Annotated in this window: 48 protein-coding genes and 3 tRNA genes (2 of these 51 cut by a window edge); 36 read left to right on the top strand and 15 right to left on the bottom strand. The window is 38.6% G+C overall.

Features of this window, described 5'->3' with window-relative positions; all coding sequences use genetic code 11:
- The 3 genes in view from ptrA to recD are tightly spaced (at most 2 nt apart) and all read left to right on the top strand, a layout consistent with a single transcriptional unit that may run on beyond the window.
- Window positions 1-2,027: the 3' portion of a pitrilysin gene (gene ptrA / locus ACWPWK_RS06290; protein WP_109373094.1), read on the top strand. It extends 862 nt beyond the left edge of the window; the window shows 2,027 of its 2,889 coding nt (coding positions 863-2,889); its start codon lies beyond the left edge, outside the window; its stop codon occupies window positions 2,025-2,027.
- Complete coding sequence (gene recB, locus ACWPWK_RS06285) at window positions 2,024-5,635, top strand: exodeoxyribonuclease V subunit beta (protein ID WP_109373095.1); 3,612 nt, start codon at window positions 2,024-2,026, stop codon at window positions 5,633-5,635. The genes ptrA and recB overlap by 4 nt, the downstream gene beginning before the upstream one ends.
- A gap of 2 nt (window positions 5,636-5,637) precedes the next feature.
- Entirely contained in the window at window positions 5,638-7,548 is a 1,911-nt protein-coding gene (gene recD, locus ACWPWK_RS06280; protein ID WP_109373096.1) for an exodeoxyribonuclease V subunit alpha, read from the top strand.
- Between the two features lie 73 nt (window positions 7,549-7,621).
- Here the strand turns inward: recD and argA are convergent, their stop codons facing one another.
- Entirely contained in the window at window positions 7,622-8,956 is a 1,335-nt protein-coding gene (argA, locus tag ACWPWK_RS06275) for an amino-acid N-acetyltransferase (RefSeq protein ID WP_109373097.1), read from the bottom strand.
- 240 nt (window positions 8,957-9,196) lie between these two features.
- Here argA and amiC point away from each other — a divergent pair, with 240 nt between their 5' ends.
- A complete protein-coding gene (gene amiC, locus ACWPWK_RS06270; RefSeq protein WP_109373098.1) occupies window positions 9,197-10,459 on the top strand; it encodes an N-acetylmuramoyl-L-alanine amidase AmiC in 1,263 nt (420 codons plus the stop codon).
- Window positions 10,460-10,663: 204 nt separating this feature from the next.
- Here the strand turns inward: amiC and ACWPWK_RS06265 are convergent.
- The 3 genes from ACWPWK_RS06265 to ACWPWK_RS06255 form a co-directional block, all read right to left on the bottom strand.
- Window positions 10,664-10,740 (bottom strand) — tRNA-Met (locus ACWPWK_RS06265).
- A gap of 22 nt (window positions 10,741-10,762) precedes the next feature.
- Window positions 10,763-10,839, bottom strand: a tRNA-Met gene (locus ACWPWK_RS06260).
- A gap of 30 nt (window positions 10,840-10,869) precedes the next feature.
- Window positions 10,870-10,946: transfer RNA gene (locus ACWPWK_RS06255), tRNA-Met, on the bottom strand.
- Window positions 10,947-11,242: 296 nt separating this feature from the next.
- On the opposite strand from ACWPWK_RS06255, the gene mltA reads away from it, so the two are divergent.
- Window positions 11,243-12,337, top strand: a complete 1,095-nt coding sequence (gene mltA / locus ACWPWK_RS06250) for a murein transglycosylase A (protein ID WP_109373099.1) — start codon at window positions 11,243-11,245, stop codon at window positions 12,335-12,337.
- Window positions 12,338-12,447: 110 nt separating this feature from the next.
- A complete protein-coding gene (gene tcdA, locus ACWPWK_RS06245; RefSeq protein ID WP_109373140.1) occupies window positions 12,448-13,296 on the top strand; it encodes a tRNA cyclic N6-threonylcarbamoyladenosine(37) synthase TcdA in 849 nt (282 codons plus the stop codon).
- A 202-nt stretch (window positions 13,297-13,498) separates the two neighbouring features.
- On the opposite strand, the gene csdE is transcribed toward tcdA, so the two are convergent.
- Window positions 13,499-13,939: a cysteine desulfurase sulfur acceptor subunit CsdE gene (gene csdE / locus ACWPWK_RS06240; RefSeq protein WP_109373100.1), complete on the bottom strand. Its 441-nt coding sequence runs from the start codon at window positions 13,937-13,939 to the stop codon at window positions 13,499-13,501.
- 5 nt (window positions 13,940-13,944) lie between these two features.
- Window positions 13,945-15,156 (bottom strand): cysteine desulfurase CsdA, encoded by a 1,212-nt coding sequence (gene csdA / locus ACWPWK_RS06235; protein WP_109373101.1) that lies wholly within the window; start codon window positions 15,154-15,156, stop codon window positions 13,945-13,947.
- A gap of 663 nt (window positions 15,157-15,819) precedes the next feature.
- Between csdA and ACWPWK_RS06230 the strand changes: the two genes are divergently transcribed.
- The 3 genes from ACWPWK_RS06230 to rlmM are packed head-to-tail and all read left to right on the top strand — an operon-like array spanning window position 15,820 to window position 18,269.
- A complete protein-coding gene (locus tag ACWPWK_RS06230) occupies window positions 15,820-16,740 on the top strand; it encodes a transcriptional regulator GcvA (protein ID WP_023582728.1) in 921 nt (306 codons plus the stop codon).
- Window positions 16,741-16,783: 43 nt separating this feature from the next.
- Window positions 16,784-17,179: a DUF423 domain-containing protein gene (locus ACWPWK_RS06225; RefSeq protein WP_036913817.1), complete on the top strand. Its 396-nt coding sequence runs from the start codon at window positions 16,784-16,786 to the stop codon at window positions 17,177-17,179.
- Window positions 17,172-18,269, top strand: a complete 1,098-nt coding sequence (gene rlmM, locus ACWPWK_RS06220; protein ID WP_109373102.1) for a 23S rRNA (cytidine(2498)-2'-O)-methyltransferase RlmM — start codon at window positions 17,172-17,174, stop codon at window positions 18,267-18,269. The genes ACWPWK_RS06225 and rlmM overlap by 8 nt, the downstream gene beginning before the upstream one ends.
- A gap of 132 nt (window positions 18,270-18,401) precedes the next feature.
- On the opposite strand, the gene xni is transcribed toward rlmM, so the two are convergent.
- From xni to queF, 3 genes are all read right to left on the bottom strand, one after another.
- On the bottom strand, window positions 18,402-19,151 hold the full coding sequence (gene xni, locus ACWPWK_RS06215; protein ID WP_109373103.1) for a flap endonuclease Xni: 750 nt from the start codon (window positions 19,149-19,151) through the stop codon (window positions 18,402-18,404).
- Between the two features lie 6 nt (window positions 19,152-19,157).
- Window positions 19,158-20,525, bottom strand: a complete 1,368-nt coding sequence (ppnN, locus tag ACWPWK_RS06210; RefSeq protein WP_109373104.1) for a nucleotide 5'-monophosphate nucleosidase PpnN — start codon at window positions 20,523-20,525, stop codon at window positions 19,158-19,160.
- Between the two features lie 90 nt (window positions 20,526-20,615).
- Window positions 20,616-21,461, bottom strand: a complete 846-nt coding sequence (gene queF / locus ACWPWK_RS06205) for an NADPH-dependent 7-cyano-7-deazaguanine reductase QueF (protein WP_109373105.1) — start codon at window positions 21,459-21,461, stop codon at window positions 20,616-20,618.
- A 156-nt stretch (window positions 21,462-21,617) separates the two neighbouring features.
- On the opposite strand from queF, the gene syd reads away from it, so the two are divergent.
- The 7 genes from syd to ACWPWK_RS06170 all read left to right on the top strand — a co-directional run bounded on the left by syd (window position 21,618) and on the right by ACWPWK_RS06170 (window position 27,702).
- On the top strand, window positions 21,618-22,169 hold the full coding sequence (gene syd, locus ACWPWK_RS06200) for a SecY-interacting protein (protein ID WP_109373106.1): 552 nt from the start codon (window positions 21,618-21,620) through the stop codon (window positions 22,167-22,169).
- A gap of 465 nt (window positions 22,170-22,634) precedes the next feature.
- The gene (locus ACWPWK_RS06195; protein ID WP_109373107.1) at window positions 22,635-22,958 is read left to right on the top strand and encodes a YqcC family protein; all 324 of its coding nucleotides are present in this window, start codon (window positions 22,635-22,637) and stop codon (window positions 22,956-22,958) included.
- A gap of 8 nt (window positions 22,959-22,966) precedes the next feature.
- Window positions 22,967-23,731, top strand: a complete 765-nt coding sequence (gene truC / locus ACWPWK_RS06190; RefSeq protein WP_109373108.1) for a tRNA pseudouridine(65) synthase TruC — start codon at window positions 22,967-22,969, stop codon at window positions 23,729-23,731.
- 302 nt (window positions 23,732-24,033) lie between these two features.
- The gene (ptsG, locus tag ACWPWK_RS06185) at window positions 24,034-25,479 is read left to right on the top strand and encodes a PTS glucose transporter subunit IIBC (RefSeq protein WP_109373109.1); all 1,446 of its coding nucleotides are present in this window, start codon (window positions 24,034-24,036) and stop codon (window positions 25,477-25,479) included.
- A gap of 158 nt (window positions 25,480-25,637) precedes the next feature.
- Window positions 25,638-26,642, top strand: coding sequence for a hypothetical protein (locus ACWPWK_RS06180; protein ID WP_109373110.1), 1,005 nt, complete (start codon window positions 25,638-25,640; stop codon window positions 26,640-26,642).
- A gap of 41 nt (window positions 26,643-26,683) precedes the next feature.
- On the top strand, window positions 26,684-27,169 hold the full coding sequence (locus ACWPWK_RS06175) for a hypothetical protein (protein ID WP_162558377.1): 486 nt from the start codon (window positions 26,684-26,686) through the stop codon (window positions 27,167-27,169).
- An 89-nt stretch (window positions 27,170-27,258) separates the two neighbouring features.
- Entirely contained in the window at window positions 27,259-27,702 is a 444-nt protein-coding gene (locus tag ACWPWK_RS06170) for a flavodoxin (protein WP_109373141.1), read from the top strand.
- Between the two features lie 146 nt (window positions 27,703-27,848).
- On the opposite strand, the gene ACWPWK_RS06165 is transcribed toward ACWPWK_RS06170, so the two are convergent.
- The 4 genes from ACWPWK_RS06165 to map all read right to left on the bottom strand — a co-directional run bounded on the left by ACWPWK_RS06165 (window position 27,849) and on the right by map (window position 32,764).
- Complete coding sequence (locus tag ACWPWK_RS06165; protein ID WP_006535910.1) at window positions 27,849-28,235, bottom strand: DUF3461 family protein; 387 nt, start codon at window positions 28,233-28,235, stop codon at window positions 27,849-27,851.
- A 70-nt stretch (window positions 28,236-28,305) separates the two neighbouring features.
- Entirely contained in the window at window positions 28,306-29,130 is an 825-nt protein-coding gene (gene dapD, locus ACWPWK_RS06160) for a 2,3,4,5-tetrahydropyridine-2,6-dicarboxylate N-succinyltransferase (protein ID WP_109373112.1), read from the bottom strand.
- A gap of 34 nt (window positions 29,131-29,164) precedes the next feature.
- Window positions 29,165-31,810 carry a bifunctional uridylyltransferase/uridylyl-removing protein GlnD gene (gene glnD, locus ACWPWK_RS06155; protein ID WP_109373113.1) on the bottom strand — a complete coding sequence of 882 codons (2,646 nt, stop codon included), beginning with the start codon at window positions 31,808-31,810 and terminating at the stop codon, window positions 29,165-29,167.
- 156 nt (window positions 31,811-31,966) lie between these two features.
- Window positions 31,967-32,764 (bottom strand): type I methionyl aminopeptidase, encoded by a 798-nt coding sequence (gene map, locus ACWPWK_RS06150; protein ID WP_109373114.1) that lies wholly within the window; start codon window positions 32,762-32,764, stop codon window positions 31,967-31,969.
- Window positions 32,765-33,361: 597 nt separating this feature from the next.
- Between map and rpsB the strand changes: the two genes are divergently transcribed.
- The 19 genes from rpsB to tilS all read left to right on the top strand — a co-directional run bounded on the left by rpsB (window position 33,362) and on the right by tilS (window position 55,379).
- On the top strand, window positions 33,362-34,087 hold the full coding sequence (rpsB, locus tag ACWPWK_RS06145; RefSeq protein WP_023582712.1) for a 30S ribosomal protein S2: 726 nt from the start codon (window positions 33,362-33,364) through the stop codon (window positions 34,085-34,087).
- Between the two features lie 135 nt (window positions 34,088-34,222).
- Window positions 34,223-35,074 carry a translation elongation factor Ts gene (gene tsf, locus ACWPWK_RS06140; RefSeq protein ID WP_109373115.1) on the top strand — a complete coding sequence of 284 codons (852 nt, stop codon included), beginning with the start codon at window positions 34,223-34,225 and terminating at the stop codon, window positions 35,072-35,074.
- Between the two features lie 136 nt (window positions 35,075-35,210).
- Entirely contained in the window at window positions 35,211-35,939 is a 729-nt protein-coding gene (pyrH, locus tag ACWPWK_RS06135; RefSeq protein ID WP_023582710.1) for a UMP kinase, read from the top strand.
- A gap of 112 nt (window positions 35,940-36,051) precedes the next feature.
- Window positions 36,052-36,609 (top strand): ribosome recycling factor, encoded by a 558-nt coding sequence (gene frr / locus ACWPWK_RS06130; protein ID WP_109373116.1) that lies wholly within the window; start codon window positions 36,052-36,054, stop codon window positions 36,607-36,609.
- 192 nt (window positions 36,610-36,801) lie between these two features.
- Window positions 36,802-37,995, top strand: a complete 1,194-nt coding sequence (gene ispC, locus ACWPWK_RS06125) for a 1-deoxy-D-xylulose-5-phosphate reductoisomerase (RefSeq protein WP_100158755.1) — start codon at window positions 36,802-36,804, stop codon at window positions 37,993-37,995.
- A gap of 283 nt (window positions 37,996-38,278) precedes the next feature.
- Window positions 38,279-38,980 carry a polyprenyl diphosphate synthase gene (uppS, locus tag ACWPWK_RS06120; RefSeq protein ID WP_232797595.1) on the top strand — a complete coding sequence of 234 codons (702 nt, stop codon included), beginning with the start codon at window positions 38,279-38,281 and terminating at the stop codon, window positions 38,978-38,980.
- Between the two features lies 1 nt (window position 38,981).
- Window positions 38,982-39,845, top strand: coding sequence for a phosphatidate cytidylyltransferase (gene cdsA / locus ACWPWK_RS06115; RefSeq protein ID WP_109373118.1), 864 nt, complete (start codon window positions 38,982-38,984; stop codon window positions 39,843-39,845).
- Between the two features lie 9 nt (window positions 39,846-39,854).
- Window positions 39,855-41,207, top strand: a complete 1,353-nt coding sequence (gene rseP, locus ACWPWK_RS06110) for a sigma E protease regulator RseP (RefSeq protein WP_109373119.1) — start codon at window positions 39,855-39,857, stop codon at window positions 41,205-41,207.
- Between the two features lie 39 nt (window positions 41,208-41,246).
- On the top strand, window positions 41,247-43,640 hold the full coding sequence (gene bamA / locus ACWPWK_RS06105; RefSeq protein ID WP_109373120.1) for an outer membrane protein assembly factor BamA: 2,394 nt from the start codon (window positions 41,247-41,249) through the stop codon (window positions 43,638-43,640).
- A gap of 92 nt (window positions 43,641-43,732) precedes the next feature.
- Entirely contained in the window at window positions 43,733-44,230 is a 498-nt protein-coding gene (locus ACWPWK_RS06100; protein ID WP_036934019.1) for an OmpH family outer membrane protein, read from the top strand.
- 3 nt (window positions 44,231-44,233) lie between these two features.
- Complete coding sequence (gene lpxD, locus ACWPWK_RS06095; protein ID WP_109373121.1) at window positions 44,234-45,262, top strand: UDP-3-O-(3-hydroxymyristoyl)glucosamine N-acyltransferase; 1,029 nt, start codon at window positions 44,234-44,236, stop codon at window positions 45,260-45,262.
- A gap of 123 nt (window positions 45,263-45,385) precedes the next feature.
- Entirely contained in the window at window positions 45,386-45,838 is a 453-nt protein-coding gene (gene fabZ, locus ACWPWK_RS06090) for a 3-hydroxyacyl-ACP dehydratase FabZ (RefSeq protein ID WP_006535887.1), read from the top strand.
- 3 nt (window positions 45,839-45,841) lie between these two features.
- The gene (gene lpxA, locus ACWPWK_RS06085) at window positions 45,842-46,645 is read left to right on the top strand and encodes an acyl-ACP--UDP-N-acetylglucosamine O-acyltransferase (protein WP_088494703.1); all 804 of its coding nucleotides are present in this window, start codon (window positions 45,842-45,844) and stop codon (window positions 46,643-46,645) included.
- A gap of 7 nt (window positions 46,646-46,652) precedes the next feature.
- The gene (gene lpxB / locus ACWPWK_RS06080) at window positions 46,653-47,825 is read left to right on the top strand and encodes a lipid-A-disaccharide synthase (RefSeq protein ID WP_109373122.1); all 1,173 of its coding nucleotides are present in this window, start codon (window positions 46,653-46,655) and stop codon (window positions 47,823-47,825) included.
- Complete coding sequence (gene rnhB, locus ACWPWK_RS06075) at window positions 47,825-48,415, top strand: ribonuclease HII (RefSeq protein ID WP_006535883.1); 591 nt, start codon at window positions 47,825-47,827, stop codon at window positions 48,413-48,415. Before lpxB ends, rnhB begins: the two co-directional genes overlap by 1 nt.
- 21 nt (window positions 48,416-48,436) lie before the next feature.
- Window positions 48,437-51,919 carry a DNA polymerase III subunit alpha gene (gene dnaE, locus ACWPWK_RS06070; protein ID WP_109373123.1) on the top strand — a complete coding sequence of 1,161 codons (3,483 nt, stop codon included), beginning with the start codon at window positions 48,437-48,439 and terminating at the stop codon, window positions 51,917-51,919.
- Window positions 51,920-51,931: 12 nt separating this feature from the next.
- The gene (gene accA / locus ACWPWK_RS06065; RefSeq protein WP_109373124.1) at window positions 51,932-52,891 is read left to right on the top strand and encodes an acetyl-CoA carboxylase carboxyl transferase subunit alpha; all 960 of its coding nucleotides are present in this window, start codon (window positions 51,932-51,934) and stop codon (window positions 52,889-52,891) included.
- Window positions 52,892-53,130: 239 nt separating this feature from the next.
- Window positions 53,131-53,874: an SDR family NAD(P)-dependent oxidoreductase gene (locus ACWPWK_RS06060; RefSeq protein WP_109373125.1), complete on the top strand. Its 744-nt coding sequence runs from the start codon at window positions 53,131-53,133 to the stop codon at window positions 53,872-53,874.
- 173 nt (window positions 53,875-54,047) lie between these two features.
- A complete protein-coding gene (gene tilS, locus ACWPWK_RS06055; protein WP_109373126.1) occupies window positions 54,048-55,379 on the top strand; it encodes a tRNA lysidine(34) synthetase TilS in 1,332 nt (443 codons plus the stop codon).
- Window positions 55,380-55,412: 33 nt separating this feature from the next.
- Here tilS and rof read toward each other — a convergent pair whose 3' ends face one another.
- Window positions 55,413-55,673, bottom strand: a complete 261-nt coding sequence (gene rof, locus ACWPWK_RS06050) for a Rho-binding antiterminator (protein ID WP_109373127.1) — start codon at window positions 55,671-55,673, stop codon at window positions 55,413-55,415.
- Window positions 55,674-55,935: 262 nt separating this feature from the next.
- Between rof and nlpE the strand changes: the two genes are divergently transcribed.
- Window positions 55,936-56,616 (top strand): envelope stress response activation lipoprotein NlpE, encoded by a 681-nt coding sequence (gene nlpE, locus ACWPWK_RS06045; RefSeq protein ID WP_160230640.1) that lies wholly within the window; start codon window positions 55,936-55,938, stop codon window positions 56,614-56,616.
- An 89-nt stretch (window positions 56,617-56,705) separates the two neighbouring features.
- Here the strand turns inward: nlpE and proS are convergent, their stop codons facing one another.
- Window positions 56,706-57,671 carry the 3' portion of a proline--tRNA ligase gene (gene proS, locus ACWPWK_RS06040; RefSeq protein ID WP_109373129.1) on the bottom strand. 750 nt of this gene lie beyond the right edge of the window, so 966 of the gene's 1,716 nt are visible here — the last part of the coding sequence; its start codon lies beyond the right edge, outside the window — the gene reads right to left on this strand; it ends in the stop codon at window positions 56,706-56,708.

The raw sequence follows: 57,671 nt of genomic DNA, 5'->3' as shown, positions 1-57,671 counted from the left end.
AAAAGACTTTACAAATTGAGTTTGGTATAGATAACAACGTTGCTGATTTTCGCAGTAAAACGGACGAATACATTGGCTATTTAATTGGTAATCGTAGTTCAGGCACTTTAGCAACATGGTTACAAGACCAAGGTTTAGCCGAAAATATTAGTGCGTTCTCAGAGCCATATATTGATCGTAACCAAGGCTCGTTTACTATTTATGTTTCGTTAACCGATAAAGGGTTAGCGCAAAAAGACAAAGTGATTTCCGCTATCTTTTCGTACATTCGTTTAATTCAAACAGAAGGTATCAGTCAGCGTTACTTTGATGAAATTGCGAATGTATTAGATCTCTCATTCCGTTATGGCTCTATTGTAAGAGATATGAATTACATAGAAGGCATTTCGGATATGATGCTGCGTTATCCAGTCAAAAATATCCTTAATGCAGACTATATCGCTGATAATTATGAGCCTTCAGCTATCCTTTCACGTCTTGATTCACTGACACCAGAGAAGGCTCGTATTTGGGTAATAAGTCCTAATGAACCTTCTAACAAACAAGCTTACTTTGTTAACGCGCCTTATCAGGTTGATAAAATCACAGATAAACAATTAAAAACATGGCAAACATTATCAGATGATATTTCATTATCATTGCCAGCACTTAACCCTTATATCCCTGATAATCTTTCACTGATTGATGCGGACAGTAAAATCATCAAACCACAATTGTTGTGGCAGGATAAAAGTGCTCGTCTGTTCTATATGCCATCACACTATTTTTCTGATGAACCGAAAGCGAGTGTGACATTAAGTTTGGTGAATAAAAAATCGGATATCACTGTTAAGCAACAAGTGACACAAACTTTAACAGACTATCTTGCAGGTCTAGCATTAAGTGAATTATCTTACCAAGCTTCTGTTGCGGGAATGAATATCTCATCTACATCAGGACAAGGTATTGATTTTTCAATGAATGGTTATACGCAACATTTACCAGAACTCGTTAATGCGACACTGAAAAACTACATGAGTTTTGAGTCAACTCAAGAAGAGCTAGATCAAGCTAAATCTTGGTATCGTGAACAACTTGAAGTGACCCATAACTTAAAAGCATTTGAAGCAGCTATGCTGCCAGCTCGTCGATTAAATACGATCCTGTACTATGAAGAAGCTGACAAACTCAAAGCATTAGAGTCAATTACACTGCAAGACATTATTGATAATCGCCGTGAAGTCATTAAAAACGCTGCACTTCAAGCGCTGATTATTGGTAACTTAACGCCAGAGCAAAGCCGCAATATTGCTAAATCTGCACACGAATTATTAGGTAATCAAGGCACAGAATATTGGAGCGGTGAAACATTAGTATTCAATAAATTAAATGCAGTTGAATTCCAAAATAAATCGAAGAGCACAGATAACGCATTAGGTGAGCTTTATATCCCAACAGGTTATAGCCGCCTTGAAGGTCAGGCAATTTCTTCAGTGTTATCGTCTATTATCAAACCTTGGTTCTATGATCAATTAAGAACAGAAGAGCAACTTGGTTATGCTGTATTTGCTTATCAAGCCACTATGGGTGAGCAATCAGGTATCGGCTTTTTACTGCAAAGTAATGCAAAACCACCTGTCTATTTAAATGAGCGCTATAACGCATTTTATCAACAAGCTTATGAGCGTTTGAAAAAAATGAAAGAGGCTGATTTTAATCAGTATAAACAAGCGATTATTACCGAAGTTAAACAGCCACCTCAAACATTCTATGAAGAAGTTTCTCTTTATCGAAATGACTTCCATCGTAATAACTTAAAATATGATGGACGTGAAAAATTCTTAGCTGAGCTTAATAAAGTAACGTTAAAACAAGCTATTGAGTTTTATGAAAAAGCAATTATAAAACCAAACGGATTTATTTTTGTTTCTCAAATTATTGGTAAAGATGGCAAAGATGCTGATTACGCCGACAATAAACAATGGAAACGTTATGCTACGGTAAGTGAATTACAAAAAACCTTACCTATTGAGGAAATTAAAGAGTGAGTGATGTGATACAGGCACAGCCATTAAACCCGTATACACTTCCTCTGTACCAAAGACGCCTCATCGAGGCGTCAGCGGGAACAGGGAAAACTTATACAATAGGGTTGTTGTATTTACGGTTGCTTCTTGGATTAGGCGGAGAGTCTGCATTCTACCGCCCTCTCAGTGTTGAAGAGATTTTAGTTGTGACATTTACGGATGCGGCGACAGATGAATTACGAGCCCGTATTCGTAAAAATATCCATGAACTAAGACTTGCCTGTATCCGTCATGATGTTGAAAGTAGTGATAACGCTTACCACGAATTACTTAAACAAATCCCGAATAAAGAGCTGGCTGCACAGTGGTTGTTAGAAGCAGAACGACAAATGGATGAGGCGGCTATTTATACTATTCATGGCTTTTGCCAGCGTATGTTGGCAAACAATGCATTTGAATCAGGAGTCTTGTTTGAACAAGTCTTGATCCAAGATGAATATGAGCTTAAAAAACGGGTATGTGCTGACTTTTGGCGCCGTCATTGTTATCCACTTTCTTATGATGTTGCTAATGCAGTAAGCCAGATTTGGTCTGGCCCTGAACAACTACTTTATGAAATACAGCCTTATTTACAAGGTGAAATGCCTGAAATCGAAGGTGTGGCATTAGACAGTGAAAATGAATCAGTCAAAGAGCGTCATCAAGCGGTTATTGAAGCAATTAACAAGGTGAAAGCTCGTTGGCATGAACATCATCATGAAGTTGAAGCATGGATAACCGCTTCAGGTGTTGATAAACGTAGTTATAGCAGTCGTTTCTTACCTAAATGGATTGAAGAAATTACTCTGTGGGCATCAACATTAGAAACGAAAAGCTATCAATTACCTGATTGTTTGGTTCGTTTTTCTCAAGAAACGCTGAATGAAAAGGCAACGAAAGGCCCTGCACCAGAGCATATTCTTTTTGTTGAAATTGAACGATTAACAAAGCAGAGCCTAACTCTGCGTGATGTTATTCTTGCCAACGCCATCCCTGAAATACGCCAAGGTATTGAAAATGAAAAGATGCGTCGTGGTGAAATGGGATTTGATGATTTATTAACACGTCTAGACAGAGCGTTAAAACGTGAAAGTGGAGAGGCTTTAGCGCAAGCTATTCGTGAACGTTATCCAGTTGCAATGATCGATGAATTCCAAGACACCGATCCTCAACAATATCGTATTTTTGATGCCATTTATGGTGAGTATGAAAATAGTGGTTTGCTATTTATTGGTGATCCCAAACAGGCAATTTATGCTTTCCGTGGTGCGGATATTTTTACTTATATTCAAGCACGAAAGCAGACATCTCATCACTACACATTAAATACTAACTGGCGCTCTGCGCCGGGTATGGTGAATGCAGTTAACAAGCTTTTTATGTGTTCCAAGGCCCCATTTTTATTTGAACATATCCCTTTTATTGAAGTAAGTTCGGCTGAAAAAAACCAAGACATGGCCTTTATTTATCATGATGAGCCGATTTCGCCTTTTAATTTTTGGCTTGCTGAAGGCGAAAGTGTTTCTACGGGAAATTATGAGCAAATCATGGCAGCGCAATGTGCTGCACAAATTCGTGATTGGTTATCAGCAGGGGATCAGCAACAGGCTTGGCTGATTGAGCAAGGTGCAAGAAAAGCGGTTACGTCTGCTGATATTATGGTACTGGTGCGTAGCCGTAGAGAAGCGATACTGATCCGTGATGCACTGAATTTACTTTCAATACAATCCGTATTCTTATCCAATCGTGAAAGTGTATTTGAAACCAATGAAGCTAAAGATCTACTGTGGTTATTACAAGCGGTTGTAACACCAGAGAAAGAACGTGTTTTACGGGCATCTTTAGCCAGCCGATTATTTGGTTTTAGCGCAAGGCAAATTGATGATTTGAACCGCAATGAGGCGGACTGGAATAGCTACGTGGAGAAATTTGCTGATTACTATGTACTATGGCAAAAGCGTGGTGTTTTACCAATGTTGCGTAAAATCATGATGGATAATCAAATTGCGGAAAATTTACTCGCAAGTATTGATGGGGAGCGCCGGCTTACAGATATCATGCATATTGGTGAATTGTTACAAGAAACATCATTACAACTTGATAGTGAACACGCCCTTATTCGTTGGTTAGCACAACAGATTTCTCATCCTGATGCGCAATCTGAAAGTCAACAAATGCGCTTGGAAAGCGACCGAAATCTTGTGCGAATTTGTACTATCCATAAATCTAAAGGCCTTGAATATCCTATTGTTTGCTTACCTTTTGCTTGTAATTACCAAGAACAAAGAGGGGCGCTTTATCATGACAGAGAAAAATTTCACGCGAAATTAGATATTTTTAGCCGACCTGAAAGTTTACGTTTAGCGGATGAAGAACGCTTAGCTGAAGATTTACGCTTACTTTATGTGGCATTAACACGATCTAAATTCTGCTGTTATGTTGGTGTTGCGCCTCTTGTTAAAGGGACTAAACGTAAATCAGGGCTTACTGATTTGCATAAAAATGCTTTAGGGTATTTATTACAGCAAGGTGAAGAAGGCGATAGTGAGTTATTACATCAATCAATTCACGCTTTATTAGATGATAATATCAGAGTAATAACGCTTGATAACATATCAGCACATCGCTATCAGCCTCAATTAATGGCAGAAACAAAACTTGAAGCCGCTATATTTAAACGTCAGATCCATGATAATTGGCGTATAACGAGTTATTCAGGATTAACCTATCCGCATTCAAATCGTAATTATCATTTTGATTTGGGTGATATTGAGGCTTTGGTGCAATCTATCGCACCAGGGCTTGATACAGATGCTAAAGGTGAGAAGCAACAAGGAGAGGTTGATGAAAATTCTATTCATCATTTCCCTCGTGGTGCAGTAGCAGGAACATTCTTACATAGTTTGCTTGAAGTGTTGGATTTTTCGCAGCCTATTGATGAACTGTGGATACAAGGACAATTGACCGCTCAAGGCTTTGATGAAAAGTGGGCTCCTCTTTTAGTTACATGGATGGAAACGCTGTTTCATACGCCTCTTAATTCTCAAGGATTATGTCTTGCTGATATCCCAAAATCACAACAACTTGATGAATTACAATTCTATTTACCTATTGAGAAAGAAGTATCATCAGCTCAATTGACTCAATTAATTAGTCAGTTTGATCCTCTATCAAAACGTTGTCCTACTTTGCAATTTCAACAAGTAGAAGGCATGCTCAAAGGCTTTATTGATTTAGTCTTTTCTTGGGAAGGTAAATACTATGTTGTGGATTATAAATCGAATTGGTTAGGTGAATCGAGTGAGGATTACACACAAGAAGCGATGATGAATGCAATGATGGATCATCGCTACGACTTGCAATATCAACTCTATACCTTAGCGTTACATCGTTTTTTACAGCAACGTATTCCTGATTATGATTATCGAACTCATTTTGGTGGTATTTATTATCTTTTTTTACGGGGTATAGATAAAGAACATCCCGGAAATGGGGTTTACGCTTATTTGCCTGATGAAGCTTTTGTTTTGGCGTTAGATTCATTATTTACAGGTAAAAGTAGCAAATCCGATGTAGTCGGTGAGAAATAAAAATGATCAAACTATTAGAACAAGCGATTACACAAAACTTATTGCGACCTTTAGATCTTCGGTTTGCACAAATGCTGGTTGAAGATGAAAACCCTATTTTACTATTTGTATTTGCTTATTTGAGTGCTCAAACTGGAGCGGGGCATGTTTGTTTACCATTGAGTATTATTCAAAAAGATCAACTGTTTGATGGTAGACAAAAAGAGTTTGCACAAGAAATTTGGCAAAAAATGGGTAAGCCTTCTGCTAAAAAAATAGTAGAAGAGTTGACTCATTGTCATTGCGTTAGTCAAAGTAACGATGATCTTTCCTCTCCCATTATTTTAGATAATGGACTTCTTTATCTACAAAGAATGTGGAGCTATGAAGAGAAAGTAGCGCAATTTTTTAGGCAAGAGCACAGCATTGTTGATATTGATGAAAATGAATTAATTAAGGTACTCAACCAGCTTTTTCCAGCAACGAAAGAAAGCCAAGAAACAAATTGGCAAAAAGTAGCTGCTAGTGTTGCTATCACAAGCCCCATTTCTATTATTTCAGGGGGGCCAGGAACGGGGAAAACCACGACAGTTGCTAAAATTTTAGCGGCTTTTGTGATGCTCACATCAAATGATAAGCCCATTATTCAATTAGCGGCACCAACTGGAAAAGCCGCTGCGAGATTAACGGAATCTTTAGGTAAGGCTTTGGCGCAACTTAATTTAAGCGAAGAAGAAAATAAGTGGATGCCAAAGCAAGCGCAAACTATTCATCGTTTATTAGGGGCTCAGCCTGAAAGTCAGCAAGTGCGTTACCATAAAGATAATCCATTACAGCTTGATATTTTAGTTGTTGATGAAGCCTCAATGGTTGATTTACCCATGATGGCACGCTTGATTGATGCACTTCCATCAAAATGTCACGTCATTTTCTTAGGTGATAAAGACCAACTTGCTTCTGTTGAAGCGGGTGCTGTATTAGGTGATATTTGCCGTTTTTCTGAAGATGGTTTTAGTCAAAAAAGATTTGATCAGATTAATCACTTAACTCAAGGTGAATTAGTTAAATCTACGGATATTATTCCTGTCTCTCAAACTCCAGTGTCTGTCGTCAGTGATTCTCTGTGTCTATTACGTAAAAGCTACCGTTTTGGTGAAGATTCAGGGATAGGACAACTTGCTTTTGCGGTTAATAAAGGACAAACCAAAATAGCTATTGCGTTGTTGAAAAAAGCAGAGGTTAGCCCACAACAGCTTGAAATAGCATTAGAGCCTCAAGATGTGAGCTTTATTGCTTTAGAGTCAAAAGAAAGTTATTTACTGATGATACAAGATACTGTTAATGCTTATCGAGAGTATCTCACTTTAGTTTCTCAAAAAGCATCACCTGATATTATTCTTAATGCATTTAACCAATACCGTTTATTGTGCGCACGAAGAGAAGGCTCTTTTGGTGTGAGTGGTTTAAATGACAGAATTGAAATGTTATTGCATCGCCAGCGATTGATCCGGCGTCCTACAAATAGTTATCAAAGTGATTATATTGGGCGTCCCATTATGATCCAACGAAATGACAGTACGTTAGGTCTGTTTAATGGTGATATTGGCATTATGCTCAATAACGATGAAGGTGAAATGAAAGCTTTTTTCCAATTACCTGATGGAAAATTGAAAGCGATCCAACCTAGCCGATTACCACAACACGAAACTGCATATGTAATGACGGTGCATAAATCACAAGGTTCGGAATTTACCCATACAGCATTAGTTCTTCCCGATAAATTTTCACCTGTTGTTAGTCGAGAATTGTTGTATACCGCATTAACACGCGCAAAACAGAAGCTTTCTCTTTATGCTTCGGAATCTATGGTGAAAATGGCAATACAAACGCGTATTCAACGTCGAAGTGGCTTAATTGATAAATTACGTTATTAGCGGTTAGTTGATAATGGAAAATAATAAAAGACAGGCATTGAGAGGGATACCTGTCTTTTTTTGTGCTTGGTAATTACTCTTTATGTAAGTCTAAAATCAAAATTTTAGAACGGCGTTGGTAATTATAGAGTGCTTGTTTTTCAATGGGTAATTTATCAATTTCAGCGGGTTCAAATCCTTTTTCTTGAAACCAGTGTATGCTACGAGTTGTTAGAACAAATAGCTTTTCTAACCCCAATTGCTTAGCATGCGCTGAAATGCGCTGTAGCAAGACCTCGCCACGACAAGAGCTACGATAATCAGGATGCACTGCAACACAGGCCATTTCACCAATTTTTTCTGATGGATAAGGGTAGAGCGCTGCGCATGCAATAGTCATATTATCGCGTTCAATAATAGTGAATTGATCAATTTCAATTTCCAATTGTTCTCTTGAACGTCTGACTAAAATACCTTGCTGTTCTAATGGGCGAATAAGTTCGAGTATGCCACCAATATCATTAATATTTGCTCTACGAACTTTCTCCGCACTCTCCATGACGATTTGAGTACCAATACCATCACGAGAGAATAATTCTTGAATAAGCGCACCATCAGATTGATAACTTAATAAGTGGCTACGCTCTACACCACGACGACAGGCTTTAACAGCTCCCCGTAAGAATCTTACTGTACCTGAGTGATAATCGCCTTCTGTTTGTAGCTCTCGAATTTTATCTTCAGCTTGATTAGGCAGCAGTTCAGAAACAATGTGACCTGCTTCATCGATAACACCTTGGAATGAGCAAAAACCAATCAGCTTTTGTGCTTTAAGTTTTATCGCAAGCTGTGTTGCCACTTCTTCTGAGGTGAGATTAAAGCTTTCACCAGTAACAGACACTGCAACAGGGCCAATTAATACAATAGCATTACTGTCTAACTGGCGATGAATAGCTTCTTCATCAATACGGCGAATTTTTCCGCTATGACAATAATCAACACCATCATCAACCCCTAATGGCTGCGCGATAACAAAGTTACCACTAACAACATTAATATGCGCACCTTGTAATGGCGTATTGCTTAAACTCATTGATAGGCGAGCTGTAATATCAAGTTGCAATGTACCCGCAGCTTGTTTAACGATTTCTAAGGTTTTGCTATCTGTGATGCGCGTATATTTATGATAAATCGGAGATACTTTTTGTATTTCAAGAGCAGTATCAATTTGTGGGCGAGCACCATAAACAACCACTAAACGAATGCCTAGGCTGTGTAACAACCCAATATCATTAATGATAGATGGGAAGTTTTCGTGAGCAATGGCTTCGCCACCTAGCATAATGACAAATGTTTTGCCTCTATGTGCATTAATATACGGAACCGAGTGGCGAAATCCATCGACCAATTCGGTGCTACGCTCTTTCATAAAACCCTCTCAAGTGAATTTTTATTCGAATTTAATGTATTTTTATTCTTTTTGGAGAGGAATGGCAAGTAAAATCCTATCTTATTGTTTTCCCTGAAGGCAGAATATTCGTGTAAAAGTGAGTAATTGTGCTGTTTTTAAGTGACAGTGAAGTGTGGATTGGGTAAAGTTTTTTGTTCTTAACTTTTTTTATCTCTTTTTAGAGTTTATTGACGTTAATCGTTTTTTTGGAATATTTTCATGAGTCATTCTGAGCACAATCAAACTCGTCGTCGTCTTGTTAAAGGAATTGGCGCGTTATTATTGTTAAGTATTAGTCCTGTTGGTCTTGCAGCCACAGCATCTATTGTTGCTGTGAGGGTTTGGCCTGCCTCGACTTATACTCGCGTGACTATAGAATCCAGTACACCACTGAAATATCGTCAGTTTGCATTGTCAAACCCTGAACGTATTGTGGTGGATTTAGAAGGTATTCAACTTAATAGCGTATTGAAAGGTGTTGCTAATCAAGTTCAGACTAGCGATCCGTATTTAAAACTTATTCGGGTTGGTCAAAATACACCTAAAACAGTGCGACTGGTATTTGAAGTAAAAACGCCTGTACAACCACAAATGTTTACGCTTAAACCTGTGGCTGAATTTAAAAACCGTTTAGTGCTAGATTTCTACCCAAGTCATGGGGCTGATACTGAAGATGATCCACTATTAGCACTATTGCGTGAATATAACGACGGTGATTTACAACAAGCTGTACCCGCACAAACAGACACACGTAAACCTGGCAGAGCGGGGCGTGATAGGCCGATTATTATAATGATCGATCCTGGTCATGGTGGAGAAGATCCGGGAGCAATCGGCAAATATAAAACTCGTGAAAAAGATGTGGTTTTACAAATTGCTCGTCGCTTAAGAACGCTTATTGATAAAGATGCCAAAATGAAGGCGTATATGACACGTAATGAAGATGTCTTTATTCCATTGACTGTACGTGTTGCTAAAGCGCGAAAAATGCAGGCAGATTTATTTGTCTCTATCCATGCTGATGCGTTTACAAACCGCTCTGCAAGAGGTTCATCTGTTTTTGCATTATCAAAAACTGGTGCAACCAGTAATACAGCGCGTTATCTTGCTCAAACACAAAATGAGTCTGACTTAATTGGTGGTGTGAGTAAAAGTGGTGACCGCTACGTTGACCATGCAATGCTTGATCTTGTGCAAACAGCCACTATCAACGACAGTCTTAAATTTGGTAGTGAAGTGCTTAAGCTGATGGGTGGAATTAATAAACTGCATAAAAATAAAGTCGATCAGGCTGGGTTTGCGGTATTAAAAGCGCCAGAAATTCCGTCAATTCTGGTTGAAACGGCCTTTATCAGTAATATCGAAGAAGAGAAAAAACTGAAAACAGCAAAATTCCAGCAACAGATTGCAGAATCTATTTTTAAAGGCATCAAAGCTTATTTTGCTAATGGCGGTGAATTAACGTTAGCTGATCGTAGTTAAATTCTTTTTATACCTTCTTTTCATATTCCAGTAGAAAGTGAATATCATCTGCTTTCTATTGGAATGTCTTATTGTTTTTCAACACAATAATCTTATTAAAATAAAAGAGAATGATCAGAATAAATGTATAAATAAGTTGGGTAATAGATTTGAATTAATAAATCAAGAGAGATGGTAAAAATGAGGAATAACATTGAAAAGAATTGGTTGCGGGAGCTGGATTTGAACCAACGACCTTCGGGTTATGAGCCCGACGAGCTACCATGCTGCTCCATCCCGCGACTGAATTGTTGTTTATAGAATTGGTTGCGGGAGCTGGATTTGAACCAACGACCTTCGGGTTATGAGCCCGACGAGCTACCATGCTGCTCCATCCCGCGACTGATACTATAACTTACTGCTTTGTGAATTGGTTGCGGGGGCCAGATTTGAACTGACGACCTTCGGGTTATGAGCCCGACGAGCTACCAAGCTGCTCCACCCCGCGTCTCCACAGAGGGGCACTATACTCAGGATCTGCTGAGTTGCAAGTTTTTTATGAAATTTTTACAGTTTTCTTTTAAAAACGGTCAGAAATAACACATCAAGATGCAAATTTAGGCAGTTATACTCGTCATACTTCAAGTTATTTAGCGAGCATATACTTGATGTTTAAAAGTCATATTGATTGGGTGATAATAGAATGCAGGTACAACATGTATATTCATTATCTTTATTGATTTGGCTTTGGTATCTTTCTCATTCAAAATCAGTACTCAAATTTAGTTATTAAGCGGGAAAAAAATGGTTACTTGGCGAAAATCGTTAATTTTAGGTATGTTAGCGCTTGCCTTGACTGGATGTCATCGTCCAACAGAGCAAGGGCAACAGTATAAAGATGGAAAGCTTAAGCAAGATCTTATTGAGGTAAGCTCGCCAAATACGCAAGGTACACCGATTAATGGTCCTGATTACTTACAACAAGTAAGCCAGATAAACCAAACATCATCCCGCTTATACAATAGCAATAAAGAAACTTATCAGGCGGTAGAAAACTGGTTACGATCTGGTGCAGATACACGACAATTACGTCAATTCAATCTTTCTGCATTTCAAATGGAAGGCGTCGATAAGTACGGTAACGTTCAGTTTACTGGATATTACACGCCTGTTCTTGAAGCCCGTTTAACACAACAAGGTGAATTCCAATACCCTCTTTATAAAATGCCAGCTAATAGCCGTTCAAAGTTGCCGTCTCGTGCTGCTATTTATAATGGTGCATTAAGCCAATCTTTAATTGCAGCTTACAGTAACTCCATTATGGATAATTTTATGATGGAAGTTCAGGGAAGTGGTTATGTTGATTTTGGTGATGGTAAACCTTTAACGTTCTTTGGTTATGCAGGGAAAAACGGACACCCTTACCGTAGTATTGGTAAAGTACTTATTGATAATGGCGAAGTAGAAAGAAAAGATATGTCTATGCTGGCTATCAGAGAGTGGGCAGATAAACATAGTGATACCGAAGTGAGAAAATTATTAGAAGAAAACCCTTCATTTGTTTTTTTCAAACCAGAGCCTTTTACACCGGTTAGAGGCGCTAGTGCTATCCCACTTGTTGCACTTGCCTCTGTGGCTTCTGACAGAAGTATTATTCCTGCCGGAACTGTGTTGCTTGCTGAAATTCCTGTACTTGATAATACCGGTAATTTTACAGGCGAATATCAAATGCGTTTAATGGTGGCATTAGATGTAGGCGGGGCAATTAAAGGGCATCATTTCGATATTTATTATGGAATTGGTAAAGATGCGGGTCATATGGCAGGTTTTTATAATCATTATGGGCGTGTTTGGGTATTAAAAAAATCACAACTTAACTTATTAAATCCTTCGTTATAAAAACGATTTGCTATTTATCTGTTCGTTATTAACGGTAAAATTATGCAAACGACATGGCTATGGATATTAAGAGCCATGATTATTTCTGTTATTTAGGTTGTTATCGCATTATGCAAAATTCATTATCAGATTCATATTTACAACGCTTTTCTGGAATAGGGCGACTCTATGGGCAAAACGCGTTGTCTTATTTTGCTCAGGCTCATATCTGTGTCGTGGGTATAGGCGGGGTCGGCAGTTGGGCTGCTGAAGCATTAGCACGTAGTGGTATTGGTGCCATCACCTTAATTGATATGGATGATGTGTGTGTGACTAACACTAATCGTCAAATACATGCGTTAAAAGAAAGCGTGGGTCAGCCTAAATGCGATGTGATGAAACAGCGTATTTTAGAAATCAATCCAGAATGCAAAGTGACTAGTATTGATGATTTTGTCACGGTTGATAATGTCGCTGAAATGATGAATAACAACTTTGACTATGTCATTGATGCAATTGATAGTGTAAGACCAAAGGCTGCATTATTAGCTTATTGTCGTCGTTATAAAATTCCGGTGATCACAACGGGTGGTGCTGGTGGACAAATTGATCCAACACAAATCCAAGTGGTTGATTTAGCAAGAACAATTCAAGATCCTTTAGCGGCTAAATTAAGAGAGCGTTTGAAATCTGATTTTAATGTCGTAAAAAATAGTAAGGGAAAATTAGGGATTGATTGTGTTTTCTCAACAGAACAACTCGTTTATCCACAAGGCGATGGTACGGTTTGTGCGGCAAAAAGTACGGCGGATGGTGTGAAACGTATGGATTGTTCAGCTGGCTTTGGTGCAGTAACGATGGTAACGGCATCGTTTGGTTTTATTGCGGTGTCTCATGCTTTGAAGAAGATGCTAGCAAAGGCGCAACGTACTCGTCATACTTCAAGTTGTAGCGTTGTTGACGGCGTTCATTCGCACTAGTCACATACTTATGTATGCTCCTAGTGACTCATTCACTTGTCGCCTAGCTACATCTTGAATTATTTAGAGTATATGTTTGCATATATTCAAGTTGTAGCGTTGTTGACGGTGTTCATTCGCACTAGTCACATACTTATGTATGCTCCTAGCGACTCATTCACTTGTCGCCTAGCTACATCTTGAATTATTTAGAGTATAAAACTTAATGCTGGGATGTGAGTGATTTCAATCGTGCGATAATCGCATTCACTCCGTCAGTGCGAGATTGGCTAATTTGATTAGCCAATCCTAATTGTTCAAAAATAGCTAACATATCGATATCAGCTATTTCTTGTGCCGTTTTATTTTCAACAGCGACTAAAATAATAGTCAATAAGCCTTTTACAATACGACCATCACTATCACCATAAACATGGTATTTGCCGTCATTATTTAATTCAACGCCTAGCCACACTCTGTTCTCACATCCCTTGATTTCTTTTTCTGTTGTTTTTAATTCATCAGGTAATGCAGGTAATTTACGAGAAAGTTGAATTAATTGGCGATATTTATCTTCCCATGCTTTTGATTTTTGAAAATCATTAAGCAAGATATCTAGGGTAATTTCATTGCCAAAAGGATGCTGTGTTGTAATGTTGGTCATGATGGTTATTCGTCTTTTAAGAGTGTTAACGCAAAAATAACAGCGTCAATAAAGGCATCAATATCAGAAAGTTGATTATAAGGCATAAAAGAAATGCGTAAGCAGCCTGAAATATTTAATGAATCAATAAGAGGTTGTGCACAGTGTTGCCCTGTGCGTAATGCAATACCTTTCTCTGTGATTAATGTTGCTAAATCACTATGATGAACACCTTCGAAATTGAAAGAAACAATCGATGAGTTGCTGGCTCGGTAACTGATAAAACCATTTAGCTCACTCAGACGCCTCTCTGCTTCTTCTGCAAGCTCAAGAGCATATTGGTTAGCATGATGCATATCTTGTTTTTCTAACCAGGCTAATGTGGCTGAAAATGCAATAACACCCGCAACATTAGGCGTTCCAGCTTCAAAACGCTGAGGAATCGGAGCGGGAGTAAAACCATCAAATGTTGCGTTAGTGAGCATTTTTCCACCACCATGCCAAGGTGCCATGTCCTCTAAATGTTTTCGTTTACCATAACAAATACCTAACCCATTAGGGCCATAAAGTTTATGAGCAGAAAAAACATAGAAATCGATATCAAATGCTGTGACATCTGTTGGGTGATGCGCAATACCTTGCGCTCCATCGACAACCAGTAAGCAATTATCATATTGATGAACGCATTGAGACACTTTATCTAATGCGATTTGAGCACCTGTCACATTCGACATTTGGCTAACAGCAACAATTCGTGTCCGCTTATTGATTAAAGCATTTAAGCTATTAATTGAAGGTAAAAAATGATCCTCAATAGCCCAACGGATCACTCGAGCGCCTGTTTGTTCCGCTAGTATCAACCAAGGAATAAGGTTTGCATGGTGTTCTTGCTCACTAACAATTATTTCATCACCTGCTTGTAAGCGTGGACGAAAATAACCTTGAGCAATAAAGTTGAGTGATTCTGTGGTGCCTTTTGTCCAAATAATCGTATCACTATCAGCACTATTGATTAATTCGGCAACTTGTTGACGTGTCGCCTCATATTGTTGCGTTGTTTCTTTAGCATGCTGATATTGGCTACGGTGAACCGTCGCAAAATTATGGCGATAAAACGCATCTGAGGCTTCTATCATGGCGAGAGGCTTTAATGCTGTTGCTGCACTATCGAGATAAATAGTTTTTTCTTTAAGAGCTGGAAATTGTTGTCGAAATAAATCAGGTGAAAATACGTTCATAGTTAGGCTGTATTGGTAGACGAATAAATTTTCGTGATTTGTCGTTAAAAATAGGGCGTATAGATTATACAGTTAATTATATTTATTTATAACGGAAACCTAAAGGCATCCGTTTGTTATAAGTCATTGTGCTCATAATAACACGATTAAGATGATGAAAGTTCACTCAATAACAAATCACTGAGATCAGATTAATATCCTATTTTTTCTTGTTTTAATTTATTGGGGATAATTTGTGGTGAGTTTTTTTAGAATAAAGATGATAAGTTCATTATAAAAAATGGATGAAAACATCAAAACGGTATGTGTGAGTCATTCAAAAGTAGAGAAAAATAAGGAATAAAAAAAGCACCGCCTTGGCGGTGCACTATAAAATCACTATGGACAGACAGGGTAAATGTACAGGAAGTGAAAAAAAACAGTAGCATCAGCTACTAAGTCTGGAATTTCCAGACAACTTGCAAACACAACATCACAACCACAAAGCCAAAAGTTTTGCAGTATTACTACTACACAACTTTTCGTTCCGGCTTAGGAAGTGCGCTTACTATAGGTATTTACTGGCTAATCATCAAGGGACAATTTATAATGCTTCGCATAAAAAAAACTAATGATGAAAGTTAGGATCTACTAATAGCCAAAATAGGGGTTTAAGAACCGAATATGTCTAAACGTTTACCGCCATTAAATGCGCTTAGGGTTTTTGATTCAGCGGCACGTCATTTAAGTTTTACTAAAGCCGCTGAAGAATTATTTGTGACACAAGCAGCAGTGAGCCACCAAATTAAAACATTAGAAGAATTCCTTGGGCTAAAATTATTTAGAAGACGCAACCGCTCTCTTTTATTAACCGAAGAAGGGCAGAGTTATTACCTCGATATTAAGGAAATCTTTTCATCAATTAACGAGGCAACTCGCAAATTATTAGCTCGAAGCGCGAAAGGCGCACTTACTGTTAGCCTTTCTCCAAGTTTTGCTATTCAATGGTTAGTACCACGGCTATCTGGATTTAATCAAGCTTATCCGGGAATTGATGTGCGAATTCAGGCTGTTGATAGAGAAGAAGATAAGCTGGCTGATGATGTTGATGTAGCTATTTTTTATGGTCGAGGAAATTGGACTGGTTTACGTACAGACCGCCTTTATGCGGAATATTTGATCCCTGTTTGTGCACCATCTTTACTTACAGGTGAAAAACCACTAAAAACCCCATCCGATCTGATTTATCATACATTGCTACATGATACATCTCGTCGAGATTGGCAAGCTTATGTACGTCAATTAGAGATACAAAATCAGATAAATGTGCAACAAGGGCCTATTTTTAGCCATAGTTCAATGGTGATACAGGCCGCTGTACATGGACAAGGCGTTGCATTAGTTAATAATGTAATGGCACGTAGTGAAATAGAATCAGGTCGATTAGTAAGACCTTTTCCAGATGTCCTTGTTAGTAAAAATGCATTTTATTTAGTTTGCCAAGATAGCCAGGCTGAATTAGGTAAAATTGCGGCTTTTCGCCAATGGATTTTATCTCAAGCAGCGAATGAGCAAGAAAAGCTGGGTTTACTGACATCATCTTAATATTGCGATTGGCAAATATCTTCTAGATAGGAAGGAATAAACAGTGAATAGTCGTACATTACTTATGTTTTCCGCGATTAGTGGCTTCTTTTATGTTGCTTTTGGTGCATTTGCAACTCATAAACTTGCACCGCATTTATCGCCACAACATTGGGAATACATTCAGTTAGCGATGCGCTACCAAATCGTCCATACCTTATTACTTGTCGGGATCGCGGCAATGTTAATGCGTAAAACCATTTTATGGTTTTATTGGGCAGGTATTTTCTTTGGTGTTGGTATTCTACTTTTCAGTGGTAGCCTTTATTGTATGGCGCTAACACAAGTTAGGTTGTTATCTTATTTTACGCCAATTGGTGGATTTAGTTTTCTTATTGGTTGGGCTTTAATTTTTATTGGCGCTTTGCGTCTAAGGGCACCGGCGTCTCGCCATGAATAAAGTTGCATTATATTGTCGCCAAGGTTTTGAAAAAGAGTGCGCGGCTGAGATTACGGATAAAGCAGGTCAAATCGGCGTTTATGGCTTTCCTCGTGTTAAAGAGGGAAGCGGTTATGTGATCTTTGAATGCTACCAAGAAGGTGAAGCAGACAAGATCGCGCGTGAAGTGAGTTTCCGTGAATTAATTTTTGCTCGTCAGATGTTTGTAACAGGTGAATTACTTAAAGATTTACCGCCAGAAGATAGAATTACACCGATTGTTGGAATGTTAAAAGGTGCTGTCGAAAAAGCGGGTGAACTTCGAGTTGAAGTTGCAGATACTAACGAAAGCAAAGAATTATTAAAATTCTGCCGTAAATTTACGGTGCCATTACGTAATCATTTACGTAATGAGAAAATTTTGCTGAAAGTAGAGAATTTTAGCCGCCCTATTATCCATGTGTTTTTTATTGCACCGGGATGTTGTTATGTTGGCTACTCTTATAGTTTTAATAATTCCGCATTTTATATGGGTATTCCTCGATTAAAATTCCCATCAGATGCACCAAGTCGTTCGACATTAAAACTTGAAGAAGCATTTCATATTTTCATTCCTTATGAGGAGTGGGAAGAGCGTTTAGCAAGTGGAATGAAAGCGGTTGATTTAGGAGCATGTCCCGGCGGTTGGACATATCAATTAGTGAAACGCAGTATGATGGTACATGCTGTTGATAATGGCCCAATGGCACAATCTTTGATGGATACAGGACAAGTTCGTCATCACCAAGTTGATGGTTTTAAATTTGAGCCTACAACTAAAAATATCACATGGCTTGTTTGTGATATGGTTGAAAAGCCAGCTAAAGTTGCTGCATTAATGACAACTTGGATTGCTAATGAATGGTGTCGCGAAGCTATCTTTAATCTAAAACTGCCAATGAAAAAGCGCTATGAGGAAGTCTCTCATATCCTTGAAAAAATAAAGTCAGAGTTAGCGGAAAAAGGGATCAACGTTAAGATCCAAGCTAAGCACCTTTATCATGATAGAGAAGAGATAACGGTTCATATTCAAAATATTTGGGCTGCTTATCGACCAGATCGTGAGTTCTAAAACTGTTCAAAGCACATCGATTTGTTGATGGCAATAAAAGGCTAAGTTTATAAATAGAAACTTAGCCTTTTTTAATGGAAGCGAGTTATTCAAAGATATTCGCTCGTTAAGTTTTAACGTGTGGGAACTTGGCTATTTTAAACGTAACTGTTGTAGATTACCGTTTAATTGAATATCAGTACGTAATGTCGTGATTTTCCGACTGATAAATGCAGACTCTTTATGGGTAATAAGTTTGTTTTTCCATTTAGTCGGAACATCATCAATATGCAGATAGAGTGATTCTAGATCTGGGTGAATGTGTAAAAGCTCGGTAGCACTTTTAGGCCCAATACCAGGAACGCCTGCAACCTTACTGCTACTTACGCCTGTTAATCCCCAATAGTCGGTAAGTTGAGATGGCTCAACACCAAACTCAGCTCTAATAAATTCTAAATCTAACCAGCGTCGTTGAAAATAATCGCGTATACGAATAGAGGGCGAAAGCAACTGGCAATAGCCTTTATCCGTTGAAATAATCGTGACTCGAAAACCTGCATTTGCCACTTTAGTTGCCAATGTTGCTGCAACGTCATCAGCTTCATCACCACCTGAGTGCCAGCTCTGTATTCCTAAATTAAGTAACATTGCTTTAATTTCAGGTAATTGTTGTCGCAAGTCATCAGGCATTGGTGTGCGACCCGCTTTATAATCGGGTAACAGTTTATGTCGCCAGCTACCGTCTCTGTCTTCTTCGTCAAAAACTGCTACGGCATGAGTAGGTTGTGTGTGGCCAAGTAGTTGATTGACACTTTGTTCGCACACTGTAAGGCAGGAAGAACCTGATGCCGCATGAATGCGGCGGATCAGGTTTAAAGCATCAATAATCAGCAAATGTATCATAATAAATTAGCTGATAATCTCGTAACACGGTTGGTAAGCTGTACCACCGGGAAGTTTCATACGGTGTTGCTCAACAAAGCCTGCTAATAAAATATCCATGCGACGCATGATTTCACTATCACCATGAATTTTATAAGGACCATGAGCTTCAATCGCTTTCATACCCACTTCTTTTACGTTACCCGCGACAATACCCGAGAAAGCACGACGCAAGTCAGCGGCTAATTTTTCTGGTGATTGATTTGTGCTTAGGTTAAGTGATGCCATGTTTTCATGGGTTGGTTCAAAAGGATGTTGTAAATCAGCATTGATCTTCATTGACCAGTTAAAGCTATAAGCATCACCTGTGCTACGACGATTATCTTTTACCAATGGCATATATTTTTTCATGATACGAGCTACTTCAGGTGCATCATCAATAATGATTTGGTAATGACGACGAGCTTCATCGCCTAATGTATTGGCGATAAAGTCATCTAATACATTAAAGTAGTCTGCACTTTCTTTAGGACCAGTTAAAATTAGTGGTAATACTTGGTCTTGGTTTTCTGGAGACATAAGAATACCAAGCAGATACAGCAATTCTTCTGCTGTTCCTACACCGCCTGGGAAAATAATAATACCATGTCCAATTCGTACGAAAGATTCCAGACGTTTTTCAATATCTGGCATAATAATCAGTTCGTTAACTAATGGATTTGGTGGCTCTGCCGCAATGATTGACGGTTCTGTCATACCAATAAAACGGCTATTTCTATAACGTTGTTGAGCATGACCCACAGCAGCACCTTTCATTGGTGCTTCCATTGCTCCGGGACCACAACCCGTACAGATATTAAGCTCACGTAGCCCTAATTCGTTACCTACTTTTCTGCCGTAAAGGTATTCAGTTTCATTGATTGAGTGACCACCCCAGCAAACGATCATATTAGGATCTTCATCAATATGAAGAGCTCGTGCATTACGCAAAATCGAGAAAATGGTATTAGTGATGTGAGTACTATTTTCTAAGTTCAGGTGAAGATCACGTTTTGCTGTTGTGATTTGCCCGTGAACAAACAATATGTCACGAAGCACTGCAAATAAGTTAGCTTGTAATGAGCGAATAATTTTTCCGTCAACAAAAGCGTCTTCAGGAGGATTGACTAACTCTAGTTTTACGCCACGTTCACGGCGCAGTACGTTAATATCAAAATCTTGGTATTTAGATAACAGTTCTTTACTACTATCAGTAAGGCTACCAGAGTTGAGAACAGCGAGAGAACAATTGCGAAACAGCTGATAAAGATCACTGCTTGCGGTTCTCTTTAGCATATCAACTTCTAGCTGTGAAAGCAGATCCATGGAACCTAATGGGCTGACATGAGTTATCACGTAGGACTCCTTTTTCTCCTGAAATAACAAACTGAAGTGCAACTGATCTTGGTATAACACAGATCATATTAACATACAGGCATTATTCCGTTATTGTCTGGCTAATCGACTAATTTCTGGAACAAACTCACAATTACTACGCCAAGGATTGATGTCTAATCCACCGCGTCGTGTATATCTTGCATAAACAGTTAATGTTTCTGGCGCACATAATTGCATGATATCGTGGAAAATTCGCTCAACACACTGTTCATGAAATTCATTGTGTTGTCTAAATGAAACTAAATAGCGTAGTAGTTTTTCACGATCAATCTTTTTACCCTTATATTGAATAGCAACTGAGCCCCAATCTGGTTGATTAGTAATGAGGCAGTTTGATTTTAACAGATGGCTGACAAGGGTTTCTTCAACTAGTGTATCGGTTGTCGATTCGTTTAACCATTGCATATCAAACTGATAATTATCAATTTCAATATCTTGTTCATCAATACACTCTCCAGCAAAATCAACAATAGGTTGTGATGTAAAATGCGAAAGTGGATAAATGATTAGATTAACTTTGCCTTTAGCACAAGTCGTTAAATCTTTAAGTAAGGTTTTTTCGACGATATCCCAACTTTCAAAACGAGTTTGATTAAAACTATTGAGATATAATTTAAAACTTTTAGATTCAATAAGATTTTCAGTGGTTGCATCTAATTCAACATGACCAATAGCAACTTGTGGTAAGCCTTTGCTATTAAGCCATGAGAGCTCATACATGGTCCAAATATCACCACCATGAAAAGGTAAATTTTCAGCAGTTAAAGAGAGTGAATCTCGATTTAGGCTACGTGGTACACCTTGCAATAATCCGGCATCATATTGATCATGATATTGAGTCTCTTTGCCCAGAGATAATGCTTCAAGAGATTTATCACCTTGATATAAAGACATAATTTACATCCTAACTTTAGCTGAAAATAAAAGAAGGTTAATTATACTATTGAAACATCAATAGTATATGAATGCTTTATTTTTGATGCTCTGAATTAGTGACATAATCAGGTAACATAAAGGAAATTCTTATTTAAATAGATAAAACAGATAATCATGACTGAAAACATCTCCTCTGAATTAAAAGCCTTTACGCAAAAGTATGTTGATTTATGGCAAGAAAAATCAGGCTTACCTCCTGCAAGTGAAGATCTTTATGGTGTTCCTTCTATTTGTATATCAAGAACAGGCGATGAAGTTGTTTACTGGTTACCGCAACCTTTTGTAGGAACAGATAAACTAGAAAAAGTTGAAAAAGCAATGGGGATTATTATTCGTCCTGAATTGCACAATTACTTTACCACTCAGTATGCTGGAGATATGCAGGTTCGCTTTAGAGAGGTAGATTTCAGCTTGATCCAAGTGTGGAGTGAAGAGGATTTTATTCGCTTACAAGAAAATATTATTGGTCATTTGGTGACTCAAAAGCGTTTAAAACTTACACCAACATTGTTTATCGGCACCACAGATTCAGAAAATGAAATAATTTCTGTATGTAATGTTTCGGGGGAAGTTATTCTTGAAACTTTCGGCAAACAGAAAAGAGAAGTTTTAGCTGAAAATTTATCTCTCTTTCTATCAGAATTAGTCGCTGTATATAATGAGTGACGTAGTCTATAAACCTTTTTTCTTGTGAGATATGTCTTACAAAAAAGCGTGTGTTTTTTTATCAAAAAACGTCACTGATAAAAATAAAATCGGTTTATTTAAGTAGAACAATAAGTTATTAACTCATTGTTTTTATTTATGGTTATGGCTATTTAATTGCTTTTGTTTTGTGGGTTGTTTAACTAATCAATTATTGGCATTCTACGTTCACCAAATAAGGGACTGTTTGGTGACCGATAAAATGTAGAGTAATCAAGGACACAGGAAATAGGATATTTCCATTAATGTGGATACGGACTTAATCACAGGGATAGATAAAAACGGTCTTGCTTGGATGCATGTGTTGTACAGACAACTATTTTTCTTGTCTAAAAGGAGTTTCGGCTCCTTTTATTTTTTTATTTGTTTTCTGCTATTCCATCCCAATGTTATCCTTATTCGTAAGTTTTATATAAGGGATAAATGATGACACCAGAACAACGCATTTTAGCAAAATTGCTCTTGATTGAAGAAGAGATGAAGAACATTGAGCTATGGCAATTAGAATCTCCTACTGAACAAGCATTTGAAAGTGTTGAGCCTTTCTGTATTGATACAATGAGTGCTCATGAATGGTTGCAGTGGGTATTAATTCCGCGATTGTCATCGATGATTGAAAACGAGATGCCATTACCTAATAAATTCGCAATCGCACCTTATTACGAAGAAGCATTTAAAGAAGATAAGAGTCGAGATGTTACTGATTTACTCAATCATTTGCGTGAACTTGACGCAATGTTTAAATCATAAGGTCGATAATGCTAGATATTATTTATCAAGATGAACATCTTGTTGCGGTGAATAAACCTGCGGGTTGGCTTGTTCACCGCAGTTGGTTAGATAGACATGAAACAGTGTTTGTGATGCAGACCCTAAGAGATCAAATAGGGCAACATGTTTTCCCTGTTCATCGTTTAGATAGGCCTACATCAGGTGTTCTATTAATGGCACTTTCTTCTAATGTTGCTAGGGCGCTATCTCAATCTTTTGAACAACATAAAACAGAAAAAATTTATCACGCTGTTGTTCGAGGATACGTTGAAGAGGCGTCTGTTATTGATAGCCCTTTAGTTGAGGAGCTCGACAAAATTGCAGACAAATTTGCAACTCAACCTCCACAAATTCAAGATTGCGTGACGCACTGTCAGCCATTAGGTATTGTTGAAAAAGAGGTTGCGATCGGGCGTTATCCTACATCTCGATTTAGTTTATTAGAGTTACGTCCTGAAACGGGGCGCAAGCACCAATTACGTCGCCATATGTCTCATATTCGACACCCGATTATTGGTGATACTGCTCATGGTGATTTACGTCAAAACCGTGGTGTTGTAAATCATTTTCAATCTCATCGCTTGATGTTACATGCAAGCCATCTAAACTTAATTCATCCAATCACATTGCAACCACTTAACTTAACAGCTAAATGGGATCTGCCTTGGCAACACCTTATTAATCAATTTGGTTGGCGTGGATTAAGACCTGAATTAGAGCAGTATGGTGAAGATTTAGCTCATCATTTTTAATTCCTTTCTTAATTTTAAATATTACTTTCTTTGCGTGACTATTAAGGCTTTTTTACTTAAGTCTTAATGGTTTGCGCAAATTTATAATCTATTTTAACTATTTGTAAAATATATAATTCTATTAATTGATCTGACCACATGTTTGAAACGTGACAGCTATCATGTATTCATTAAGCGATTTATTTTATGATGTAAAATAAATAAGGCTTATCATTAGATAAGTTTATGAAATAAAACCCACACTACTTTAAACAAATAAAAACTTACAACATATAAAAACCCACATTCCGGGAGTCTGCTTGATGTTTAAAAACCTATTTGTTGTTTTACAAAAAATCGGAAAGTCCTTGATGTTACCGGTATCTGTACTACCTATTGCCGGTATTTTATTAGGGGTTGGTTCCGCTGATCTTTCATGGATCCCTTCTTCTGTTTCTCAAGTTATGGCAGAGGCTGGTGGTTCGGTTTTCTCTAATATGCCACTTATTTTTGCCATTGGTGTTGCGTTAGGTTTTACCAATAATGATGGGGTATCAGCACTGGCCTCTGTTGTAGCTTATGGCATTATGTCTAAAACTATGATTGTGGTTGCTCCTTGGGTTTTAGGTTTAACACCAGCAGAAATTGAGGCTCAGCACCTTACTGATACAGGAGTATTAGGGGGGATCATCGCTGGTATTATTGCCGCCTCTATGTTCAATCGTTTTTATCGCATCAAATTACCTGAGTATTTAGGCTTCTTTGCTGGTAAGCGTTTTGTTCCTATTATTTCAGGTTTAATCGCTATTTTTGTTGGGATTATCTTAGCCTTTATTTGGCCCCCTATTGGTACAGCAATTCAACGTTTTTCTGAATGGGCTGCGTATCAAAACCCTGCTGTTGCTTTTGGTATTTATGGTGTTGTAGAGCGTGCATTAGTACCATTTGGTTTACACCATATCTGGAACGTGCCGTTCCAAATGCAAGTGGGTGAATACGTAAATAGTGCAGGGCAAGTATTCCACGGTGATATTCCTCGCTATATGGCAGGTGATCCAACTGCGGGTATGTTGTCAGGTGGCTTTTTATTTAAGATGTTTGGTTTACCTGCTGCCGCGATTGCGATATGGCATTCAGCACGTCCAGAGAACCGTGTAAAAGTCGGTGGTATCATGATTTCTGCGGCATTAACTGCCTTCTTAACAGGGATCACAGAACCTATCGAATTCTCATTTATGTTTGTCGCTCCTATTCTTTATGTTATTCACGCTATTTTAGCTGGTTTAGCATTTGTTATTTGTATCGTGTTAGGTATGCGTGATGGGACAAGTTTCTCTCATGGTTTAATTGATTTTATCGTATTGAGTGGCAATAGCAGTAAACTGTATTTATTCCCAATTATTGGCATACTTTATGCGATAACTTATTACTCTATTTTCCGTTTCTTAATCGTGAAACTAAACCTGAAAACCCCAGGTCGAGAAGTAGAAGATAAAAATGCAAAACAAGCGGATAAAAGTGCTATGGGACAATCTTTAGTCGCTGCGTTTGGTGGCAAAGACAATATCAGTAGTTTAGATGCTTGTATTACTCGTTTACGTATTGGCGTTAAAGAGATTGAAAAAGTCGATCGTGATGAGTTGAAAAGACTAGGTGCTGCAGGTGTTGTGGTTGTTGGCTCGGGTATTCAAGCGATTTTTGGTCCTAAGTCAGATAATCTAAAAACTGAAATGGATGAATATATTCGGTCTTTGGATTCTGGTGAGTGATAAATAATAGCCTTTAATTAAAATAACACGCTTAAATTTATTATTGAGCGTGTTTTTTTATATCATAGCGCATATGAATTAAACTCTTTTTTGAAATTATTATCTGCTATTCAATAGTATTATGATTGTAATATTATAATTGAATGTGAGTAATAATAATGGAATTATATTTCAATAAGTTAGCAAATGTTTTACCTGTAAATGATAAAAGAGAAAATGTAGTATTTTTACTATCTGAAAAAATAGCTAATTGTTCAAACTCATTACCTAATGATAGTTTTTTTGTTTTAAAACATAAAAGTAATAACATTTATATTGATAAGAATTTTTTCACTGAAATAAAAAGTGAATTAACTAATTTAATTAATCAGTATATAAAAGATGCTCCTCATCATTTAGATAAAATTAATAAAGCTAATAATAAATGCGGTGGTGTTTTTTTAGATAGAGAAAATATTAATTGTCTTAAAGTTATAAACCTTAACTCATTAGATACTGTACAAAAATTTATTGATAATATAATTAGTGAAACAGGCTTCTCTTCTCTGAAAGATAAAATTCTTAATAAAGATAATAATCCAGCTATTAATTTATTTTTTGAGAAGGTTTTTTTGTGTGGATTTAAGAGAAAATCTATTAGTAAGTTAATTAAAGAGATAGAAAATAAAACAATAGAATTAAATCCTGGATGTAACCTACCTTTTATAGTAGATAAGAAAAAATATATATTTGTTAAGTTAGGTAATGTAGAAGCTGCTAATAATCAAGTTAAATTAGAAAATGAAGTTAAAATAAAAAATGAAGATGACAATAATATTGAAACTCATCTTAATAAAGTTAATAATCCATTGAATGAAGAAAATATTAAATCTGAGCTTACTAAATTTGAAATATCATTTAATTTTCTTAATAAAAATATTAATGAATTATATAATGTACTCAATAAATATCATAAATGTGTAAGTCTTAATAATGCTAATAATACCTTTAATTTTATTAAGAATGATGGTTTATTTGATAATTTTTATAAAAATTTCAATGAAAAAGATGATGGGGAATATATAGTAAAATGCTTGGGTACTTATAGGGAATTTAATGAAACACATAGATTGCTTGATGTTTTTTATCAAGATTATATTAATTTCTTTAGAGAAAAAAATTAGAAAAAATCGAGATTAATAAGTTATTAGAAATGACGAGAAAGGTGGAATCTAATACAGATTCCTTAGCGATTGAATTAAAGTCGCTGGAGTCTTTCTCCAATGCTTATAATGATTATGAAAAGAAAATAAAAAATAAAGTTTCCAATATAGCAATTAAAAATAGTTCTTGCAGTTCGATTAATGAAATTACAACAAAAACAAATGAGTGCTTATCATTATTAGATGAGTGTATAAAAAGAAAGGAAACAGGTTTTTTTTCTAAAGTATATAAATTCTTTTTTCCTAAAAGACATAATGAATCTGTGAGTTTATTAATTGATTATAAGAGTGAGGTTAATAAAATATCATCTTATCTTGAACTTTATAAAGAAGAAGTAAATAAATATTTTTCTATTAATGATATTATCTTAATAATTACATCAAAGTTATCTAAAATAACGTACCCTGAAAGTTTATTAGGCTATTTATATGGAGAAAAGAATAAGTGGAATAATTTTAAACAGTCTCTTTTTAAAAAGGATGAGTGAATTTATTCTCATTGAGAATGAATTGACAATATTATATGTTTGATGTTTAGTTGATGAATTATCAAACAATATTAAGTGGGCTAAATATTATGGCTAAAATCGGCATTTTTGTGGGTACAGTTTATGGTAATGCATTAGCAGTTGCTGAAGAGGCGCAGCGTATTTTACTTGAGCATAATCATCAAGCTAATGTTTATGAAGAAGGTACACTTGCAGATTGGGAAAAATATTCAACAGTACTTGTGATAACGTCAAGTACAGGGCAAGGTGATTTACCTGATACCATCGCACCTCTATTTCATGAACTACGTGATAATGTAGGATATCAGCCAAACCTAAGTTATGGCTTGATTGCCTTAGGTGATAGTAGCTATGACTATTTTTGTGGTGCCGGGATGCAATTTGATGAGTTGCTACAAGAGCACCAAGCAAAGCGTATTGGTGAAATATTAAAAATAGACGGTATGGATGTCGCAGAGCCAGAAGTATTTGCAATCGAGTGGCTTGAAAACTGGGTTAGCCTATTAAATTAAGTAGAAAATAATCTGATATTTAATTGGTTAATAAAATAATGAGCCATATTCTGTATTTTAAAACACCGCTTGTTTCTATTTTATACAGTAACTAAGCGGTGTTTTTCTATAAAACTGACATACATAACAACTAAAATGCCTTGTTATTAACGACGAGTCAGTTTTTCTAAATCAGCTTCGATTTCAGCAATTTTATTTGCTACAACGTGCTCAAGATGGCGCAAGTCGTCCAGAATTTTATGTTTTAAATCGACTTCTACTTGGTCTTGTTGGCAAATTTGATCTAATTCTTCAATAACATAACGTAAATTAGTATTGATTTCATTTACTTCTTTAAAACCTTGTCCTGATTGACCATCAGAAATTGTTTTACGTTGGCGTGGATATTTAAATTTTACGCTTTTTGCAAAGAATTCACCTTTATCTTTGCGAAAATAGATTTTTAAAATATCGTTGTTAGCTTCTTGGCGTAGAGTATAGCGGTCAATATCTTCAGGATGCGGGATCCCTAAATTTTTTAAATTATCGTACATATATTGGCACCTGATAGAAAGATGAGTGAAAGAATAGCGAACAGAATTAATTCTATCCGCTGTTCTTATATTAGTCGATAGTTCTTAACAATTCATTAATGCCTACTTTTCCACGCGTTTTAGCGTCAACTTTTTTCACAATTACGGCGCAGTAAAGGCTGTAACTTCCATCTTTAGACGGTAAATTACCAGAGACAACAACAGAGCCAGCAGGGACTCGACCGTAATGAACTTCACCCGTTTCTCTGTCATAAATTTTGGTACTTTGACCAATATAAACGCCCATTGAAATAACTGCGCCTTCTTCGACAATAACGCCTTCAACAATTTCAGAACGCGCGCCAATAAAGCAGTTATCTTCAATAATGGTTGGGTTTGCTTGTAGTGGCTCTAAAACACCACCAATGCCAACGCCACCAGAGAGATGAACATTTTTCCCGATTTGAGCACATGAACCTACGGTTGCCCATGTATCAACCATGCTACCTTCATCAACGTAAGCACCAATGTTGACGTAAGATGGCATTAGAACAGTGTTGCGAGCGATGTAAGCCCCTTGTCTAACTGCTGCGGGAGGAACAACACGAAAACCTTCTTTTTCAAAACGTGCTTGATCATAATCAGTAAATTTCATAGGTACTTTGTCAAAATAGCGACTTTCATTGCCATCTATCACTTGATTGTGATTAATACGAAAAGAGAGCAGAACCGCTTTTTTCAACCATTGATGAGTCACCCACTGACCGTCAATTTTTTCCGCGACACGCAGTTTCCCGCTGTCTAGCAGTGCAATAACGCTATTAATGGCATCACGAATATGAGGCTCAACGTTGTTTGGAGTGATATCAGCACGATGTTCGAAGGCGTTATCAATAATAGATTGTAATGCTTGCATTAATAGTATTTCCTATATGTATTGTCGTGGGTTCCTATATTTTATCCTTTGAAACTAGGGCTTTTGTCAACCTTTCTACGACTTCATCCTTCATTTTTTGGTTTAATGCCTTATTTTCGCTATCGGTTAATACGAAGAAATCCTCAACACGTTCGCCTATTGTGGTTATTCTGGCACCATGTAATGAAAGTGAAAGATCAGCAAACACTTTACCAATAATTGCTAATAATCCCGGACGATCTCGTGCAAATAGTTCCATATAAGTGCGCTTGTTATGATTCGAAGCGATAAAGTTAATTTTTGTCGGAACGTCAAAATGGCGTAATTTGGCGGGTAATGAGCGTGCTTTTGCATTGGCGTTATAAGGGGCAGATACAACTTGGATCAGAGCGTTGCGGATTGCATTATATCTATCAATTGCTAGAGGTTTACCATTAGGCTCTAACACAATAAAAGTATCCATAGCCATATTATCGCGGTTAGTAAAAATTTGAGCATTATGGATACTTAAATTACGTCTATCTAATTCACCTGCAACAGATGCAAAAAGGGAAGGCCTATCAGCACACCAAATAAAGATTTCAGTACCACCATGTTCAGTTTGTTGGCTGATTAGTACCATAGGTTCAGCGCTATTATGCTCAATTAATGCAAGTGCATGCCATGCAATTTGTTCTGGTGTATGCCGTAAAAAATAGTCGGCATGGCAACGTCCCCAAATTGCCTGCAATTTATCTTCATCAACCTGTTCCATTCGTAAAATAGTTAGTGCTTGCAAACGATGATGGCGAATACGTTCACGTAAATCGGGAATAGAGTGCATACCTTGGCGTAGCTGATTTTCTGTTGATAAAAAAAGTTCACGTAATAGGCTCTGTTTCCAGCTATTCCATAGGCTGCTATTGGTTGCGCAGATATCCGCAACTGTTAAGCACAAAAGATAACGTAATCGGCTTTCATTTTTTACTTCTGATGCAAACTGAAAAATAATGTCAGGATCTTGAATATCACGTCGCTGCGCTGTAACAGACATAAGTAAGTGATGACTAACAAGCCATTCAACTAATGCCGATTCTCTTTGATTTAAACCATGCTGCTGAGCAAAATGGGCAACATCTTGGGCTCCTAATACGGAGTGATCACCATGGCGACCTTTGGCAATATCATGAAAAAGTGCAGCTAAACGTAATAATTCAAGTTGAGGAAGTTTTGGATAAATATCAACACAAAGCGGATGTTGTTCGTGGTTTTCATAAGAATCAAAACTTTCAAGTTTTTGTAAAACACGAATTGTATGTTCATCAACGGTATAGGCATGGAATAAATCAAACTGCATCTGACCCACAATATTATTCCATTGAGGGAAATAAGCCGCTAATACACTGTGTTTATGCATGGGAACGAAAGCACCAGAAACTGCACGAGGATGGCGCAAGATCTGCATAAAAACTTGACGTGCGAGTGGGTACTCACATAACGGCTGAACTAGGTGCCGACGAGCGTAACGTAAATGGCGGAGTGTTGTTGAATAAATTCCGGTGATCTCTTTATGCTCAGCCATACGTAAAAAGAGGCGCATAATAGCGATAGGATCATCAAGGAAGCAACTGTCATCAACGACATCAATTAATGAGCCTCTTAGTTGAAATTCATTATCTAAAGGTCGCGGTTTTACATTAGGTTGCAGAGCAAGAATGGCTTCATCAAATAATTGAAGTAACATATCATTTAACTCACTGACACGACGAGTTACGCGATAATAATCCTTCATCATTTTTTCAACGGGCTGATTGCCTTCACCTTCATAATTTAAAAGTTGAGCAACATTGAGTTGTCTATCAAACAATAGACGATTGTCATAGCGAGAAAGCACAAGATGGAGAGCAAAGCGAATTTTCCATAGCGTGTATTGGCACTCTAATAGCTCTTGTCCTTCCGCTGGCGTTAAAAAACCAAAATTCACCATTTCAGATACTGAGGCAGCACCAAAATGGCGATGTGCTACCCAAATTAGAGTGTGGATATCGCGTAGTCCACCAGGGCTACTTTTGATATCAGGCTCTAGATTATAACTAGTGCTATGGTATCGTTGATGTCTCTGTTTTTGTTCTTCAACTTTTGCAGCAAAAAAATCAGGTGATGGCCAAAATCCTTGGCTAAAAATATGGTTAATTAATTGCTGATAAAGTGAATTATTCCCACAAATAAGACGTGCTTCTAGTAAGTTTGTTGCAACCGTTAAGTCTGAAAGACCTTCTAAAAGACATTCTTCCATTGTTCTAACACTGGCACCAATTTCAAGGCGTACATCCCACAGTAATGTAATGAGTTTGCTGACTTTATCTTCTGCTTCTGGTGATAAAGGTGTTTCACTTAAAAAGAGAAGGTCAATATCAGAAAGTGGATGTAATTCTTGTCTGCCATAACCACCGACCGCAATGATACTAAGGTCTGGATAATCGGATAATTGTGTATAGCGCCATAATTGTGTTAATAGTTGATCAATGAAATGGCTACGGGCTTGAAGTAATAAAGCGACATCAACATCATGGTGAAAAGCCTCTGTTAACCAAGACTGAAATTGTTCGATTGATTGCTTAAGCTCAGCACAATTTAGGGTATTTTCTGTCAGCAAAAAAGGGGAAGGGGGCGGTGTTTGAAATGCGTTTTTATGAGTCATTGTTCGTCTTCTTTCTCAATGTTTGCTTATGACATTAAGACTAATGTTAAAACGATAACCTGACTAGTAATTCTGCTGTTTCATAGCAAATAAAATAAAAAAAGCGACACATCTCGAAAAAATATGTCGCTTTTACATTTTTAGCTAAAAAGAAGCTTATTCGTTGACTAATACCGCAGAAATAAACGGTTCTTCTTCTTTGCGTAATGTCATGATTTCACAGCCATTATCGGTAACGACTAACGTATGTTCGTATTGTGCTGACCAACCTCTGTCTTTAGTTTTAACAGTCCAGCCATCTTTCATTGTACGAATACGGTAATCACCTGTGTTTACCATTGGCTCAATGGTGAATGCCATGCCTTTTTGTAGCACAACACCGCTATCATCTGCATCGTAGTGTAGAACTTGAGGTTCTTCATGGAATCCTTCACCAATACCATGACCACAATATTCGCGAACAACAGAATAGTCATGACTTTCAACAAATTTTTGAATTGCTTTGCCAAGTTCACGTAAGCGAATGCCTGGTTTAACCATTTTAATGGCAAGGTAGAGGCTTTCTTGGGTGATACGACATAAACGTTCACCTTGTATTGTTGGTTTACCTACGATAAACATTTTTGAAGTATCGCCATGAAAACCATCTTTAATGACAGTGACATCAATATTAACGATATCACCATCTTTAAGGATTTTCTCTTCGCTAGGAATACCGTGGCAAATAACATCGTTAACCGAAATACAGACTGATTTAGGGAAACCATGATAGTTAAGACAAGCAGGAATAGCCTGTTGTGCGTTAACAATATGTTCATGGCAAATACGGTCTAATTCAGCGGTGTTTACGCCAGGTTTTACGAACGGTGCGATAATTTCAAGAACTTCTGCCGCAAGACGACCTGCGACGCGCATTTTTTGAATATCTTCTTCTGTCTTGATTACAATAGCCATTTGAGTTCTTCGTCTAGATTAAAAGCCACAATACGAATTAGATAACACACTTTGTTGTATTCATATTTTGTATTGCAGGTTAAATGAATGATGATGAGAAATAATTCTGATTACCATTTATAATATCAGCAGAAAGTAGGCGTGCCAATAAAGAGGATATGTGCAATCTGTCTGATATCGAGAATAATGACGAACATTACGCCTTCTTAATCTGATTGTCTTTACATATTGCGCTTTTCTATTTTGTGTTTTTCTAGCAAATTGATATTAGAGCAATATTTCTCATCATTGCGTTAGTCTCGCTTTTTTCTTTGTTCAAATGATGTGTTTTTATGTCAAATAAGCCCGTGGTAAACGCAAGTAATAGTGGTTTCTTGAGGTTATTTATGGTATAAAGCGCGCCGGAGTTCTGTTATTGCATCACACTGTGAGTAATAGCCGTAAATCTGAAACATTCAATTGTGTTAATTACACACACAAATCGGCACATAACGCCGGGGTGCTCTTATGTAAAGGCCAAACCTTTACAGCTGATGAGTCGGTCGTATGGGATTTGTGGACGAAATAACCCCAAATTTAAATTTATAGAGGTCTAAAATGGCAACTGTTTCAATGCGCGATATGCTGCAAGCTGGTGTTCACTTCGGTCACCAAACTCGTTACTGGAATCCAAAAATGAAACCATTCATCTTTGGTGCGCGTAACAAAGTTCATATCATTAACTTGGAAAAAACTGTTCCAATGTTCAATGAAGCTCTGGTTGAACTGAACAAAATTGCTTCTCGTAAAGGCAAAATCCTGTTTGTTGGTACTAAGCGCTCTGCCGTTGAAGCTGTTAAAGAAGCAGCAGAAAGCTGTGACCAGTTTTATGTAAACCACCGCTGGTTAGGCGGTATGCTGACTAACTGGAAAACTGTTCGTCAGTCAATCAAACGCCTGAAAGATTTAGAATCACAATCTCAGGACGGTACTTTTGACAAACTGACCAAGAAAGAAGCGTTAATGCGTTCTCGTGAACTTGGTAAGTTAGAAAACAGCCTGGGTGGTATCAAAGACATGGGCGGTTTACCTGACGCTCTGTTTGTTATCGATGCTGAACACGAACACATTGCTATCAAAGAAGCAAACAACCTGGGTATTCCAGTATTTGCTATCGTTGATACTAACTCTGATCCAGATGGTATCGACTTCATTATCCCTGGTAATGACGATGCAATCCGTGCGGTTAAATTATATCTGACCGCTGCAGCTACAGCTGTTCGTGAAGGTCGTTCTCAAGATCTGGCTGTTCAGGCTGAAGAAGGCTTAGTCGAAGCTGAATAATAAGGCATGCTCGTAAGAGCCCTTATTTAACCAGGTATTGCTATATATTGGTTAGGGGGCCTCAATAGGCCCCCTTTACACATCTGCTATGAGAACATCTATGGCTAGTCCATAGAAAAGTCGAGGAAGAAACAAATGTCTGGAATTACCGCTGCATTGGTAAAAGAACTGCGTGAACGTACTGGCGCAGGCATGATGGAATGTAAAAAAGCGCTAGTTGAAGCTAATGGTGATATCGAATTAGCAATCGACAACATGCGTAAATCAGGTCAAGCTAAAGCTGCTAAAAAAGCAGGCCGTGTTGCTGCTGAAGGTATCATCCTTGCAGAAGTTGCTGCTGATGGTAAATTCGGTGCGCTGGTTGAGCTGAACTGTGAAACAGACTTCGTTGCTAAAGATGCTGGTTTCATCGCTTTCGGTAAAGAAGTTATGGCTGCTGTATTAGCAGACAAGACTGATGATATCGATGCTCTGAAAGCTAAATTCGAAGAAGCACGTACTGCATTAGTTGCTAAAATCGGTGAAAATATCAACATTCGTCGTGTTGCTGTATTAGAAGCTGACGAATTAGGTACTTACCTACACGGTGCTCGCATCGGTGTTTTAGTTTCAGCTAAAGGCGCTAACGAAGAACTGATCAAACACATTGCTATGCACGTTGCTGCAAGCAAACCAGAATATGTTCGTCCTGAAGATGTTCCTGCTGATGTTGTTGAACATGAGCACCAAATTCAGATGGATATTGCAATGCAATCAGGTAAACCACGCGAAATCGCAGAAAAAATGGTTATCGGTCGCATGAACAAATTCACCGGTGAGATTTCTCTGACTGGTCAGCATTTCGTAATGGATCCAAGCAAAACTGTTGGTGAACTGCTGAAAGAAAACAATGCTGATGTTATCAACTTCGTTCGTTTCGAAGTTGGTGAAGGTATTGAGAAAGTTGAAGCTGATTTCGCAGCTGAAGTTGCTGCAATGAGCAAATAATAACGCTTAGCGTTAACAGAACCGCCTAATGGCGGTTCTGTTTTGTTGTAATCTCCACTGGCTGTTTGCTTTTTTTTGTTAAAAAGAGAAGCTATCTAAAACCTCCAATTAACTAATCTGCTTAGGACAGAACACCATGGCTACCAATGCAAAACCTGTATATCAGCGAATTTTATTAAAGCTGAGTGGCGAAGCCCTGCAAGGCGCAGAAGGTTTCGGTATCGATGCGAGCGTACTTGATCGCATGGCTCAGGAAATCAAAGAACTCGTTGAATTAGGTATACAAGTCGGTGTCGTAATTGGCGGTGGTAACTTGTTCCGTGGCGCGGGTCTTGCTGCGGCAGGTATGAACCGTGTTGTGGGTGACCACATGGGAATGCTCGCGACAGTAATGAATGGTTTAGCAATGCGTGATTCATTGCACCGTGCTTATGTAAACGCACGCCTTATGTCTGCATTTCCACTGAATGGTGTCTGCGATAACTACAGTTGGGCAGAAGCAATTAGCTTATTACGCCACGGTCGAGTCGTTATTTTCTCGGCTGGTACAGGTAACCCATTCTTTACTACCGATTCAGCTGCGTGTTTACGCGGTATTGAAATTGAAGCTGACGTTGTATTAAAAGCAACGAAAGTGGACGGCGTTTATTCTGCCGATCCAACCAAAGATCCTGATGCAGTACTTTATGAAACACTGACTTATCAGGATGTATTAGAACGTGAATTGAAAGTCATGGATCTTGCTGCATTCACATTAGCCCGAGATCATAATTTACCTATCCGCGTATTCAATATGAATAAACCGGGTGCATTACGTCGGGTTGTAATGGGTGAAAGTGAAGGAACTTTGATTTCTCACGCTTAATACACAGAGACAACGGTATAATTTGGCGTTAACATCTAGAGTACGCCAATTTATTTATGTCGATATGATTTCATATCGACTGGAAGATAACCAGTTCCCAAGGGTTTATAACGTGATTAATGAAATCAAAAAAGATGCTCAAGAACGCATGGATAAAAGCGTTGAAGCACTAAAAAGCCAGATTAATAAAGTTCGTACTGGTCGTGCGTCTCCTAGCCTTTTAGATGGCATTGTAGTTGAATACTACGGAGCACCAACGCCATTAAACCAAGTTGCTAACGTTGTCGCAGAAGATGGCCGTACACTGGCAATCACTGTATTCGACCGTACTTTAGCACCAGCTGTTGAAAAAGCGATTATGGCATCAGATTTAGGTTTAAATCCTTCATCTGCTGGCACCATTATCCGTGTTCCACTGCCTCCGTTAACTGAAGAACGTCGTAAAGACTTAATCAAAGTTGTTCGTGGTGATGCAGAACAAGGTCGCGTTTCTGTTCGTAATATCCGTCGTGATGCTAACGATAAAATAAAAGCATTACTGAAAGATAAAGAAATCAGCGAAGATGATGAACGCCGTTCACAAGATGACATTCAGAAGTTAACTGACATGTTCATTAAAAAAATTGATGATGCATTAGCGCTGAAAGAAGCAGAGTTAATGGAATTCTAATTTTTATATCTTTTTTCGATAATGCCGCTCTTTAGCGGCATTATTTTTAATTATTTATTTGAAAATTCGTGCTTAATACCTTCTTTTGTCACATTATTTATTAAAGTTTTCATCTTTAATCCTCATTTACCTTGCCATACTGATATAATTCTCTTTAATTAAAACGTTGTAGACATACTGATTGATTAATAAATGAAACAAATAACTATATTAGGCTCAACAGGATCTATCGGAACTAGCACTCTTTCCGTAATTGAAAATAATCCTGATGAGTATCAGGTCCTTGCTCTAGCCGCAGGTAAAAATGCAGACAAGATGGCACAGCAGTGCCTTGCTTTCCAGCCTAAATACGCTGTGATGTCTGATGAAAAAAGTGCAAATCAACTTAAACAGTTACTCGCTAATACATCTTGTAAAACAGAAATTCTATCTGGCTCTCATGCGATCAATGAAATTGCAGCTCTTGATGAAGCTGATCAGGTCATGTCTGCTATAACTGGTGTTGCAGGATTAAAACCGACACTTGCAGCCATTGAAAAAGGCAAAAGAATTCTGTTAGCGAATAAAGAATCACTGATAACGAGTGGGCGTCTTTTCTTTGATGCGGTTGCTAAATATGGTGCGACAATTTTACCCATTGATAGCGAACATAATGCAATTTATCAAAGCTTACCTAAAGCAATTCAAGAAAACCTAGGTCATGCATCTTTAGCGAATGAAGGTGTGACAAGCATTTTGTTAACAGGCTCTGGTGGGCCATTTCGCTATACGCCATTAGAAGAGCTGGATGCAATGACGCCAGATCAAGCGTGTGCGCATCCAAATTGGTCTATGGGGCGTAAAATTTCGGTTGATTCTGCAACGATGATGAATAAAGGGCTTGAGTATATTGAAGCTCGTTACTTCTTTAATGCTTCTGAAGAAGAAATGGAAGTTATTATTCATCCACAATCTGTCATTCATTCAATGGTTCGCTATCGAGATGGCAGTATTATTGCTCAAATTGGTGAGCCCGATATGAGAACACCAATTGCGTACTCAATGGCTTATCCTCATCGTACTCAATCTGGTGCAAAAGCATTAGATTTCTTTGAGATTCAATCTCTAGAGTTTATTCGCCCAGATTATCAACGTTACCCTTGTTTAGCACTTGCTATTGAAGCGTCAAAACGTGGGCAAGCGGCAACAACAGTGTTAAATGCGGCTAATGAAGTGGTTGTTGATGCATTTTTACACGAAAAAGTGAAATTTACTGATATTGCTAAAATTAATCGCAAAGTTGTTGAACATTTTGACTTATCAGAGCCTCAAAGTATTAATGATGTCCTAGAAATTGATAAATTAGCAAGATTAGAAACTCATCAGATAATCACCCAATTTGTATAATGGTGATTATATTTAATATAGGGTGTTTGTTCGTCTTTCTGGCTAATGGTATAGTTGCCGAATCACTAAAGACAATAATGAAAATTAACAGTTCATTACTAAGGCTATTGCTTTAGCAACTTTGAGGCTTTGCCAAGGGCCGTGGGTGACACGGTTTTTTTTTGTGCATAGGTTATCCGAAGAGGACTGTCTGTATCAGTATCAGATTAGCAAAGGGTTAAATTGAGTGAACTTATCCAGTGATGATTCATCCGCATCAAAACCAAAGCATGTTGCTATCATTATGGATGGCAATGGACGCTGGGCAAAAAAGCAAGGGAAGCTCCGAGTAACGGGGCATCGCGCGGGAATTAAAGCAGTTCGGGATGCAGTTAGCTTTTCCGTAAAACACAAAATTGAATCACTAACGTTATATGCATTTAGTAGCGAAAACTGGAATAGACCAGAGCAGGAAGTGAGTTCTCTCATGGAGTTATTCGTTTTCGCTTTAGATAACGAAGTGAAGAGCCTGCATAAACATAATGTTAAATTAACTGTTATTGGTGATATTAGCCGTTTTAGCCGTCGTTTACAGGACCGAATTAAAAGTTCTGAGGCACTCACTGCGAATAATACAGGGCTTAATTTAAATATTGCGGCTAATTATGGCGGTCGGTGGGATATTACTCAAAGCGTAAAACAATTAGCGACATCCCTCGCAAAAGGGGAAATTAGTCTCGAAGATATTAATGAAAATGCAATATCTTCACATCTTTGCTTGCATAATCAGCCTGAAGTCGATCTTGTTATTCGTACAGGTGGTGAGCATCGCATAAGTAATTTTCTTATTTGGCAGATTGCTTATGCTGAGCTTTATTTTACACAGGTTTTATGGCCTGATTTTGATGAACAAGTTTTTCAGAATGCATTAGATGCTTTTGCTAAACGGGAAAGACGTTTCGGTGGTACTACATCAGAAACAGATACTATAAATCTGGGAGGATAACTTGCTTAAGTATCGTGTCATCACCGCATTAATTTTAATCCCTATTGTTATTGCTGCACTATTTCTACTTCCTCCAGCAGGTTTTGGATTAGTGATTATCGCAATATCAGGCTTAGCGGGTTGGGAATGGGCACAATTTATTGGCTGGCATTCTCAAGGCAAACGTATTGCAACAGGGATCGGTTTTGCTGCATTGTTACTCGTTATGCAATTTTCTTTACCTAATTTTGACCACCTACTAGATACTCCAATGATAAAAAATGGTTTGTGGGCGGGTTTAATTTGGTGGGTAGCAGCAATTTTATTAGTTGTAAGTTATCCTAATTCAGCCAATATGTGGAAAAATTCAGTTTTTATTAAGCTATTGTTCGGTATATTGACGATTGTTCCCTTTTATTGTGGCATGATGGCGCTGCGTATGTTGGGTTATAACACTGACACTTATACAGGCGCATGGTGGTTACTGTATGTCATGTTATTAGTTTGGGCTGCTGACTCTGGTGCTTATGCTTTCGGTCGTTTAATGGGAAAACATAAAATGGCGCCTAAAGTATCCCCAGGTAAAACCCTCGAAGGCTTAGTTGGTGGGTTGATTACGGCAGGTGTTGCATCGTGGTTATTTACTTATTTTGCACCTGTGACTGAAGTACCCAATAACTTGTTATTAATATCTGGCGTTGTCGTCATAGTATCGGTATTTGGTGATCTAGCAGAAAGCATGTTTAAACGTGTTTCAGGCATTAAAGACAGTAGCCAATTGATACCGGGACATGGTGGTGTGCTTGATAGAATTGATAGTTTGACTGCGGCTATCCCAGTCTTTGCAGGATTGGTCTTTCTGATTTCTTCTGGCTTTAAACTATAAAGGTAAGTAATGGGTATCCTGTGGAATCTTGCCGCATTTATTATCGTTTTAGGTATTTTAATTACGGTACATGAGTTTGGGCATTTTTGGGTAGCTAGGCGCTGTGGTATTTATGTCGAGCGTTTTTCTATTGGTTTTGGAAAAGCAATTTGGCGCAAAATAGATAAACATGGCACTGAATTTGTTATCGCATGGATACCTTTGGGTGGCTATGTAAAAATGTTAGATGAAAGAGTCGCTGAGGTTGCACCTGAGCGCCGTCATCTTGCATTTAATAATAAAACAGTTGGTCAGCGTGCTGCGGTTGTTGCCGCAGGACCTATTGCCAACTTTTTGTTAGCGATAGTCGCCTATTGGATAGTTTTTATGATAGGTGTTCCTGCATTAAAACCTATAATTGCAGACATTCGTCCTAATTCTATCGCAGAACAAGCAAAATTAACGCCTGGAATGGAACTAAAATCCGTTGCAGGTATCGAAACGCCTGATCAGAATGCAGTTCGTTTAGCGTTAGTTAGTCAAATTGGTGCCAAAGAGGTTTCATTCGTTGTTTCAGATCTAAATTCTCTTTCTGAGAGTGAGAATATACTGAATTTACAACAATGGAATTTTGATCCTGAAAAACAAGATCCTATCTTGTCCCTAGGGATAATGCCTGTTGGCGCAAGGTTAGACTCAAAGATTATTGAAGTTACGGAAGGCTCCGCTGCTGAAAAAGCGGGTTTACAGGCAGGGGATCGTATCGTTAAAGTTGACGGTCAGCCAATTGATACATGGCATCCATTTACTTATTTTGTTCGACAAAGTCCAAATAAAGTCTTGGAGCTTCTTGTTGAACGTAACGGCTCGTCGTTGATGTTGAATATTACACCGACAGCTGTTGCACTGAAAGATGGTACTGAAGTAGGGCAAGTTGGTGCGCAATTGCAAATATTACCTCCTGATGAGCAATATTTGATAATGCAGCAATACAACCCATTTTCAGCGCTCTATGAAGCATCTGATAAAACATGGCAGTTGATGGGTTTAACTGTCAAAATGATTGGCAAGTTAGTGGTTGGTGACGTCAAATTAACTAACCTTAGTGGACCTGTTTCTATCGCGAAAGGCGCAGGAATGTCTGCTGATTCTGGTTTTGTTTATTATTTGATGTTTATGGCGCTTATCAGTGTCAATTTGGGGATCATTAACTTGTTTCCCCTGCCTGTCCTAGATGGCGGGCACCTGCTTTTCCTGGTTATCGAGAAGATAAAGGGAGGGCCGGTATCTGAGCGTGTACAAGATTTCTGTTATCGTATTGGTATTATGGCACTGATGCTTTTAATGGGACTTGCACTTTTCAATGATTTCTCTCGCTTATAATTGGTAAGCAGGGACCGGTTAGGAAAACACAAAACAACGATGGCGATGAAAAAGTTGCTTATAGCGTCGCTGCTGCTGGGCAGCGCCACTGCATACGGTTCAGACGGATTCGTAGTTCAGGACATTCAATTTGAAGGTCTTCAACGCGTCGCCGTTGGTGCAGCATTACTGAACATGCCTGTCCGGGTTGGAGACTCGGTCGGTAATGATGATATCAGCCGAACTATCCGTTCATTATTTGCGACAGGAAACTTTGATGATGTTCGTGTCCTGCGTGACGGAAATACTCTGATTGTTCAAGTAAAAGAGCGTCCAACTATTGCCAGCATTACTTTCTCTGGTAACAAAGCAATCAAGGAAGAGATGCTAAAACAGAATCTTGATGCTTCTAACATTCGTATCGGTGAAACACTTGACCGTACAATGCTAGCGAATATCGAGAAAGGGCTTGAAGATTTCTATTATAGTGTTGGTAAATATAATGCAACTGTAAAAGTGGTTGTTACACCTCTTCCTCGTAATCGTGTTGACTTAAAACTCGTGTTTGCAGAGGGTGTTTCAGCAACTATTCAGCAAATCAACATTGTTGGTAATAAAGCATTTTCTACGGCTGAGCTCGTTAACCGTTTCCAATTACGTGATGATGTTCCTTGGTGGAACTTAGCGGCTGATGAAAAATATCAGAAGCAAAAACTGGCTGGTGACTTAGAAACATTAAGAAGCTTCTATCTTGATCGTGGTTATGCACGTTTTGATATTGAATCGACGAATGTCAGTTTAACGCCAGACAAAAAAGGAATTTACATTACCATTAACCTGAAAGAAGGTGATAAATACACAGTAGAAAATACTGAAGTCAATGGTAATACGGCGGGCTACACTAAACAAATTGAAGAGCTTATCGAAATTGCACCCGGCTCTCTTTATAATGGCGCGCAAGTCACTAAAACAGAAAATGATATAAAAAATCTGTTAGGTCGTTATGGATATGCTTATCCTCGCGTTATGACAAACCCTGAAATTAATGATGAAAATAAAACCGTCAAACTGCATGTAAACGTAGATGCAGGAAACCGTTTCTATGTTCGTCAAGTCCGTTTCGCTGGTAATGACATCACTAAAGACTCTGTTTTACGTCGTGAAATGCGTCAAATGGAAGGTGCATGGTTAGGTAGCGATTTAGTTGAACAAGGTAAAGAGCGTTTAAATCGTTTAGGTTATTTCGAAACGGTTGAAACAGAAACTCAGCGTATTCCAGGTTCTCCTGATCAGGTTGATATCGTTTATCGTGTCAAAGAGCGTAACACAGGCTCTCTTAACTTTGGTGTCGGTTTCGGTACTGAAAGTGGCGTGAGCTTCCAAGTAGGTGTTACTCAAGATAACTGGTTAGGTACAGGTAACGCAGTTGCTATTAACGCGAGTAAAAATGATTACTCAACTTACGCAGAATTATCTGTGACTGACCCATACTTTACCGTTAATGGTGTGAGTTTAGGCGGTCGAGTTTTCTATAATGACTTCCGCGCTAATGATGCTGATTTATCTGGTTATACCAATAAATCTTATGGTGTAGATGGTACATTAGGCTTCCCAATTAATGAATATAACTCAGCACGTCTTGGCTTAGGCTATACTCATAATGGTCTGTCACGTATGGAACCGCAGGTTGCAATGTGGCGTTACCTAGAAAGTATGGGTGAAAATCCAGGCTTTGATAAACGTGAATCGTTTAATGCTGATGACTATACTGTCAGTATGGGTTGGACATTTAATAACTTAAACAAAGGTTTCTTCCCAACATCAGGTGCGAGAAGTAACTTAAGTGGACGTGTGACTGTACCGGGCTCTGACAACAAGTACTATAAAGTCACTTGGGACGGTATGTACTATTACCCAATTAATGAGAAAGAGTCTTGGGTAACCTTACTTAAAGGTCGTTTAGGCTACGGTGATGGTTTAGGTGGTAAAGAATTACCATTCTATGAAAACTTCTATGCAGGTGGTTCGGGTACAGTTCGTGGTTTCCGTTCAAATAATATCGGTCCTAAAGCGGTTTATCTTGATGCAAATGGTAAGCCAAAACCAGGTGAGCCATCTAGCGATGCTATCGGTGGTAACGCAATGGCTGTGGCAAGTTTTGAGCTGATCACTCCAACGCCATTTGTAGATGATAAATACTCATCTTCAGTTAGAACCTCTCTGTTTGTTGATGCAGGTACGGTGTGGGATACTAAGTGGAGTAGCACTAACTCAGCTTGGACAGCAGGTATGCCTGATTATAGCCGTGCAAGTGATATACGTGTTTCAACCGGTGTTGCGTTACAATGGTTATCTCCTTTAGGTCCGTTAGTATTCTCTTATGCTAAGCCAATAAAAGATTACGAAGGCGATAAATCAGAGCAATTCCAGTTTAATATTGGTAGAACGTGGTAGCGATGTAAGTAAAGTTGATGCCTGATTCACAATGCTGAAAAAGGCATCCGATTTCTGACAAAAAATTATTTTTGGTTTTAAGGAGTTTAATCGTGAAAAAATTGTTATGTGCCGCTGCCCTAGGAATGGCATTGACCATGTCAGCAGGTGTTCAAGCCGCAGATAAAGTAGGTGTTGTGAACATCGGTCAAGTTCTCCAACAAATTCCTAACCGTGATGCGGTAGAGAAACAATTGGAAAATGAATTCAAATCACGTGACACTGAATTGCAGAACTTAGGTAAAGCATTACAGACAGCTGTTGAGAAATATCAAAAAGACGCGCCAACTATGAATGCAACACAACGTGCAAATACAGAGAAAGATCTGGTTGCTAAACGTGAAGCATATGCACAAAAAGCACAAGCTTTTGAGCAAGACTTTAGCCGTCGTCAAGCTGAAGAACGTAACAAAATCATGAAACGTGTATTAGACGCTGTTGATGCAGTAGCGAAGAAAGAAGGCTATGATGTGATCCTTGATGCTAACACTGTACCTTATTTCGCAGATGGTAAAGATATTACTGCTCAGGTTCAAAAACAGGTTAAATAATAGATGTTTTCAATTCGATTAGCTGATCTTGCTCAGCAGTTGAATGCACAGTTACACGGCGATGGTGATATCACTATCGCCGGTCTTGCTTCAATGAGCCTAGCAAATAGCGAACAAATTACATTTCTTTCCGATAGTCGCTATCGTGAAAAATTAAGTGAATGTCAGGCTGCTGCTGTTGTATTAACAGAAGCTGATCTTCCGTTTTGTCCCGTTGCCGCACTTGTGGTGAAAAACCCGTATCTTGCCTATGCTCAAATGGCACAGATAATGGATACAACACCGCAGCCAGCACAGGATATCCATCCAAGTGCTGTTATTTCTCCTGACGCTAAGTTAGGAAAAAATGTATCAGTGGGTGCAAATGCCGTTATCGAATCTGATGTTATCCTTGGTGATAATGTTGTGATTGGTGCCGGTTGTTTTGTGGGTAAAAAAGCACATATTGGCGATAATAGCCGTTTATGGGCAAATGTATCTATTTATCATGAAGTTATCATTGGTAAAGATTGTTTGGTTCAGTCAGGTACAGTGATTGGTTCAGATGGTTTTGGTTATGCTAATGAACGTGGTAATTGGATCAAAATTCCACAATTAGGTTCAGTAGTGATTGGTGATCGCGTTGAAATCGGTGCATGTACTACAATCGACCGAGGCGCATTAGATAACACAGTTATCGGTAATGGTGTTATCATTGATAACCAGTGCCAAATCGCACATAACGTTATTATTGGTGATAATACCGCAGTTGCTGGTGGTGTCATCATGGCGGGCAGCCTGAAAATAGGCCGCTATTGTATGATTGGTGGAGCAAGTGTTATCAATGGTCACATGGAAATCTGTGATAAAGTCACGGTAACAGGTATGGGAATGGTAATGCGTCCTATCACTGAGCCGGGTGTTTATTCTTCAGGAATTCCGCTGCAATCGAATAAAGCATGGCGTAAAACCGCAGCTCTTGTGTTGCGAATTGATGAAATGCAAAAAAGGCTCAAGTCGCTTGAACGTCAAGTAGAAAGTAGCGACAAGTAACAATATACGTCATTGACGAATGTTACCCATTTTGCGACCTGCGGGTTAACTCACTTTTTGAGTCACAGCAGGTCGTGTCATTATTAATTAGACTCAGTTTTATTAGACAGGAAGAGTATTGCAATGAGTGAGAATCATACTCTGCAAATCGAAGAAATTTTAGATTTACTTCCACACCGTTACCCATTCTTATTGGTTGATCGTGTCCTTGATTTTGAAGAAAAGAAATTTCTAAGAGCAGTAAAAAATGTATCTTTTAATGAGCCTTTCTTTCAAGGTCACTTTCCAGGAAAACCAATTTTTCCGGGCGTACTGATCCTCGAAGCCATGGCACAGGCAACGGGTATTTTAGCATTCAAAAGTGTAGGAAAGCTGGAACCTGGTGAACTCTACTATTTTGCTGCTATTGACGGTGCTCGCTTTAAACGTCCTGTCTTACCTGGGGATCAAATGATCCTAGAGGTAGAATTCATTAAAGAACGTCGTGGTGTTGCTCGCTTTAAAGGCGTCGCTAAAGTTGATGGGGAAATTGCTTGCGAAGCTGAAATGATGTGTGCTCGCCGCCGTGAGGTCTAGCCTATGATAGATAAATCCGCAGTAATTCACCCTTCCTCAATTATTGAAGAGGGTGCGGTAATCGGTGCTAATGTTCGCATTGGCCCTTTTTGTGTCATTGGTGCTAACGTTGAGATTGGTGAAGGTACTGACATCAAATCTCACGTTGTTATCAATGGGCATACACGCATTGGCCGAGATAATCAGATTTATCAATTCACTTCTATCGGTGAAGTTAATCAGGATCTGAAATATCGTGGTGAACCAACGCAAGTCATTATTGGTGATCGAAACCTTATTCGTGAAAGTGTGACTATCCACCGTGGAACAACCCAAGGTGGCAATATCACAAAAATTGGTAACGATAATCTACTGATGATTAATACCCACGTCGCACATGATTGTATCATTGGCGATCGTTGTATTATTGCAAATAACGGCACACTGGGTGGTCACGTCACTTTAGGTGATTTTGTGATTATCGGTGGTATGAGCGCCGTTCATCAGTTTTGCCAAATTGGCTCTCATGTGATGGTCGGTGGATGTTCAGGCGTGGCACAAGATGTTCCTCCTTTTGTTATTGCACAAGGAAACCACGCGACTCCTTATGGGCTGAATATTGAAGGGTTAAAGCGCAGAGGTTTTGCTAAAGAAGATCTTCATGCAATTCGTAATGCTTACAAAGTACTTTATCGTAATGGTAAAACACTGGAAGAAGCGCGTGAAGAAATTGGACAATTGGTTGCTGATAATAATAATCCGCATGTCAAACTGTTCAGTGATTTTCTGGAGAACTCAGCAAAATCTAACCGCGGTATCATTCGCTAATTAGGATATGACCTTGTCAGGCCAATTATCTACTACTCAGTGTCCGTTAGTTATCGGCTTAGTTGCTGGTGAAACGTCCGGTGATATCTTGGGCGCGGGATTAATCCGCGCTCTAAAACAAATGCATCCCAATGTTCGCTTTGTCGGCGTTGCTGGGCCTCTTATGCAAGCTGAAGGTTGTGAGGCTTGGTATGAGATGGAAGAGCTTGCCGTCATGGGGATCGTTGAAGTTCTCGAACGATTACCTCGCTTATTAAAGATCAGAAAAGATCTCACTCAACGATTCTCAGAATTAAAACCAGATGTTTTCGTGGGGATTGACGCACCTGATTTTAATATCACTCTTGAAGGTCGTTTAAAGCAAAAAGGGATCAAAACTATTCACTATGTCAGTCCATCTGTGTGGGCTTGGCGTCAAAAACGTGTTTTCAAAATTGGTAAAGCGACAGATCTCGTCTTAGCTTTTCTGCCTTTTGAAAAAGCGTTTTATGATAAGTATCAGGTTCCTTGTCGTTTTATTGGTCATACAATGGCTGATGCCATAGCCTTAAATCCAGATAAAAAGGCTGCTCGTGAACATCTAGGGATATCTGAAGAAATCCCTTGTTTAGCACTGCTTCCCGGTAGTCGTCATGCTGAAGTTGAAATGCTAAGTGCTGATTTTATAAAAACAGCACAGTTACTAAAACAGCAAATCCCTGCTCTTCATATTGTTGTGCCATTAGTTAATGCTAAGCGACGAGCCCAATTTGAACAGATACATCAAAATGTGGCACCAGAACTTGAAATACAACTTCTTGATGGGCAAGCAAGAGAAGCAATGACAGCGAGCGATGCGACATTGTTAGCATCAGGCACAGCTGCATTAGAATGCATGTTAACGAAATGCCCGATGGTTGTTGGCTATCGCATGAAACCATTTACTTTCTGGTTAGCAAAAAGGTTAGTTAAAACGCCTTATGTCTCGTTACCTAATTTGTTAGCTGGCCGAGAAATTATCAAAGAATTATTGCAAGAAGAGTGCGAACCCTCAGCGTTAGCACAACAACTTTTACCTCTTTTAACCGATGAAGAAAAAGTACGTCAATTAAAAGAGATATTTTTACAGCTACATAGTGATATTCGTTGTAATGCGGATGAGCAAGCAGCAAATGCAGTATTAGAATTGGTAGAGAAATAATGGAATTTGTATATCCAAAAGCAAATCTTATTGCTGGAGTTGATGAGGTTGGTCGAGGCCCATTAGTCGGTGCAGTAGTTACCGCTGCTGTTATTCTTGATCCAGCAAATCCAATTGAAGGATTAACAGACTCCAAAAAGCTAACAGAAAAAAAGCGTAATGCTCTTTATGACGAAATAAAAGAAAAAGCATTATGCTGGGCGATAGGTCGTGCAGAGCCAGAAGAAATTGATGAATTAAATATTCTTTGGGCAACCATGAAAGCAATGGAACGTGCTGTTGCGGGATTATCAATAACACCTGATATGGTCTTAATTGATGGTAACCGTTGTCCTAAATTACCAATGGCCTCTCAAGCGGTTATAAAAGGTGATAGTTTAGTTCAAGAAATTAGTGCAGCTTCTATTCTTGCTAAAGTGACTCGTGATAGAGAAATGGAAGAGTTAGATAAGCTTTACCCTGATTATGGTTTTGCTAAACATAAAGGGTATCCAACTGTTTTCCATATGGAAAAACTAGCCTTATTAGGGGCAACACCCTATCATCGAAAAAGTTTTGCGCCTGTAAAACGTGCTTTAAATTTAAAGTAATCCACAGAGTAATTAAACACTATGGCAGATCCTCGTTTTATCCATCTTAGGGTACACAGCGATTATTCAATGATCGATGGATTGGCAAAAACAGGGCCTCTTGTGAAGAAAGTGGCTTCGCTGGGAATGCCTGCTTTTGCGATTACTGATTTCACTAACTTATGTGGGTTAGTGAAATTTTATGGTGCTGCACATGGTGCTGGCATTAAACCTATCATTGGTGCTGATGTTTACCTTGAAACAGAATTATTAGGTGATGAATATGCTCATCTTACTATTCTTGCCCGTAATAATGTAGGCTACCAAAACCTCACTTTATTGATTTCAGAAGCTTACAAACACGGTTATGGTGCTGTTGGACCGACGATTAAACAAGAATGGTTAACAACCTACAAAGAAGGGCTCTTGTTGCTTTCTGGCGGTAGAATGGGGGATGTGGGTAAGTTCCTACTTCGCGGAAATCGCGCTTTAGTTGATCAGTGCCTTGAATATTATCAAACTCATTTTCCCGATAGTTATTATCTAGAGCTTATTCGTACAGGTCGTACTGATGAGGAAACTTATCTTCATGAAGCAGTAGCACTGGCTTCTGAAAAAGGTCTGCCCGTCGTTGCAACCAATGATGTCTGTTTTCTCGACAGTGATGATTTTGACGCACATGAAATTCGTGTCGCAATTCATGATGGTTTTACGTTATCTGATCCCAAACGTCCTAAGAATTATAGTCCTCAGCAATATATGCGCACAGAAGAAGAAATGTGTGAATTATTTGCTGATATACCTGAAGCATTAGAAAACAGTGTCGAAATCGCTAAACGCTGTAATGTCACGATCCGCTTAGGGGAATACTTTCTTCCACAATTCCCAACTGGGGATATGAGCACAGAAGATTTCCTCGTCAAAAAATCGAAAGAAGGTTTAGAAGAACGCTTAGCCTTTTTATTTCCCGATCCTGAAGAGCGACAAAAAAGACGCCCTGAATATGATGAGCGTCTTGATATTGAGCTGCAAGTGATTAACCAAATGGGATTCCCAGGTTACTTCCTGATCGTGATGGAATTTATTCAGTGGTCTAAAGATAACGGTGTTCCTGTAGGACCAGGGCGTGGTTCTGGTGCTGGTTCATTAGTCGCTTACTCACTCAAAATCACTGACCTTGATCCTCTTGAATTCGACTTACTTTTCGAACGTTTTCTTAACCCAGAACGTGTATCGATGCCAGACTTTGACGTCGATTTCTGTATGGAAAAACGGGATAGAGTTATCGACCACGTTGCTGAAATGTATGGTCGAGATGCGGTATCTCAGATCATTACATTTGGTACGATGGCGGCTAAAGCCGTTATTCGCGATGTTGGTCGTGTTTTAGGACACCCTTACGGTTTTGTTGATAGAATTTCAAAACTCGTTCCTCCTGATCCAGGTATGACGCTGGAAAAAGCGTTTGCAGCCGAGCCTCAATTACCAGAAATTTATGAAGCCGACGAAGAGGTTAAATCTCTTATTGATATGGCTCGTAAATTAGAAGGTGTGACGCGTAATGCGGGTAAACACGCGGGTGGTGTCGTTATTTCACCAACGAAAATCACCGATTTTGCGCCACTTTATTGTGATGCTGAGGGAAATAACCCCGTTACACAATTTGATAAGAGCGACGTTGAATACGCGGGTCTTGTTAAATTCGACTTCTTAGGTTTAAGAACACTAACCATCATTAACTGGGCATTAGAGATGATTAATGCCCGACGAGCTAAAAAGTCTCTCGAACCTGTTGATATTTCGGCGATCCCATTAACGGATCAGCGCAGTTTTGACATGTTGCAGCGTTCAGAAACGACCGCGGTATTCCAGTTAGAATCTCGTGGTATGAAAGATCTCATCAAACGCCTACGTCCTGACTGTTTTGAAGATATGATTGCACTTGTTGCCCTATTTCGTCCGGGGCCATTGCAATCAGGCATGGTAGATAACTTTATTGCCCGTAAACACGGTGTTGAAGAGATCTCATATCCTGATGTTAAGTGGCAACATGAAAGCTTACAGCCCGTTCTAGAACCAACCTATGGTGTTATCCTATACCAAGAACAAGTTATGCAAATTGCACAGGTGCTTGCGGGATATACACTAGGTGGCGCGGATATGTTACGACGCGCAATGGGTAAGAAAAAACCTGAAGAAATGGCAAAGCAACGCTCTGTTTTTGAAGAGGGTGCTATTAAAAACGGTGTCGATGGTGAGCTTGCTATGAGGATCTTTGACTTGGTGGAGAAATTCGCCGGTTATGGATTTAACAAATCACACTCAGCAGCGTATGCATTAGTTTCTTATCAAACATTGTGGCTAAAAGCCCACTATCCAGCTGAATTTATGGCTGCTGTAATGACGGCAGATATGGATAACACTGAAAAAGTGGTGGGATTAGTTGATGAATGTTGGAGAATGGGCTTAAAGGTTCTTCCTCCTGATATTAATAGCGGTCTTTATCATTTCCACGTAAATGATGAAGGCGAAATCGTTTATGGTATTGGTGCCATTAAAGGTGTGGGTGAAGGGCCAATTGAAGCGATTGTAGAGGCGCGTCAGCAAGGCGGTCACTTTAAAGATATTTTTGATCTCTGTGCTAGAACAGAAACCAAAAAATTGAATCGCCGAGTGATGGAAAAACTGATAATGTCAGGCGCATTCGATAAGCTGGGACCTCATCGTGCTGCTTTAATGTCTTCATTAGAAGATGCATTAAAAGCCGCAGACCAACATGCCAAGGCTGAAGCAATAGGCCAATCGGATATGTTTGGTGTGTTAGCTGAAGCTCCTGAACAAGTTGAGCGTTCTTATGCCAATATACCTAAATGGCCAGATCAAGTCGTTTTAGAAGGTGAGCGAGAGACGTTAGGTTTATATTTAACAGGTCATCCGATCACACGTTATTTAAAAGAAATTGAACGATATGCGGCAGGAACGCGTCTAAAAGATTTAGTACCAACACCTCGTGGTCAAATGGTGAAGGTAGCAGGCTTAGTACTTGCTTCTAAAGTATTTACAACGAAACGTGGAAATCGGATCGGCGTTTGTACCTTAGATGATCGTTCAGGTCGCTTAGAAATTATGTTATTTTCTGATGCATTGGATAAATACCAACATTTATTAGAACAAGACAAGATTTTAATTGCTACTGGGCAGGTCAGCTTTGATGATTTCAATGGTGGGCTTAAAATGACAGTCCGCGAACTTATGGATATCAACGAAGCCCGTGAAAAATATGCACGAGGACTTGCTATCTCATTATCGGACAGGCAAATTAATGAGCATTTATTAAATCGTCTTCGCGGCGTTTTAGAACCTCATCGTTCAGGCACGATACCGGTTCACCTTTATTTTGAAAAGCATGATGCCTGTGCACGTTTACGATTTGGTGCGACTTGGCGTGTAACGCCAACAGATATGCTTTTAACGGATCTGCGAACTCTGCTGGGTAATGAGCAGGTAGAATTAGAATTTGACTAAAATAGGAATGTTATGAGTCTTAATTTTCTGGATTTTGAACAGCCAATTGCCGAGTTAGAAGCGAAAATTGATTCGCTAACCGCAGTTAGCCAACATGATGAAAAAATTGATATTAATATCGATGAAGAAGTTTCACGCTTAAGAGAAAAAAGCCTAGAGCTAACGCGTAAGATTTTTTCTGATCTTGGTGCATGGCAAGTAGCACAACTTGCACGTCATCCATTAAGACCTTACACACTGGATTATATTCATCGTATCTTTACTGACTTCCAAGAATTAGCAGGCGACCGTGCTTATGCTGATGATAAAGCCATTGTTGGTGGTATCGCTCGTTTAGATGGTCGTCCAGTGATGGTTATTGGGCACCAAAAAGGGCGTGAAACGAAAGAGAAAATCCGCCGTAACTTTGGTATGCCAGCGCCAGAAGGCTATCGCAAAGCGCTTCGTTTAATGGAAATGGCGCAACGTTTTAATCTTCCTATTATCACCTTTATTGATACTCCTGGTGCTTATCCAGGTGTTGGTGCTGAAGAGCGTGGTCAATCAGAAGCGATTGCACGTAACTTACGTGAAATGTCACGCTTTGGCGTGCCAATCATCTGTACTGTTATTGGCGAAGGTGGTTCTGGTGGTGCACTAGCCATTGGTGTTGGTGATAAAGTGAATATGCTGCAATACAGCACCTATTCTGTTATTTCACCAGAAGGTTGTGCATCTATCCTTTGGAAAAGCGCTGATAAAGCACCATTAGCCGCAGAAGCGATGGGTATCACTGCAAATCGTTTAAAAGAGCTTAAGCTGATTGATACAGTTATTCCTGAGCCTTTAGGTGGCGCACATCGTCACTATGATGAAATTGCAGCGTCTTTAAAAGCACAAATCAAAGCTGATTTAGACGAGTTAGATGCATTTGAATCAGAAGAGCTAACAAACCGTCGCTACCAACGTTTAATGGAATACGGTTACTGCTGATAGCACCATGTTATTCAAAAAGTAAAAGAAAACCTCATGTTGATAACATGAGGTTTTTTTGTCTCTAAAAACTATCCTCATTGAGATAATAAAATGAGGTTATATTTACTATAATACATTATATATCAATATGTTAAGTTGATCTCAAAAACAATATTAATTCACTTTTTTACTAAAAGAATAATCAACCCTATCTATTATTTTATAGGGTCATTTACTTCTTTTGTGAGGAAAAAGCGATGATATCGTTTAATGGTAAGGTTGGGATAATTACAGGTGGTAATAGCGGGATTGGATTAGCTTCTGCGGAAAAGTTTTTATCCTTAGGCGCATCTGTTGTTATCATTGGCAGTAATTTAACTCGAGGGCAAAAAGCAGAAAAATACTTAAAAGAAAAAGGGCTTTCGGGTGAATTTATACAAATGGACGTGAAAAGTGAAAAAGAGAACGAACAACTTATTGATTATGTAGTAAATAAATATGGGCGACTGGATTTCATTTTTGCTAATGCTGGTGTTTTAACTGATAACATTGCAGATAAATTAGAATATGAAAAATGGAAAGGGGTATTAGACGTTAATCTTAATGGGCTCTTTCTGATTAATCGTGCAGCTATTCAATATTGGCTGAAAAACAAACTATCAGGTGCAATTGTTAATTGTAGTTCGATTTGCTCCTTTGTTGGTCAACACGAGTTTCCTGCCTATTGTGCATCAAAAGGTGGTGTTAAATTACTGACACAAACACTTGCTATTGATTATGCAAGCAAAGGTATTCGTATTAATGCGGTTTGTCCAGGGTATATTGATACACCTTTATTAGATGGGCGTGAACTAGATAAGCAAAAGTTGGCGACATTGCACCCGATTGGTCGTCTTGGTACGCCAGAAGAAGTGGCTAATGTTGTAGCATTTTTGGCTAGTGACGCAGCTTCGTTTGTCACTGGAGCCTCTTATTTGGTCGATGGTGGTTTTACAGCATAAATAGCTTTTGTTCAAAGGCAGAATAATCAATATTCTGCTTTCTTTTGGCTCTTTATATGAGCCATTCAAGATCCTTGGATATGGTATTAATTGCAGGAATGCTTTGTATTCGTGCAAAATCAGGTAGAAAAGCTTAACATAATCATCTGAATTCACAGATAAATGATAATGCTATGGAACTGGAAAACTGTTCACTTCTTGAAGAAATCAAACAACAGATTGATCCTTACACTAAAATTTTGGTGGGTTTTAGTGGTGGGGTAGATTCAACAGTTTTATTGCATGGGCTTGTTCGTTTGCGTGATGAATTCCAGTTACCTTTAGAATTAGCAGCTATCTATATTCATCATGGATTAAATATCAAAGCAGATGATTGGCTTGCCCACTGTAAACAATATTGTCAGCAATGGCGTGTCGATTTTATCAGTGAAAAAGTGAATGTAGATCCTAAAGAGGGTGGCCTTGAAAGTGGTGCAAGAGAGGCGCGTTATCAAGCCTTTCGCCGATATTTACAGCCACAACAAGTATTAGTGACTGCTCAACACCAAGATGATCAAGCTGAAACTTTTTTACTGGCTTTAAAGCGAGGCAGTGGCCCTGCTGGATTGTCTTCAATGCCTGCCAAGATGTTGTTTGAGAATAGTTATTTACTTCGACCATTACTTAATATTACTCGTGAGCAAATCGAGTCCTATGCGACAGAGCAACGATTAAATTGGATAGAAGACGATAGTAATCAAGATGATCGTTATGATCGCAATTTTTTACGATTGCGTGTTATGCCCTTACTAGCTCAACGTTGGCCTCATTTTTCACAAGCGGTAACTAGAAGTGCTGCATTGTGTGGTGAACAAGAAGCACTACTAGACGAACTATTAGATTCTGAACTTAATGGTTTAATGGACAGTGAACACAGCTTAGATATTAATCAACTTGCCCATTGTAGTGTTATAAAGCGCAATGCTTTACTGAGGCGCTGGTTTGCTAAACACAATAAAACCATGCCTTCAAGACAACAAATATTACGACTATGGCAAGAAGTGGCTTTAGCCAAAGCGGATGCCGAACCTAGATTACAATTTTATCAAGATGAAGTCAGACGTTATAAACAGCGCCTTTATCTAGTTCCAATCATTAAAGAGCCTGCTGAGCATGCTATTGAGTGGTCGCTCAATGAGCCTTTATGTTTACCTAATGGATTAGGTGCTCTATCACTCGTAGCCGAAATTGGAAAAAACACTGTCAGAAAGCCTTCGAGTGATGAAAAAGTCACTGTGCGTTTTGGTTTAACACAAGCATCTTTACGTATTGTAGGGCGAGAGCATGCTCGACATAGTAAAAAGATTTGGCAAGAGCTTGAAGTTGCACCTTGGCGTAGAACCCGGATCCCTTTGATTTATTATAATGATACGTTAATTGCAGCTATTGACACATTTGTTACTTTTGAGGGAAAAGCAACATCAGAACACGCTATTACTATTGAGTGGCGAAAGGCTCATGAATGAACAACCGCCGGTTGGCGGTTGTTCTTTATTCGGTTATTCCGATTTTATAACAATTGTCCCAAGTTCGGGATTAGAAAAACTGGCAATAACATCCAGTCGTAAATCTTTAGAGCCTTCAGACGTTTTGACTTTTAGGTATTCAACTTTCTTGCTTAAGAAAAGGTCATCCGCAACACCTTCAATAAGCTCACCATCATGCAGTTCAATATGGAGTGCTAAACCACGCTGACATGCTAACTCCAGATACTCATAATCATCACAGTTAATTGGTTGATATTCTGTATTTGTTGACATATTCCCTCACCACTCTTTCGTGGCGGTGTTGCCGCCAGTGAATAATTCAGAATAAAATCATTATGCTGTTATTCGATGTGAGCACAATAGTTATTATAATAATTTTCTGAAATAGTTCTTTATTCGAAGTGATTTGAGAAATAATTAACAATTATGGGTGCATTTATCTTAAAGCTTGTTTTATTGCCCCCTTTTATTTTAAAAAATGTTAGAATCATATAGAGAATGATTTATTAAAAAGTACCCAGAATGTAGGGAGTCGATGATGGGGAAAAAATTTTTATTTGCAGCCGTTGCTGCTGGGTTATTTATACTGTCAGGTTGCCAAAATAATATTGGCTTATCACTTGATGGAAAAATTGTAGACCAAACTTACAACAGTATTCTGCCTTGTGCCGATTGCTCTGGCATCGACACGACAATTCTTGTTAATCAAGATGGCTCTTATGTTATGGAGCAAAGCTATCAAGGTTCACCTGATGATAAACGTAGTTTCTTTGAATCAGGAACATGGGTATTAGGTAAAGATAAGCTGACATTGACTAATAGTTATGGTGAGAAGAGCTATTATTTACCTCGTGAAGATAAATTAGTCATGCTTGATATTGATGGCAATGTTATTAATTCAGAACTAAATTATACTTTAGCTAAGGTTCAACCTAAACAGCTTGCCGGCGAGTTCACTTATTTTGCTGATGCAGGTACGTTTAAAGATTGCCAATCAGGGCGTGTTTACGCAGCTAGTGGTATTGAATTGGAAAAAGGCTATTTCTCAACGGGTGTTGAGGGTGGAACACCTGTTTACCTCGAAGTAAATGGTTATTACAGTATTCGTCCTTCAATGGAAGACGGTCAATATGACCGAGCTTTAGTTGTTGCAGATGAAAAACCTCGTTTTAATCGTCATGGTTCTTGTGGAAATCATCGTGGTAGCAGAAGCTAAGTTTTAGTTATTCTATTCCTAATAAAAAACCCGCTTTTGCGGGTTTTTTGTTGCTCAATGAAGCCTCTTATCGTCAAGAGGCTTAATGATTAAGCGAGTTGCTCTTTGATAAAGGCAACAACATCATCAACATTGACTAGTGATTTATCATCACTACGACGTGCTTTATATTCGATTTGATTGTTATCGAGGTTACGATCACCAATCACGATCGTGTGTGGAATACCGATAAGTTCCATATCAGCAAACATTACACCCGGACGTTCTTTACGATCATCAAACAGAACATCAATACCTTGAGCACGTAATTCGTCATAAAGTTTGTCAGCGACTTCTTTAACACGATAAGAACGATGCATATTCATTGGTAAAATAGCAACTTGGAATGGTGCAATTGCATCTGGCCAAATAATACCGCGAGCATCATGATTTTGTTCAATAGCGGCAGCAACAATACGAGTTACACCGATACCATAACAGCCCATAGTAACGATTTGGTTATGACCTTCTTCGTTTTGTACGGTTGCTTTTAATGCTTCTGAATATTTTGTGCCAAGTTGGAAGATATGACCAACTTCAATACCACGTTTGATTAGTAACGTTCCTTTACCGTCTGGGCTTGGATCGCCTTCAACAACATTACGGATGTCTGCAATTTCAGCAACAGGCAGGTCACGCTCCCAGTTGATACCAAAATAGTGTTTACCATCAACGTTTGCACCTGCACCGAAATCACTCATCACAGAAACAGAACGATCCATAATAACAGGTAGTGGCAGATTAACTGGGCCTAATGAACCTGGGCCTGCATTTACAGCTTGGCGAATCTCAGCTTCAGTAGCGAAAGTTAAAGGTGCTGCAACGATAGCGCATTTTTCTGCTTTAACTTCATTAAGTTCGTGATCGCCACGGACTAATAATGCAACTAATGGGTGACCACTCTCTTTTGTACCACGAACAATCAGTGTCTTAACTGTTTTTTCAATGGGTAGATTGAATTGTTCAACTAATTCAGCAATTGTTTTAGCGTTTGGTGTATCCACTAAACGTAATTC

This window comes from Proteus sp. Marseille-Q3619, assembly GCF_965283115.1.
Note: the sequence above shows the minus strand (reverse complement) of the source record. Positions and strands in the feature narration are given on the sequence as shown.

Bases quoted from the DNA above. Each gene is read 5' to 3' on its own strand.
- ptsG (WP_109373109.1), top strand. From the start codon at position 24,034: ATGTTTAAAAACCTATTTGTTGTTTTACAAAAAATCGGAAAGTCCTTG.
- ACWPWK_RS06165 (WP_006535910.1), bottom strand. From the start codon at position 28,235: ATGTACGATAATTTAAAAAATTTAGGGATCCCGCATCCTGAAGATATT.
- lpxA (WP_088494703.1), top strand. From the start codon at position 45,842: ATGATAGATAAATCCGCAGTAATTCACCCTTCCTCAATTATTGAAGAG.
- rnhB (WP_006535883.1), top strand. From the start codon at position 47,825: ATGGAATTTGTATATCCAAAAGCAAATCTTATTGCTGGAGTTGATGAG.
- ACWPWK_RS06170 (WP_109373141.1), top strand. From the start codon at position 27,259: ATGGCTAAAATCGGCATTTTTGTGGGTACAGTTTATGGTAATGCATTA.
- lpxD (WP_109373121.1), top strand. From the start codon at position 44,234: ATGTTTTCAATTCGATTAGCTGATCTTGCTCAGCAGTTGAATGCACAG.
- dnaE (WP_109373123.1), top strand. From the start codon at position 48,437: ATGGCAGATCCTCGTTTTATCCATCTTAGGGTACACAGCGATTATTCA.
- accA (WP_109373124.1), top strand. From the start codon at position 51,932: ATGAGTCTTAATTTTCTGGATTTTGAACAGCCAATTGCCGAGTTAGAA.
- csdE (WP_109373100.1), bottom strand. From the start codon at position 13,939: ATGACCAACATTACAACACAGCATCCTTTTGGCAATGAAATTACCCTA.
- recD (WP_109373096.1), top strand. From the start codon at position 5,638: ATGATCAAACTATTAGAACAAGCGATTACACAAAACTTATTGCGACCT.
- ispC (WP_100158755.1), top strand. From the start codon at position 36,802: ATGAAACAAATAACTATATTAGGCTCAACAGGATCTATCGGAACTAGC.
- rlmM (WP_109373102.1), top strand. From the start codon at position 17,172: ATGAATAAAGTTGCATTATATTGTCGCCAAGGTTTTGAAAAAGAGTGC.
- csdA (WP_109373101.1), bottom strand. From the start codon at position 15,156: ATGAACGTATTTTCACCTGATTTATTTCGACAACAATTTCCAGCTCTT.
- rof (WP_109373127.1), bottom strand. From the start codon at position 55,673: ATGTCAACAAATACAGAATATCAACCAATTAACTGTGATGATTATGAG.
- syd (WP_109373106.1), top strand. From the start codon at position 21,618: ATGACTGAAAACATCTCCTCTGAATTAAAAGCCTTTACGCAAAAGTAT.
- uppS (WP_232797595.1), top strand. From the start codon at position 38,279: ATGGATGGCAATGGACGCTGGGCAAAAAAGCAAGGGAAGCTCCGAGTA.
- xni (WP_109373103.1), bottom strand. From the start codon at position 19,151: ATGATACATTTGCTGATTATTGATGCTTTAAACCTGATCCGCCGCATT.
- truC (WP_109373108.1), top strand. From the start codon at position 22,967: ATGCTAGATATTATTTATCAAGATGAACATCTTGTTGCGGTGAATAAA.
- glnD (WP_109373113.1), bottom strand. From the start codon at position 31,810: ATGACTCATAAAAACGCATTTCAAACACCGCCCCCTTCCCCTTTTTTG.
- mltA (WP_109373099.1), top strand. From the start codon at position 11,243: ATGGTTACTTGGCGAAAATCGTTAATTTTAGGTATGTTAGCGCTTGCC.
- pyrH (WP_023582710.1), top strand. From the start codon at position 35,211: ATGGCTACCAATGCAAAACCTGTATATCAGCGAATTTTATTAAAGCTG.
- tsf (WP_109373115.1), top strand. From the start codon at position 34,223: ATGTCTGGAATTACCGCTGCATTGGTAAAAGAACTGCGTGAACGTACT.
- tilS (WP_109373126.1), top strand. From the start codon at position 54,048: ATGGAACTGGAAAACTGTTCACTTCTTGAAGAAATCAAACAACAGATT.
- queF (WP_109373105.1), bottom strand. From the start codon at position 21,461: ATGTCTTTATATCAAGGTGATAAATCTCTTGAAGCATTATCTCTGGGC.
- lpxB (WP_109373122.1), top strand. From the start codon at position 46,653: ATGACCTTGTCAGGCCAATTATCTACTACTCAGTGTCCGTTAGTTATC.
- map (WP_109373114.1), bottom strand. From the start codon at position 32,764: ATGGCTATTGTAATCAAGACAGAAGAAGATATTCAAAAAATGCGCGTC.
- rseP (WP_109373119.1), top strand. From the start codon at position 39,855: ATGGGTATCCTGTGGAATCTTGCCGCATTTATTATCGTTTTAGGTATT.
- tcdA (WP_109373140.1), top strand. From the start codon at position 12,448: ATGCAAAATTCATTATCAGATTCATATTTACAACGCTTTTCTGGAATA.
- nlpE (WP_160230640.1), top strand. From the start codon at position 55,936: ATGATGGGGAAAAAATTTTTATTTGCAGCCGTTGCTGCTGGGTTATTT.
- fabZ (WP_006535887.1), top strand. From the start codon at position 45,386: ATGAGTGAGAATCATACTCTGCAAATCGAAGAAATTTTAGATTTACTT.
- dapD (WP_109373112.1), bottom strand. From the start codon at position 29,130: ATGCAAGCATTACAATCTATTATTGATAACGCCTTCGAACATCGTGCT.
- bamA (WP_109373120.1), top strand. From the start codon at position 41,247: ATGGCGATGAAAAAGTTGCTTATAGCGTCGCTGCTGCTGGGCAGCGCC.
- ACWPWK_RS06060 (WP_109373125.1), top strand. From the start codon at position 53,131: ATGATATCGTTTAATGGTAAGGTTGGGATAATTACAGGTGGTAATAGC.
- amiC (WP_109373098.1), top strand. From the start codon at position 9,197: ATGAGTCATTCTGAGCACAATCAAACTCGTCGTCGTCTTGTTAAAGGA.
- ACWPWK_RS06230 (WP_023582728.1), top strand. From the start codon at position 15,820: ATGTCTAAACGTTTACCGCCATTAAATGCGCTTAGGGTTTTTGATTCA.
- ACWPWK_RS06180 (WP_109373110.1), top strand. From the start codon at position 25,638: ATGGAATTATATTTCAATAAGTTAGCAAATGTTTTACCTGTAAATGAT.
- argA (WP_109373097.1), bottom strand. From the start codon at position 8,956: ATGAAAGAGCGTAGCACCGAATTGGTCGATGGATTTCGCCACTCGGTT.
- rpsB (WP_023582712.1), top strand. From the start codon at position 33,362: ATGGCAACTGTTTCAATGCGCGATATGCTGCAAGCTGGTGTTCACTTC.
- ACWPWK_RS06195 (WP_109373107.1), top strand. From the start codon at position 22,635: ATGACACCAGAACAACGCATTTTAGCAAAATTGCTCTTGATTGAAGAA.